Below are 57,247 nucleotides of genomic sequence, written 5' to 3' on the forward strand. Positions count from 1 at the left end.
AGATCGCCGAGCGCTATGCGGCTCGCTGCGACACGACGAAGATCCCCTGCGTGTCCGTCTGGACGCCGTCCTCCTGAGCGATCGGGAGATCATTTTCGGGGGGTGAGAGTGGTGATTGATGGTTCTGCCAGTCGAAACGACCTCCCGGATGGAACTGCAGCGCAGGGCGCAGGCTCTGTCGCTGCGCTTTGAGGGGGCCGATGCGTCGGTCGTTCTGAAGGCGGCGCTGACGGAGCTCTTCGTCGGCCGGATCGGCCTTGTGTCGTCCTTCGGGACGGAGGCCGCGATCCTGCTGCACATGGTCTCGCGGATCGATCCCTATGCTCCGGTGGTGTTTCTCGACACCTGGAAGCACTTTGCCGAGACGCTCGCCTATCGCGACCAGCTGATCGAGCGTTTCGGCCTTTGCAACGTCCAGATCGTCACGCCGCGTCCGGCGCAGCTCGAGGCGGACGATCCCGATGGCGACTTGCACGCCCGCAATGCCGATCTCTGCTGCCATGTCCGCAAGACCCTGCCGATGCTGTCGGCGCTGAGGCCGTTCGACTGCTGGATCACCGGCCGCAAGCGGCATCAGGCGCGAACGCGGGCCGGCATGCAGCTGTTCGAGGGCGAGGAGCGCCGGCTGAAGCTCAACCCGCTGATCGACTGGTCGGCCGACGACATCGCGGCCTATTTCCGTGAAAACGATCTGCCCGAACACCCGCTGAAATCGGCGGGCTACCTCTCCGTCGGCTGCCTGCCCTGTACGCGGGCGGTCAAACCCGGCGAGGACGCGCGCGCCGGACGCTGGGCCGGCACCGACAAGACCGAATGCGGCATCCATATCGTCGACGGGAAAATCGCCCGCGCGGTGGGGTGATCGGAGCGCGGTCCGCTCTGACGATCAGTGACAGACAACGGGTCGCGGGGCTGCGCCTGGAGCATTTCCCGTGCAAGCCGGTTCGGCTTTCACAGGCGGACAATGAGGCTTGGCAAAGCAATAGAGCGTTTTGGCCGACTCTTGTTCGCCGGAAACGCTCTGGCTCAGTTCCCGCCATGCAGGTCCCTGGTGTCCTCGTCTGACAATTCCCCGTTCACCTCGGCCAGCGTCTCGTCCATCAAACGAAGCATCTTTTCGAGGGCGCGGCATTGCTCGCTGAGAACCTCACGTTGCTCGCGCAGGCGCGTTTCCAGTCCCTTCATGTTCTCGCGTCGACCGAGCGGTGCCTCGTAGAGATCGACGATCTGCTTGACCTCGGAGAGGGGAAAGCCGAGCGTCTTGAACCTTGTGATGAGTTCCAGCCGCTTCTTGTCGGCGGTGGAGTAGACCCGCATCTCACCGCGACGGCCGGGCCGAACGAGGCCCCGTTCTTCGTAGAAGCGCAGCGTGCGAAGGGTGAGCCCGAACTCCTGCTCCAGGTCCTTGATGGAGAACGTCTCTTCGTCTGGCATCTACTACTCACCTGCTGCCGGCCAGCCATGGGGTCCGGCGAACGGTCCTTATGACGCGCGTGCCGCGGATTCTATTCAAGTTCGCTCGCCATCGAAACTTTGCCGCTTCGATGTCGTTGCAAATCCACGATTTTTTTCAGTCAACGGGCATGAGGGAAACGGGAATAACGAACGGGAGCTTTCAGACGCGGTCCGTCAATGGATGACGGACGAAACCACCTTCTCCGGCGGCTCGCCTTCGGATCGCCAGGCGAGGCGGAAGAACGGGATCACGAAGCCCTGCCATTCGCGATCGTGGAACGTCACCGCCAACTCGCCCTTGTGATCGTGCATGGCGACGACAATGCGTTGCGGCAGGCGGCGGCCTTCGACCATCAGGAACAGGTTTTGCGCCATGGCATAGACCCGGCGAAGCCGCTCGATCCGGTCGGGTTCGTCTTCCTGTCGATGGGCTTCCATGACGGGAAGATATTCAGCCGCCAGCTGGCGCTCCTGTATGCCGTCGCCTTCACCCAGATGCCACTCTTCCAATTTCATATGCTGCTTTCCAGATGACGTGCCGCCATTGCAGTATAGACCTTCACAGCCGATCTTGAACCGCTCGCGGGCCTCAGCGCGCCTCCATGCACAGCACGATTGCCCGCGCGCATCGAGGAATGTCGCTTCGGCGCTATCTGGCCGCGCCAAAACTTGGCATAGGCGTAGCCGGAGAACGGAACATGCCGTCTCCACTTTGGCACAGCGAGGGAGCCCGACGTCATGGAAAAGCGCGCCGTTATTTTCGATACCGACCCCGGCCAGGACGATGCCGTTGCGATCCTGACGGCGCTTGCCTCGCCGGAACTCGACGTTCTGGGCATCTGTACGGTCGCCGGCAATATCCCGCTGGATCTGACGACGAAAAACGCCCTGAAGCTCATCGAACTCGCCGGCCGCACCGACGTGCCCGTCCATGCCGGCTGCGACCGGCCGCTCGGCCGCGCTCTCGTGACCGCCGAGCATGTCCACGGTGAAACCGGGCTCGACGGCCCGGACCTGCCTGAACCGGCGACCGGGCCGGGCGCTGGCCATGCCACCGACTTCCTGATCGAGACGGTACGGGCGCGCGAGCCGGGCACCGTGACGCTGATGGCGCTCGGCCCGCTGACCAACGTCGCGCTGGCCTTCGCCAAGGCGCCGGACATCGTTTCGCGGCTCGCCGGCCTCGTCCTGATGGGCGGCGGCTGTTTCGAGGGCGGCAACATCACGCCGGCGGCCGAATTCAACATCTATGTCGATCCCGAAGCCGCCGCGATGGTGTTCCGCTCCGGCGTTGCGATCACCGTCCTGCCGCTCGACGTCACCCATCAGATGCGCTCGACGAAGCAAAGGATCGATGCGTTCCGGGCGCTCGGCAACAAGGCCGGCGAAGCGGTTGCGGCGATGCTGTCCTTTTCCGAGCGCTTCGACGTGGAAAAATACCAGTCGGAGGGCGCGCCGCTGCACGATCCCTGCGTGACCGCCTTCGTGCTCGATCCGTCGATCTTTGAGGGTCGGCAGATCAATGTCGAGATCGAGACCGGCAGCGCGCTCGCCCGCGGCATGACGGTGGCCGACTACTGGGGCGTCACCGACCGGCCAAAGAACGCCTTCTGGGTGCGGTCCGGGGATTCGGACCGGTTCTATCAGCTTTTGACGGAACGGATCGGCCGGCTGCCTTAAAGGCCGGGGACAGGCGAAGCAGCCCCTCATCCTGAGGTGCTCGCAAAGCGAGCCTCGAAGGGCGAGGGGCTGGCCTTTCAGATGCTGGTGCTTCCCGGTGCATGCAACTGCGAGACCCGAGCGCGCACCCTCGCCCTTCGAGGCTCACCCGATTGAAAATCGGCCTCGCACCTCAGGATGAGGGTGCGTTAGGCGTCGCATGGGCGCCGGCCTGGCTTTAACCGATCCGCCCGATCACCGGCTCGCCTGCATCCACAGCAGTCTCACCAAGCCGATAGGCGGCCCGCAGCCTCGTGGCGGCGCGCTGAAAGCCGGTTTCGTCCCTCGCATGGATCATCGCCAGAGGCTCGTCCTCGGCAATTGTCTGGCCGATCGCGGCGAGTTTGGTCAGGCCGACCGCATGGTCGATCGCGTCCTGCGGCAGGCGTCGCCCGCCGCCGAGTTCGACGACGGCAAGGCCGAGCGCCTTGGCATCGACGGCCGAGACGACGCCGGACGCCCCTGCGGTGACGGGGCGTATCAGCGGCGCGTGGGGGAGATGGGCATCGAGGCGCTCGATCAGCTCTGCCGGTCCGCCGAGGGCCGCGACCATCTGGCCGAAGCGCTCGGCGGCCGCGCCCGTGTCGAGCGCCCGGCGGGCCATCGCCTTGCCGGCAACGCCATCCTCGGCGAGCCCCGACAGGGCCAGCATTTCGGCCGCAAGCATGAGGGTCACCGTCTCCAGCCGGGCGTCTCGATGGGTGCCCGTCAGAAAATCGACGGCGTTCCTGACCTCGACGGCATTGCCGGCGGACGACGCCAGCGCCTGATCCATGCGGGTGATCAGCGCCGAGGTCTTGAGCCCCGCACCGTTCGCCACCGCGACGAGAGTTTCGGCGAGGTCCCGCGCCGCGCTTTCCTCGGCCATGAAGGCGCCGGAGCCGGTCTTGACGTCGAGGGTGAGAGCCGAGAGCCCTTCGGCGAGCTTCTTCGACAGGATCGAGGCGACGATCAGCGGCACGGACTCCACCGTCGCGGTCACGTCGCGGACACGGTAGAACTTGCCGTCGGCCGGGGCGAGCCTTGCGGTCTGCCCGACGATGGCGCAGCCGACGTCCGCAACCGTGCGGCGGAAGGTGCCGGGATCGGGAATGATCGAATAACCGGGGATCGATTCCAGCTTGTCCAGCGTCCCACCGGTATGGCCGAGGCCGCGGCCGGAGATCATCGGCACCGCCGCGCCGCAGGCGGCCAGGATCGGCGCCAGCATCAGTGAGACGTTATCGCCGATGCCGCCGGTCGAATGCTTGTCGATAACGGGCCGGTCGAGGCCGGGCCAGGCCATCACCTCGCCGGAATCGCGCATCGCCTCGGTCAGCGCGACGGTCTCGGCATTGTCGAGGCCGCGAAAGATCACAGCCATGGCGAAAGCGGCGATCTGGGCATCGCCGACGGTGTCGTCGGCAAAGCCGGCGACGAAGGTCTTGATCTCGTCGGGCGTGAGGGATCGGCCGTCGCGTTTTTTGGCGATGATTTCCTGGGGGAGCATCAGGGGCGCTCGCCTCTTTGCGGGAGGTTTGACAGGCCCGCGCCTGGAACCCCCCTCTGGCTTGCCAGCCATCTCCCCCACAAGGGGGGAGATCGGAAGCTTGTCTGTCGATGACATTTTCTGATGCGTTCATGCCAGCTTCGCCGTCGGCGGAAGAGTGGATAGGCTCGTGCGAGATCGATCTCCCCCCTTGTGGGGGAGATGTCCGGCAGGACAGAGGGGGGTAAGCGGCGCGCGCTGCCGTCGATGTTCAGTGGCACCAGCGTCGAGCCCATTCCCTCAGTACCCCGCCTTGCCGCCCGGCCGCTCCGACCCCTGCGCCACCGCGAGGAGATCGGCCAGCACGCCCGAAGCCCCGAGCCGGAACCGCTCCGGCGTCGGGTAGTCGATGCCGCAGATGGTCTCGGCGAGGCGCATGTAGCCGTCGGCGTCCTCGAAGGTCCTGATGCCGCCGGCGGGCTTGAAGCCGACCGTCGAGCCGGCCTTGGCGATCTCTTCGAGCAGGATGCGGGCGGAAGCGGGTGTCGCATTGACCTCCACCTTGCCGGTCGAGGTTTTCAGGAAATCCGCTCCGCCGGAAAGCGCCGCATTGCAGGCCACGCGGATGGTCGCCTCGTCGTAGAGCTTGCCGGTTTCGAGGATGGTCTTGAGTTTCGCATGGCCGCAATTGGCCCTGATGGTGCGCACGTGCGCCTCGACGAAGCCGGGATCCTCGGCCACCCGGTCATAGGCGATGACGAGGTCGATCTCGTCGGCGCCGTCCTGGACAGCCTTTTGCGTCTCGAGCAGCGTCGCGTCGATATCGGAGCCGCCGAGGGGAAAGTTGACCACCGTCGCCACCTTGATGCGGGCGGAAAGCTCCCGCCGGGCGAAGCCGACGAAAGCCGGCCAGATGCAGATCGCCGCGACGGGACCTGAGGGAGTTTCGGCCTTTTCGATCAGCGCGGCGACATCGGCTTCGCTGCAGTCGTCGTTGAGATTGGTCAGATCGAGACGGGCAATCAGCTCGCCGGCGCGCCGGACCTTGGTTCCGTCATTCATGGATGCCTCCTCCCGCATCTTCAGTCATCGAACGCACCGTCCTTGAGCATGGTTTCGACGATGCGCGAGAGCCGCGCGCCGCCCTTCGGCGCCATCTCCTTGGTCTCGTCATGGGAGAGTTCGGCGCCGGTCATGCCCGCCCCGTAATTGGTGATCACCGAGGCGGCGACGACCTTCAGCCCGAAGAAACGGGCGAGGATGGCCTCCGGCACGGTCGACATGCCGACGGCATCGGCGCCGAGAATGCGGGCCATGCGGATTTCCGCCGGCGTTTCGAAGGAGGGGCCGGAAAACCACATATAGACGCCGCCGAAGACGGTCTCGCCGAGCGTCGTCGCCGCGGCCGCCATGCCGGCGCGCAGGCCCGCGTCATAGGCCGTGGTCATGCCGACGAAACGGGCGTCGGAGGGCTCGCCGATCAAAGGGTTCATGCCGGAAAAGGCGATGTGATCCTCGATCATCATGACGGCGCCCGGGGGGATATCCTCGCGCACGGAGCCGGCGGAATTGGTGAGGAGCAATTTGCCGATGCCGAGTTCGGCGATCGCCTCGATCACCGGGCGCATGGCCGCCGCCTCGCCGGTTTCGTAATAATGCACCCGGCCGGAGACGATCAGAACGAGGCGACCGCCAAGCGTTCCGATCACCACCTCGCCGGCATGGCCCGAGACGGAACTGACCGGAAATCCGGGAATGTCGGCGAAGGGGATGCGGCCTGCGACCTCGACCTTCGCCGTGAGATCGCCGAGGCCGGAGCCGAGCACCATCGCGGCGACCGGTGTCTTGCCGCCCAGCCTCGCTTTCAGAGCGTCCCTCGCCGCGCTCACGCCGAAGCCTCGTTCTCGGCCCCGTCCAGCGAGGCGGTGTCGAAGGAATGGGGGAGCAGCTCGCCCATGGTGACGGTCTCCACGACGCCGGTCGCCGCGTCGCAGAGATGCACTCTAGTGTCCGGGCCGGAGAATTCGGCGAGCCTTTGGCGGCAGCCGCCGCAGGGCGAACAGGCGACGAGCTTTTCGGCGACCACCGCGATCTCGACGATCCTCCGGCTGCCACCGGCCATGACCATATGGGCGATGGCGCTGGTCTCGGCGCACCAGCCTTCGGGAAAGCTCACCACCTCGATGTTGCAGCCGGAATGGACGCTGCCGTCGTCAGCGAGGATCGCGGCGCCGACGGGAAAGCGCGAATAGGGCGCATGGCACTTGGCCATGGCCGATTTCGCGGTCTTGAAGAGATCGTCGATCGTGGTCATCACCGCTCTTTCACATAAGGTACGCCGCCGGCCTTGGGCGGGGTCGCCTTGCCGACGAAGCCGGCGAGGAGAATGACCGTCAGGATATAGGGCAGGGCCGAGACGAACTGCACCGAAATCTGGCCGATGACCGGCAGCTCGACGCCGCCGACGCGGATCGAGATCGCGTCGAGAAAGCCGAAGAGGAGGCAGGCGAACATCACCGGCACCGGCTTCCAGTTGGCGAAGATCAGCGCGGCGAGCGCGATGTAGCCCTTGCCGGCGGTCATGTCGCGGGTGAAGCCGGCGGCCTGGGCGGTGGCAAGATAGGCCCCGGCAAAGCCGCAGAGGACGCCACAGATGATCACCGCCCGGTAGCGCAGCCAGGTGACGGAAATGCCGGCGGTATCGACCGCCGCCGGGTTTTCGCCGACGGCCCGCAGCCTCAGGCCGAAGCGGGTGCGAAAGAGGATCCACCAGGTCAGCGGCACCATCAGAAACGCGACATAGACGAGCGGCGTCTGGCCCGAGAGGATGCCGGAATAGATCGGCCCCAACACCGGCACGTCGCGAACGGCTTCGGCGCCGGGCAGGTCGACGGCGGTGAAGCGCCCTCCGCCGAAGAGGCTCGGCGTTCGCCCGCCCTGGCCGAACCAGCTCTGGCCGAGGATGATGGTGAGGCCCGCGGCGATGAAGTTGATAGCGACGCCCGAGACGATCTGGTTGCCGCGATAGGTGATCGAGGCGACGCCGTGGATCAGCGAGAAGCCGACCGAGGCGAGAATGCCGACGCAAAGGCCGAGCATCACCGAACCCCAGACGGCGGCGGCCGAGGCCGAGGCGAAGGCGGCGATCAGCATCTTGCCCTCGAGCGAGATGTCGAAGATGCCCGAGCGCTCCGAATAAAGCCCCGCGAGCGCCGCGAAGAGCAGCGGCGTCGACAGGCGGATGGTCGAATCGATCAGGTCGAGGAGCGAGGAAAGATCCATCATTTGGCCTCCCCGACACTGGCGCCGGCCGGCTCCTCGGTGCGGAAGCGGACCCATTGATAGGCCGCGCCGATGCCCGGCCGGAACATGTTTTCCAGGGCGCCGGCAAAGAGGATGACGAGCCCCTGGATGATGACGATCATGTCGCGCGAGATCGCCGGCATGTCGAAGGCGAGTTCCGCCCCGCCCTGATAGAGCATGCCGAAGAGGATCGCCGCAGGGACGATGCCGGCCGGGTGGCCGCGCCCCATCAGCGCGACGGCGATGCCGACGAAGCCGGCGCCTTGCGGGAAATCGATGGCGAGGCGGTACTGGTCGCCCATGACGGCGTTCAGCGCCATCATGCCGGCGAGCCCGCCGGAGATCATCATGGTGACGACGATCAGCCGTGTCTCCGACATGCCGGCATAGCGCGCGGCGCGGGGCGAAAAGCCGAGCGTGCGGATTTCGTAGCCGAGCTTGGTGCGCCAGATCAGCAGCCAGATCAAAAAGGCGGCGGCGAGCGCGACGAAGATCGAGACGTTGAGCGGCGCGCCGCCGAGATTGAAGCCGAAGAGCTCGAACAGGCCCCTCAGCTTCGGCAGCTGGCCGCCGACATCGAAGGTGCGGGTCTCGGGGGCCATCGAGCCGACCGGCTTCAGGACGCCGACGAGGAGATAGACCATCAGCGAGGCGGCGATGAAATTGAACATGATCGTCGTGATGACGATGTGGCTGCCGCGTCTGGCCTGGAGATAGGCGGGGATGAAGGCCCACAGCGCCCCGAAGGCAAAGGACAGCGCGATCGCCAGGGGCAGATTCAGCCACCAGGGCAGGATCGCCCCGAGCGACAAGGCCACCGTCGCGACACCCAGCCCGCCGATATAGGCCTGCCCCTCGCCGCCGATGTTGAACAGCCCGCCATGAAAGGCGACGGCGACGGCAAGCCCGGTGAAGATGAAGTTGGTCGCGTAATAGAGGGTGAAGCCGAAGCCCTCCGCATAGCCGAAGGCTCCGCGCAGCATCAGGACGGCCGCCTGAAGCGGGCTTTCGCCGACGGCAAGGACGACCAGGCCGGCGACGAGAAAGGCGACGACGAGATTGACCAGCGGGATCAGGCCGTAGTCGATCCAGCGCGGGAGTTTGGCATAGGGACGGCTCATGGGCGCGCCTGTCTCCGGATGGTGTTGCAGCGGCGCTGCAGGAAGTGGGGGAGCATCATCGCTTCGTCATCCCGGGCTTGACCCGGGACCCATTCCAAGTCGTCGGAACGGCTGTGCCGATACCTCGACGCGTGATCTCATTGTTCGGCGACGAAAGGGCTCGCTCAACTTGGAGGAATGGATCCCGGCTCGGGGGCCGGGATGACGAAGCTTCGATGGCGGCGCGGAGTCGCCTCCTCCAGAGGGAGCGGCGGCTCCGATACCCCCCTCTGTCCTGCCGGACATCTCCCCCACAAGGGGGGAGATCGATCTCGGCCCGGCGTCGCGACTTTCCTGCAACTTCGCTGAGAACTTGCATCTGCGCCCGAGCACGGCCAGAAATCGGGAAGCGGAGCGATCGATGCCGCGTGATCTCCCCCCTCGTGGGGGAGATGCCCGGCAGGGCAGAGGGGGGCGCGACGGCCGCGGCGGGCCTTCATTGCCGGACATGACCCGGCGACACAGCCTTATATCCGGGGCGCCTCGCCAGCGAGCAGATGTCGAAGGGCCACAACGGTGACGGGGAGCCGCGAAAGCCGAAGCTTCGTCATTCTCGGGCCCCGTCCCGAGAATCCAGCGATCGTAGGACGTTATGCGCGTCGGTTGCAGAGAGGCCAAGCGGCCGACGTCGCGGCCGCCGCCCCTGGATTCTCGGGACGGGGCCCGAGAATGACGAAGCGTTCGGGTAGGCGCCTCTGCTACCCGCCCTTGTAGCGGTGTCCGAAAGAGGGGAGGAGACGCGCAGGTCGTCCCAGCAGCCCGGCAGGGCAGAGGGACGCGGGCCTGTCGCGGCGAGCCTTCGCCGAATTTGGTCCGGCAACGCTGCCTGATATCGAAAGGCGCTCGTCTGCGAGCAGACACCAACTGACCTCTTCGTTGACGGGCGGCGGCGAACGGCAAAACTTCGTCATTCTCGGGCCCCGTCCCGAGAATCCAGCGATCGTAGGACGCCATGCGCGTCGGTTGCCGAGAGGCGAAGCGGCTCACGTCGCGGCCGCCGCCCCTGGATTCTCGGGACGGGGCCCGAGAATGACGAGGCGTTGAGGTCGGCGCCTCGGCTTGCCGCCGCCTGGCGCTTCGAACGTCGTTCGAATGCGGCCGTCTCGAAAAGAGTGCGTTTGCCGAGACGCTCATGTCAGATCGACCCGGCCGTCGCCATCCATCCGCCAGAAGGGATTGTGCGCCACCTCCCACAGATGGCCGTCGGGGTCGCGAAAATTGCCGGAATGGCCACCCCAGAAGGCCTTCTGCGGCGGCTTGACGGGATCGGCGCCGGCTTCGATCGCGCGGGCGTAAAAGGCGTCGACGGCGGCAGGGCTTTCGAAATTCACCGCCAGGGCCATCGAGCCGGACCCCGACGGCAGGTCGCCCTCGCCACCGTCGGCGATCATGTCATCGCGGTTCCACAGGGACAGGACGATACCGTCGCCGAGCATGAAGGCCGTGCGCTCGAAGCTGTCCTTCGATCTTGCCCAGCCGAGTGCCTCGTAGAATGCGACCGATCGCGCGACGTCTTCAACGCCGAGCGTCACGAGGGTGATGCGCGCGGGGTTCATTCCGCCGCTTCCTTTTCGTCGACGCCGGCCATCAAGAGGCCGAGCTCGCTCTCCGAGGCGTCCGGCCCGCGTTCGCCGACGATGTTGCCGGCGAACATGACGAGGATGCGGTCGGACAGCGCCCGGATCTCGTCGAGCTCGACGGAGACGAGGAGGATCGCCTTGCCGGCATCGCGCATGGCGACGATGCGCTTGTGGATGAACTCGATCGCGCCGACGTCGACGCCGCGGGTCGGCTGGCCGATGAGAAGCACGTCCGGGTCGCGCTCCATCTCCCGGGCCAGCACGATCTTCTGCTGGTTGCCGCCGGAAAAGTTGGCGGTTTTCAGCCGGCAGTCGGCGGGGCGGATGTCGTAGCCCTCGATCTTGTCGCGGGCGTCGCGGCGCATGGCGGTCAGGTCCAGAAGCAGGCCCTTCTGGTAGCGCGGATCGTCCTGGTAGCCGAGGATGGAATTCTCGTTTTCCTCGAAGGGCAGGACGAGGCCCATATGGTGGCGGTCCTCGGGAACGTGGCCGCAGCCGATGCGGCGGATCTCGGCCGGGTCGCTCTCTTTCGCGGGGTCTATCTCGCGGCCGCAGAGGACGATCTGGCCGCTTTCGGCCTGGCGGATGCCGGACAGCGCTTCCAGAAGCTCGCTCTGGCCGTTGCCGGCGACGCCCGCAATGCCGACGATCTCGCCGGCCCGCACCGTGAAGGAGACGTCCTTCACCATGGGAACGCCGCGGCCGTCCTTCACCGTCAGCCTCTTCACGCTCAGCATCGGATCGCCGGGTTTCGCCACGTCCTTGTCGACGGTCAGAAGCACGCGCCGGCCGACCATCAGCTCGGCAAGTTCGGCAACGGAGGTCTCGGCGGTCTTGCGGGTGGCGACCATCTCGCCTTGGCGCATGACCGAGACGTTATCGGTGATCGCCATGATCTCGCGCAGCTTGTGGGTGATCAGGATGATCGTCTTGCCCTCGGCGCGCAGCTGCTTGAGCACCTCGAAGAGGTGATCGGCCTCGGACGGGGTGAGAACGCCGGTCGGCTCGTCGAGGATGAGGATATCCGCCTGCCGATAGAGCGCTTTCAGGATTTCCACCCGCTGCTGCAGGCCGACGGGCAGATTCTCCACGATCGCGTCGGGATCGACCTCGAGCCCATGGTCGGCCTCGAGCCGCCTCAGCTCGGCCCGGACCGTGGCGATGCCCTTGCGCAGGAGCGGCGAGCGCTCGGCGCCGAGCATGACGTTCTCGACCACGGTCAGATTGTCGACCAGCATGAAATGCTGGTGCACCATGCCGATGCCGGCGGCGATCGCGGCATTCGGATCGGTGATCTCGACGCGCCTGCCGCCGACGCGGATCTCGCCGCGATCGGCCTGGTAGAAACCGTAGATGATCGACATCAGCGTCGATTTGCCGGCGCCGTTCTCGCCGACGATGCCGTGGATGGTGCCGCGCTCGACCGTGAGGTCGATGGACTTGTTGGCGCGCACGGCGCCGAAACTCTTGTCGATGCCGATCAGTTCGATCGCCGGTTCGGCCATATGGGTCAGGACTTCTATCGTTGTTTGAGGAGATTAATCAGCGACACGTGTGAAGGCCAGAGGCAAACTGCTGCAATCCAAGGAGAGATCGGAACCCGTGATGCCCTCCGCCGACAATGCCGTTTCAAATCAGCGCCGGCCAGAGCCCGCCAGACGCGCGACCTTTCCGCTGTTCAGGCCCCTGGCGACGCGATGGGCGGACAACGACATCTACGGCCACATGAACAATGTCGTGCATTATTCGCTCTTCGACACGGCGGTGAACGGATGGCTCATCGAGGCCGGCCTGCTCGATCTTGAAGCTGGCGAAGAAATCGGACTCGTGGTCGAGACCGGTTGCCGTTACCATGGCGAACTTGCCTTTCCGGACGAGGTGACGGCGGGGATCGGTATCAGCCGGCTCGGCCGGTCGTCGGTGCGCTACGAGATCGCTCTGTTTCGCGGCGATGCCGAGGAAGCGGCGGCCGAGGGCTTCTTCGTCCACGTCAATGTCGACCGCAAGACGCGGCGGCCGGTGGCGATCGGCGAGGCCAGAAGGCGGAAATTCGAGGAGATACTTCTATGAGCGAGCCAAACGACTCCGCCGGGCCGCGGATCGAGGATCTCGAGGTCATGGTGGCCCATCAGGCCCGAACCATCGAGGAGCTGTCGGAAGAGCTGACGAGGGCCTTCCGGATGATCGAACGGCTGCAGCATCTGACCCAGGCGCTGGGCGAACGGCTCGGCGCCGTCGAGGACGTCGCGATTCCAAAGCCGCAGCAGCAGAAACCTCCGCATTATTGAGGCGGAGGCCCGGCCGGGCCGGGCAGGCGGGTCGCGTTCGTCTATTCGTAAAGCGTCAGCGCGCCGTTCTCGACAGAATAGCTCTTGAGGCGCTTGAGAAAGCTCATGCCGAGCAGCGTCTGGGGCAGCGCGGCATCCCGGATCACCATGGCGTCCACGTCGCGCACCGAGACCGTCCCGATGGCGATCTCGCCGATCCTGGCACGGGCAGCCATGGCGACGCCGTTCGCCGTGTGTACGGGATAAACGAAGTCGCCGGCCGACAGGGTGATGCCGAGACGGCGGGCGGTGTTCTCGTCGAGCGCGACGGCACTGGCGCCGGTATCGACGAGGACCGGGATGGATCGCCCGTTCATCACGGCATCCGTCCGGAAATGCCCGGCGCGGTCGCCGGCGATGCGGCTCTGCCGGGCGAGCCGGCGGTTTGCCGGTGCGGCGGCCTCCACCGTTCTTGGATGCGCATCGAGGCTTTCCGGCTGGCCGGAGAGGATCCTCGCCTCATAACGCTCGAAGAGCGACGGTGCTGCGAGCGCCGCCACGGATGCGATGAGGAGGAGGATCAGATGGTTGTTCATCGTGCCGCGATGCGCCTCTCGTCGCCACCTTTCTGGCGATAGGGCCCTCAACCTAGCTTGCGATGGGTTGAGGTGGCGTAAAGGCGGCCGTGAGAATGCGCCGGGTCGGTCTGTGACATGGCCGCCAGGGCCGCGAGGACAGGCCAGATCGCGCCGGCAGCCGAAGCCTCGCCCTGTCCGGCCGCTGCCGTTGCTTTGCCTTCTCGCCTCTCCGGCGCTATGCAACGAGGCTGGTCGATGGGGGAGGAAACATTGGCTGACACTGAAAGCTCTCAGACCTTCGACTACGTCATCGCGGGGGCGGGCTCGGCCGGCTGCGTGCTTGCCAATCGCCTGTCCGCCAATCCGAAGAATCGCGTGCTTCTGCTCGAAGGCGGCGGCAAGGACGACTGGATCTGGTTTCACATTCCGGTCGGCTATCTGTTCGCCATCGGCAATCCGCGCGCCGACTGGATGTTTCGCACCGCCGAGGAAAAGGGCCTTAACGGCCGCTCGCTCGCCTATCCGCGCGGCAAGACGCTGGGTGGCTCCTCGGCCATCAATGCGATGATCTACATGCGCGGCCAGGCCGCCGACTACGATCACTGGCGCCAATTGGGGCTAATGGGCTGGGGCTGGGACGACGTCTTGCCGGTGTTCAAGCGGGTCGAGGATCACGCGGAGGGGGCGAGCGAGTTCCATGGCGCCGGCGGCGAATGGCGGGTCGAGCATCCGCGCGTGAAGTGGGAAATCCTCGACCGGATCCGCGAGGCGGCGGAAGAGGCTGGCGTGCCGCAGATCCCGGATTTCAACATGGGCGACAACACCGGCTCGTCCTATTTTCAGGTCAACCAGAAGAGCGGAAGGCGCTGGAGCGCGGCGCGGGGCTTCCTCACCCCGGTGATGGGACGCAGGAATCTCACGGTCGAGACGGGCGTCTCTGTCGACAGGGTGGAGGTGAAGGACGGCCGCGTCGCCGCCGTCGTCTATCTGAAGGACGGCGAGACCCGCCGGGCCTTCATACGCGGCGAGGCGGTTTTGTCGGCCGGCTCGGTCGGCTCGCCTTTGATCCTCGAGCGCTCCGGCATCGGCGACGGCGCGCGCCTCGCCGCCCATGGCATCGACGTCGTCCAGCATCTGCCGGGCGTCGGCGAAAACCTGCAGGACCATCTGCAGATTCGCCCGATCTACAAGGTGAACGGCATCAAGACGCTGAACACCGAATACTGGAACCTCCTCAGCCGCGCGATGATGGGGGTGAACTACGCGCTGTTCCGCAAGGGGCCGCTGACCATGGCGCCGAGCCAGGTCGGCGCCTTCGTGAAATCCTCGCCCGAATACGAGACCGCCAATCTGGAGTTCCACTTCCAGCCACTGTCGCTCGACGACTGGGGCCATGGCCTGCATCGCTTCGCCGCCTTCACCGCCAGCGTTTGCAACCTGCGCCCGACGAGCCGCGGATCGGTTCATCTCTCGGGTCCGCTGCCCGAGGATCAGCCCGACATCCGCCCGAACTATCTGACGACCGAGGCCGACAGGCGCGTCGCCGTCGATTCCTTGAAATGGGCGCGCAAGATCGTCTTCGAAAAGCCGCTGGAGCCTTACCGGCCGGAGGAATACAAGCCCGGCGCCCATGTCGCCTCGGAAGAGGAAATGCTGGTTGCGGCCGGCGATCTCGGCACGACGATCTTTCATCCGGTCGGCACCGCGAAGATGGGGACGGACGACGACATGATGGCCGTCCTCGACGGCAGGCTGCGGGTGCGCGGGATCGCTGGGCTGCGGGTGATCGACGCTTCGGTGATGCCCACGATCACCTCCGGCAACACCAACTCGCCGACCATCATGATCGCCGACAAGGGCGCCGAGATGATGCTCGAGGATGTCAAATCGCGGTAAGGCGAGCTCCGGCGAGCCCCGGAGCCGGCTTCGGACAAGCATCATCTGGTTTCTGGCAGGCAACGACCTGCCGGCGGATGTCTGTGCGTGGCGGGGATGATCGAACGCGGAGAACCGAATGCCCGCAGCCGCTTTGTCGCCGGATCTCGCGATCCGCAAGGTGAAGAGCTTCGTGAAGAAGGGCGAGGTTCAAAAGGCCCTCGTCCTCTGCAATCAGGTTCTCGAGCGCTATCCGGGCAATCGCCGCATCGTCGATGAGGTCGAGGCGATCGGCAAACGCGCGGGAAGCGTCGGCGAGAACGCGGTTTTCCTGCAGGCCGAGATCGTCAAGCTCGCCTCCCACTACCATGCCGGCCGATATGGCGAAGTCATCCGTCATGGCCATGTGCTTCTGGCATCGGCGCCGTCGGCTGCCCTCGTCCACAATCTCGTCGGCTCAGCCCATCAGGCGCTTGGAGACCTGGAAGAGGCGGCGAAGTCCTATCATGCGGCGCTGCAGATCAAGCCGGACTATGCCGAGGTTGTCCGCAGCCTCGGCGAGGTGGTGCTCAAGCTCGGCCGGTATGGCGAAGCGCTGCCACTCCTCGACCGGGCGATAGCGCTCCGCGGCGGCGAGGCCGAGACCCTGACATGGCGCGGTGACGCGCTCGCCGGCCTTGGCCGCGACGACGAGGCATTCGCCGCCTACGAACTGGCGCTCCGCCGCGATCCCGAACACGCCACGGCCTGGAACGGCAGGGCCCTTTGCCTCGAACGCTTCGGCCGGATCGAAGAGGCCGTGGCGAGCCTCAGGCGCGCCCTCGACATCATTCCCGACTACATCGCCGCGCGCCTCAATCTCGGCCGTGTGCAGACCTTTTCCAGCGGCGACTTCGATTTGCAGCAGATGGAGGTCTGGTGGAACGGTGCGGATCTGTCACGCGACAACCGGATCATCCTCGGCTTTGCCCTCGGCAAGGCCTATGACGACATCGGCGAGACGGCCAAGGCATTTCCGGTGTTTGCCGAAGCCAACCGATTGCGGCGGGAGGCGATCGGTTACGACATCTCCATCCATGAACGCCTCGTCGCCTCGATTGTCGCGCTGCAGCGCCAGCGGCTCTGCGACAGTGCAAAATGGTTCGTCCCGCACGATACGCTCGCCCGCAGGCCGATCTTCATCATCGGCATGCCCCGCTCGGGCACCAGCCTTGCCGAGCAGATCCTCGCCAGTCACTCGGGGGTCTTCGGCGCCGGTGAAACCTCGGCGGTGGAAAGGGCGGTGAAGCCTGTCTTCGCGCAGCTCGCCTCGGGCGACGTCGAGACCCGCAGACGGGGGCTGCGCGCCATTCGCGATCGCTACAACGGCTTCCTTGCCGGCCTCAACACCGATGCCCCGTTCGTCACCGACAAGATGCCGATCAATTTCCTATGGGCCGGGGCGATCCGGGCGGCGTTTCCCGAGGCCATTCTCATTCACACGGCGCGCGATGCGGCAGCCGTCTGCTTTTCCAATTTCAAGCACAATTTTTCCGACGACGGGCTGGGGTTCTGTCTCGATCTGAGGGATGTCGCGCGGTTTCATCGCCTGCACGACGCGCTCATGAGCTTCTGGCACGAGACGATGCCCGGCGCGATCTATCCGCTCGACTACGAGGCTCTGACCGAGAACCAGGAAGACGAGACGCGGGCGCTGCTCGCCCATTGCGGGCTGGAATTCGAAGACGCGTGTCTGGAATTTCACGCAACGAGCCGCGTCGTGCGCACGGCGAGCGCAAGGCAGGTGCGCCAGAAGATGTATCAGGGAAGCTCCAAGGCCTGGCGCGCCTACGAGGCTGATCTCGCGCCGATGCTGGAGATCCTCGCCGCACCGATGCCGCGGCTCTGATCGCCGTTCACCCGGCCGCCACCGCGCGATCGGCCCTGGCCATCATGCCGGACAGGGCGAAGACGACGGAAAGCAGCGCCGCCATGCCGAGATAGACGGTCGCCAGACCGATACGCTCGGCGAGAAAGCCGACGATCGACGGCGCCATCAGCCCGCCCGAATAGCCGATCGCCGTCGCAATCGAGATGCCGATGCCATCAGGCAGGCCCTTGACGTTTCCGGCGGCGGAAAAGGCGATCGGAACGATGTTGGCAAGGCCGACGCCGGCCAGCGCGAAGCCCGCAATGGCGATGACGACGTGTCCGGCAAGGCCGGCGACCAGCAGCCCGCAGGCCGCGACGAAGGCGAAGATCCGCACCGTCCTGACCGCGCCGAGACGGTTGCGGATATCGTCGCCGAGGAAGCGGAAGATCGCCATCATCGCGGAAAAGGCAGCGAGCGCGAAGCCGGAGGTCGCCGTGTCCGCGCCGAGCTCGCTCTTCAGATAGAGCGCGCTCCAGTCGATCGCGCCGCCCTCGGGCAGCATGGCGAGAAGCGCGAAGAGGCCGATGGCAAGGGCGCTGAAGAGACCGGCCGGACTGTAGGCGGGAGCCTTGGCGCCGGGGCCTGGCGGCGCGTCCTTGTCTCCCTCCGTTTCCTGAGCGCTATCTCGGTCGTCTCGAAGCGTCTTCATCACGAAGACGAAGCACAAGACTATGATGGCCGAGACGGTACTTGCGTGCACCGCTGGCCCGAACGCCGCGATGATCGGGCCGCCGAAGCCTGCACCGACGAAGCCGCCGACGGACCAGAAGCCATGGCTCGAAGACATGATGGCCCGATCCATGTGGCGTTCGAGGGTGATCGCGTTGGCGTTCATCGCCGCATCCATGCCGCCGAACATCGCCCCGAAGAAGAAGATCGCCGCAAATGCCGCGGAAAGGCTCGGCGCGAGGATCAGGGCGGGAAAGGCGAGGGCTGCGAGAAGATGCGTCACAAGCAAAGGCGGCCTCGAGCCCACACGGCCGATGGCCCTCGCAATGAGCGGCATCGTCACGATGCCGCCGAGACCGAAGAAGACGATCAACAGTCCGATCGTCTGCTCGCTGATCTGAAGGCGCTCGGCAATCACCGGCACCTCCGGTGCCCAGCTGCCGATCCCGAAGCCGTTGACGAAGAAGGCGAGGGCCACGGCCAGTCGGGCCTTGGGAAAGCGCTGGAGCCTTGTCTGGAAGGCGAGGGACATTCTGGCTCTTTCAGGCGAGTGATCTGTGAGGATGGGTGGCGCCGCAGGCCGCCGCAATTCGGGGTGGTCGCCGAGACGTTGGCGTCAGCGAGCAGAGGCTTCGGCGGGGATGACCCTGATCGCGAAGGCCCGCAGTGCGCCAGCTCCGCGCCCTCAATCGCGATTTCGGTCACGATCCGGCCGACACTTGCCGCGTCGGTGGATCAGGCGACCCGCCGGTCGGCCTTTGGGGGCTCGGCGGGCATGGCATCGCCGTTCTTCTCGCCCTCGTCGGCCGCAAGCCTGTAAAGGCGGGCGATCCGCCGGGAGAAACTGTCGCCCGTTTCGACGAGAAGCCGGCGCGCGCCGGCGATCCCCGCCTCGCGCAATTCACTCTGGCGCCTGTCGATCAGGGCGATCAGAAGCGACAGGGTTTCCTCGTCGCCGAAGGCATCGGGGTCGGCGCGCACCTCGCCGCGCAGCACGGCAAAGTCGTGGTCGCGGCCGAGATCGTCGGCGATCGACTTGGCGAGGTCGATCGGTGCACCGAAGGCTTCCGGCCAGGCGGGAGCGAGAAGTCGCAGGTGCATCCAGTGATATTTCACGCGTTTCCTCAGATCGTGCAGATCCTCCGCGTCACGGCTCTTTGCGGCGATCGCGAGTGCGTCGCGAGCCCGCTCGAAGGTCTTGGCGGCGCCGCGCGCGACGATCCGGCCTGCCTTTTTCGCGTCGTGTCGGCCGCCGCCGATCTGGAACGCCTCGATCCTCGGACGCGCCTGCTCCATGGCGAGCACCGCGTTTCTGATCGAGGCCGCATCGCTGTCAAGCTCGACCGCCGCGTCGCGATCGGCGACAAGTTTCGCCCGCACCGATCGTAGCGAGCCGGCCTTCAGCTGGCCGGCAAAATGCGTCTCGAGATCGTCGAGAGCCTCGATCAGGGCGGCCTTGTCGCGCACGCCGGAAAGGCCTCTCGCACCGTCTCGAAACGCCGCGTTGAGGTCAGCGTAAAGATCGTCATCCGCCGGGCGGATGAGTCGGACGAGACCGCGCAGCTTCTTCAAGCGTTTGCGCGCCTCGTGGATCGCCTCGTGCAGGTCGCCGTCCTCGCCGCGCAGGTCGGCCAGAGCGCGGTCGATCTGGGCCAGCGCGACCTTGCGGAATTCCGCGTCGAGGGGGCGGGCGGGGCGGATCTTGTAGGCCATGCGTCTTCCTTAACTCGAAGCTTTGTCGTCAGCCGGGCGGCCGCGAAGGGCGAGCGTCTGGTTCAGATAGCGCGGATCGCCGGTCACCTCGATGCTAAGGAAGTCGGGCCGCTCGAAAGTCTCGTCCTCGCTCGCAAGTTCGATCTCGGCGACGACGAGCCCATCGAGGGCGCCGTGATAGACGTCCATCTCGATGGTGTTCGCCCCATTCGGCACGAGATGGCGGGTCTTCTCGATCGGCGTGCCGATCGCCGCGAGGCGCAGCGCCTCTGCGTCTTCCAACGGAATCTCGTATTCGAACTCGCCCCGGCTGATGCCGCGCCCGGTCTTCAGCGTCAGCCTCGCCGACGAACCATCGGTGATCCTGACGCGGCAGGAGCGGTCCTCGCCGGCAAAGAGATAGAACTGTTCGAACCTTCTGGCCGACACGGCGCGATCACGCCAGCCGTCCGACCCGACCAGAAATTTCCGTTCGATCTCCTGTCCCATTGCGCAGATCCTTGCCTTTCCCAGATCGGAAATGGCGCCGGCATTGCGAGATCAAGGTCGGCGCCGGAATAATGCCGGGCATTGCGATCGGCGAAGGTTTGTCCGCAGGGGCAAGGCGGCGGAGAGGTCAGGGCCTCCAGCCGAGAAAGTTGGCGAGAAGCCGCAGGCCGAGGGTCTGGCTCTTTTCGGGGTGGAACTGGGTGCCGGCGAAATTGTCGCGCGCCACCATCGCCGTGACCTCGCCGCCGTAATCGGCACTGGCCAGCACCATCGCCGGGTCCCGCGCGAGAAGATGGTAGGAGTGGACGAAATAGGCATGCAGGCCGTCCGGCCCCGTCTCGATTCCGTCGAGAAGCGGATGATCGTTATGTCGCTCGATCGTGTTCCAGCCGATCTGGGGCACTTTCAGCGTCGGATCTTCCGGATCGATCCTGACGACATCGCCGGGAATCCAGCCGAAGCCCTCGGTCACGACCTTTTCCAGCCCGCGCGAGGCCATCAGCTGCATCCCGACGCAAATGCCGAGGAACGGCCGGGCGCGGGTTTCCACCGCCTCTTTCAGCGCCTCTGTCATGCCCGGCACGGCGCAAAGCCCCGCCTTGCAATCGGCATAGGCGCCGACGCCCGGCAGGATCACCCGGTCGGCGGAGCGGACCATCTCGGGCTCGTCGGTCAGGGCGACGGTGACATCGTGGCCGCCTTCGCGAGCGGCGCGCTCGACCGCCTTGACCGCCGAGCGCAGATTGCCCGAGCCGTAATCGATGATCGCAACTTTGTGCATCGTCAAAGCCTTCCGACCGGAACGCGCCGCCCGCCGGCGAGCTTTGCCGTTTCAACGCCCGGCTTGTCCCAGCGCTCCGCCCGGCCTTCGACCTTGAGCGCCCGTTCGAGCTCCGCCGTCAGCTCGGACTCCCCTTTGCCCTTGCCCCGAGCTTCGGAGGAGGGGGCAGCGGCGTCATCCGCGCCTGCGGGGCCGCCCATCGCGCCAGCCTGCGGTTTGTCGAGAAGCCTGCGGTCGTCTTCTTCGGCAGATTGCGCGCGGGCGCTCCCTTCAAGGTTGGTGTCGCTCGCATCGTTCGAAGGCGCTCTGTCTTCGGCAGGGTTCGGCGCGCGCAGCATCAGGGCTTCTTCGGGAAAGGCGTGGTAGTAGATCAGCTCGGCTTCGTCCGAGCTCTGCGCCTCGAAGGCCGCGACGTCGTTCCAGCCCTTGCGACGCAGCTTGGCCGCGCGCAGGCTCGGCCCTTCGAGCCCGATCAGGACGCCGAGAAGCATCGAGATCAGCACCGCGCTCAACTCGAAGCCCTCGACCGTGCCGAGGGCATTGATCGCCACCAGGAGGGCGACGGTCACCAGACCCGACACCCAGAGCCCGTAGCGAAACATCCAGAGAAAGGTAAAGAAGAAGGCCAGAAACGAAAAGCGGTCGCGCAGAAACACCGCCGTGTCGCTCGGACCCATGGCTTCCGGCGGCTCGTAGACGAGATAGCGGGTCATCGCCGCGTCCTTGCCCGCGCGATCATGCCAGCATTCCCTTGGTCGAGGGCACGAGATCGGCCTGCCGCGGATCGATCGCCACGGCGTCCCCGAGGACGCGCGCCACGGCCTTGAAGCAGGTCTCGGCGACGTGATGGGCGTTGGCGCCGTAAAGGTTCTCGATATGCAGGGTGATCCCGGCATTCTGGGCGAGAGCCTGGAAGAATTCGCGCACCAGCTCGGTGTCGAACGAGCCGATCTTGGCCCTCGAAAACTCCGCCTTGAAGACGAGTAACGGCCGGCCCGAAACGTCGACGGCCGCGCGTGTCAGGCACTCGTCCATGGCAAGATCGAGCGAGGCATAGCGGCGAATGCCGCGCCGTTCGCCCAGCGCCTGACGAATTGCCTGGCCGATGGCGATGCCGGTGTCCTCGACGGTGTGGTGATCGTCGATGTGAAGGTCGCCGTCGGTCGCGATCTCCATGTCGATCAGCGAATGCCGGGAGAGCTGCTCCAGCATGTGATCGAAGAAGCCGACGCCGGTCGCGATCGTCGAACGGCCGGTGCCGTCGAGATCGACCTTCACTCGAACCTTGGTTTCCTTGGTCGCACGCTCGACGACGGCGTCGCGCCGCCCTGCCGTTTGAGCCATGTCCTCGCCCCCGAACACGTCCATCGTTTCGTTCGGCTTCTACGCCGGAATGCGCCGGCTTGAAAGCGTTCCGTTACAAAACCGTCGTGAAAGCTGAAGCCGGGCTTGCCGCGCGTCGCTTGGCAAGCGGCTGCGTTACGCCCACATGGGGGGCGAAACGGACGGACGGACGGCGCCGCGCTGGCCGCGATCGACGGTGAGCGCCGCGCCCTCGCAACAAGGACCCACCATGAATTTCGAAAAGCACGATCCGGACAAGATCTACGGAACCACCATCGTCACCGTCCGCAAGGGCGGACAGGTGGTCATTGCCGGCGACGGCCAGGTCTCGCTCGGCAACACGATGATCAAGGGCAATGCCAGGAAGGTGCGCCGGATCGGCAAGAACGGCGAGGTCATCGCCGGTTTTGCAGGAGCGACCGCCGATGCCTTCACGCTTCTGGAGCGCCTCGAAAGCAAGCTCGAGCAATATCCCGACCAGCTGATGCGGGCCTGTGTCGAACTTGCCAAGGACTGGCGCACCGACCGCTATCTCAGGCGGCTCGAGGCGATGATGATCGTCGCCGACCGGACCGTGACCTTGACGCTGACGGGGACAGGCGACGTTCTGGAGCCTGAGCACGGGCTGATGGCGATCGGGTCGGGCGGCAACTACGCGCTTGCGGCCGCCCGGGCGCTCGCCGACACCGAGCTGTCGGCCGAGGAGATCGCCCGCAAGGCGATGAAGATCGCCGCCGAGATCTGCATCTACACCAATGACAACGTGGTGGTCGAAAAGATCGACGAGGCCGAGTGAGGCCTCATCTGCCTTTTCGGGCCGGATCTTCTCCGGCAAGGCGGCTCGTTCGGGGATATTAAGAAAAGCCGCGGCGATCGAAGCGATCGCCGCGGCCTTTAGTCGTGCTTCAGCACGCTTTCCGCGGGAGAATGCGTTCTTTCCTGCCGCTGGCGCTTGCTACCAGCTGAACTTCAGGCCGGCGCTGAAGTTATGGGCGCTCTCGTGCTTCGAGAACGCGCCCTGATAGGCGGCATAGACGGTCGCGGAGGTGCCGGTGTCGAGCTGGGCGGAGACGCCGACGAGAGCCGCATCCCGGCCGAGTGACGGGCCACTCGCGCTGAAGGACGCCGCCGAAGCACCGGCGAAGGCCGCATCGACCTTGCCGTTGGTGTCGGCGAATTCGTGGCTCCAGCCGAGGCTTGCCGAGGGCGTGAGGCTCATATTGCCGGCAAGGTCGAAGCGGTGGCTGAGGCTGGCGCCGACGACCGTCTGGAAGCTGCCGTAGGTCTCATCGTCGATCGAGACGCCGGCCGCGCCCGATTCGTCGGTGCCGTCGAGCCGGACGGAGACGCCGCGCAGCGCGACGCTCGGCTCGATGCGGGTGACGTCGTTGCCGAAGTCGACGCCGGCCCGGATCTCGCCGCCATAAGAGGCGGCGTCGGCATCTCCCTCCATCCTGCCGAAGCCGGCGACGCTGCGCTTCACCTCGCCGTCGGTGTAGCCGATGCCGATCTGGCCGTCGATGAAGCCGATGCCGTCATGATAGGTGCCGTAGAGCCGCGCCTGCAACGCATTGCCGGAAACCTTCGCGCCGTTGTCGATGTCGGCGTCCTGATTGACATAGCCGAGCGACGCACCGAGGACGAGGCCTTCGCCGATCTCGCCGTCGAGGCCGACGACGATGCCGCCGAGCGTCTGATCGTAGCCGGGGGCGCCGTCGCCGTCGATCGTCGCCTTCTGACCGAGGGCGGTGAACCAGGCGTTCATGCCGTGCTGCTCGGCGCTCTGCATGGTCGGGTCGACGCTGGCCCCGCGCCGCGCCTCGATCGCCCGGTCGACGGCCTCGCTGCCGGCGTACCAGCTGTCGCGATTGACGACGAGCGCGTCGGCATAGGCGGTCGGCGACAGATCCGTCAGGGACGAGGCGATGTCGCTCGCGCCGAGACCGTAGAGGGCGTCGTAGAACGCTTCGGCCGAGCCTTCGAGCCGGACGCCTGCGGCCGGACGGTCGGCATCGATCGCCGCCGCGACATTGGCGGCATTGCCGTTCGAGGCATAGCTTTCGTACTCCGTCGGCGTCACCACAAGGCGCAGGTCGCTCGAACCGTAGATCGTATCGAAGCGGGTGCCGGTGGCGAGACCGTCTGGCTGGGTCAGTCCGTCATAGCTGCCTTCGACGCCACCTTCGGCCGTGACGATCTGAAACTGCGTTCCGATGTCCGGCGTGTAGCTGTTGGTGGCGTCGCCGGTGATGCCGCGCAGCAGGGGCACGAGCGTGCCATTGGCGGTGTAGACGCTGTCCGTGCCGACGAGTTCGAGGCGGCTGTAATTGCCGGCGCCGATCTCGGTGCCGGTGCCGTCGATGTCGAATTCGCTGACCGAACCGTCCGACAGCGTCACGGAATTGGCGACGGTGAGCGTTCCGGGCGAGTTGCCCGGCGCGAGCGTGCCGCCATCGGCCACGGTGACGCTGCCGCCGATGGCGCCGACGCCGCGCAGCGCGCCGCCGTCATTGACGGTGACGTCCGAGACGATCGAGCCATCGATGGCGAGGATGCCGCCATTGACCACGGTGTCGCCGGTGTAGGTGTCGTTGCCGGACAGCGTCAGCTTGCCGGTGCCGTTCTTGGTCAGGCCGCCGGCGCCGGCGATGTCGTTGGCCCAACTGTCGGCGGCATTGTAGCCGCCGAGGCTGGCATCCATGGTGACCGCGACGTCGTTCTCGAAGTAGCCGTAGCCGTCGGCGGCGTCGTAGAGGTTGAGCTTGCCCCAGCCGTCATAGGTGTTGCCGGAGATCAGCGGATAGTCGGCGTCGAGGGCGGTCGAGGCGAGGATTTCCAGCCGCTGCTCGTCGGAGAGATAGGGAAACCGGGTGAGGAGCAGCACCTGCGCCTGCACCGGCACGTCCGAGACGGCCATGCGATAGGTGTCGCTGGTCGGCGCGAAGCCGTAGGTCATCCGGTAGAGGAAGTCGGCCTTGTTCTGCTCGCTGGTGCCGTAAGCGACCGCGGTGCCGTCGCCACCCTTGGCGATGCATTCGTCGACGGTGGTCGTCCCGCAGGCTTCGGCCAGATAGGCCTGGGTCTCGGTATAGGCGGTATAGACCGCATAGGCTTCGGTGTTGGCCGGGTCGGTCCAGTCGAGACGGTTGCCGTTTTCGTCGTAGAGCGCCGAGTAGATATTGGTCGCGGCGATCGCCTCGGCGATCATCCGGCCGGCAATGACGTCGAGCGGGGAGTGCTCACCGGCCAGAATGCGGTCATAGCCGAGCTCGGAGGCGCGGGTCAGCTGGCTCTGCATCTCCTGCGGCACCAGGAAGGCGAGGCCGAGCGAGGCGGTCCAGGCCGAATTGGTATGGCCGCTCGGCATCGACCCGTCGGAATAGGGGTTCCAACTGTTGGCGACCTGATGCAGCAGCTCCGGCACGTCGACGTCGGAATTGACCCGGTAGGGCCGCGGCGAGGTGCCGATGCCGGGAACGTAATCGCCGACGGTGAAGGTCGCCGGCGTGAAGACGCCGTCGGTCCAGGTGCCGACGTCGGGCACGGTGATGGGCTCACCGCCATTGGCGTCGACCATCGCCTGGGTGACGGTGAAGCCACGCACCCAGTTTTCGACGGTGCCGTAGGCCGCCGGCACTTCGTAGTTGGACAGATAGGTCGGAATGACGAAATCGGCCGTGTCGTCGGCGGTTAGCGCGTCGCGATTGGTGTCGGCACGGTAGTCCTGATACTTGCTCTCATACTGGGGATATGAGGTGAAGGCGTCCTCGGTGTAGCGATCGTAGGTCCGCTTCGAAGGTTCCGTCGAGGAATTGGCGCGCACGATGTTGTTGAGGAAGTTCATCGCGCTGGCGAGCGGTGTCGCCGTGCCGTCGGCGAAGGTCTCCGATCCCCAGCTCGCCGAGTTCAACGTGTTGATGTCGGCCTCGTAGTCCGCCATCGTCGTGGTCGCATAGGTCGTGTGGGTCAGGCTGTCCGGCGTCACGCCGTCGGACGAGGCGCCGGTGCCGGTGAGAAACAGCGACGTCAGAACCCCGAGGCCGTTGGTGACGCTGTATTTCTGGTCGGTGCGATCGTCGTGGATCGCCTGCAGCGTCTGCGCTTCGGTCCGGCTCTCTGTGATCTCGGCGGACAGATCATAGTTGCGGATCATCACCGACGGGTCACCCTCGATCAGATCCACGAACGAATCCATCAGATAGGGCAGGTCCGACGGATCGTCGGTCGTGCGGCCGTTGGAAAAACCGACGGCCGGAGAGGTCGGGATCTCCTGCGCCATGACGGGCGTGCCGGAGAGTGCGGTGCCGACCAGAAGCAGGCCGGCGAAACGATCGAGTTTCATATGTTCCCCTCAGGCGTCCGAAAGAGGACGCGGGTTCAGGCGGCCACGGCAAGGATCTGGCCGGACACGCGATGTGCCGGGCCTCGCTGACCGATGCCGAACCGTTCGTTACGATGAGTGCGCGCGCCAGGAGCGAGGAGCCCCCCTCCTCGATCCGCCCCCGAAACGCCGCATTTCAGTAATGTTTCTTTACAATATATTTGTGACAGGTGAGACGGTCGACGCACGAAACGAAGGGCGTGGCAGTCGGGCCACGCAAGCGGCGGGAGCCGTTCTGTGGCGTCTTCACGGAAGCGGCAGGCCGATGCAGCAGCCGGGCCGCGAGGCCGATGAACGGGCGTTTCAGGGGCTGTGTCCAGCGACGAGACCGGCGGAGCGAAGGTTCCTGGCGCTGCGGGCCTGAAGCGATCCGTGACGCCGGCCACAGCTTTCAGGCTGCGACGGCGTCGGCCTCCAGGCGCGCCAAAGCCGCCTTCAGGGCGGCGACGCAATCGCCGTCGACGGCTGTTCCGGTGTCGGCGTCGAGAATGGCGAGCGCTTTGCCGACGGGCATCGCAGCGCGATAGGGCCGGTCGGCGGTAAGTGCGTCGAAGATGTCGGCGACGGTGACGATGCGGGTGTCGAGGCTGATGTCCTCGGCCTTCAATCCGTAGGGATAGCCCTTGCCGTCGAGGCGCTCGTGGTGGCGCCCACCAATGACGGCGAGTTCGGCGAAAGCCTTGATGTTGGACAGGACCGCCTGCGAATAGACCGGATGGCGGCGGATCTCTGCGAATTCGGCTTCGTCCAGACGTCCAGGCTTGTCGAGGATCGCGTTGGAGACGCCGAGCTTGCCGATATCGTGGAGGAGGGCGGCGCGTTTCAGCCGGCGGCGGTGCTCCGGCGAATGGCCCATCGCCTCTGCGATCATGTCCGTGAACAGCGCCACCCGCTCGGAATGGCCGCGGGTGTAAGGGCTCTTGGAATCGACGACGATGGCGAAGGCCTCGGCAATGTCATCCAGATAGTCCTCGTCCACGGCCCGGCGCGCTTGCGCAGGTTCGAGCGACAGGACCGTCTCGGTCAGGTCGTCTTCGCCCAGGGCCGCGACGAAGGCCTGATCGTCGGCAAGCGTTTCGAACGCTGCTACGATTTCGGGATCGAACCATGTGCCGGACCGGGACTTCACCTCCGTGAGCGCGGCGGTCATTCCCCCGAGCTGGAAGAAGACGTCGGCGACCTGGGCGATCAACGCCACCCTCGAAAACAGCGGAATGTCGTGGCCCTTGAGGCCGCTGGGGTGACCGCCGCCGTCGAAATGCTCGTCGAGGCCGATGATGCCGGCGGCCACCTCTTCGCCGAATCGCATCTTCCGGGCGATCGCCGCGCCGCGCTGGCAGCGCGTTTCGATCAGTTCATGGGCGATCGTGCCACCATTGCGGAAGACGTTGACGAGGGCGCGAAAGCGCTCGGCGAGCCCCGCCTTCATTCCGGTCTGCTGCAGGACGAAGCGCAGGATATGGGCGAGGCTGTCGTCCACCTCCTTGAAGCTCCGCTTGAAGCCGATATCGTCGGTCAGATAGAGTTCGCAGATCCTGGCCGCGTTGGACGAGCAGCCGAGGTCCTTCAGCAGAAGCGTGTAATAGAGTTGACCGGTCGCTACCGCGTCGAGGCCGATCTCGCGGGCGATGTGGACGCCGATGTAGCAGCAGCGCATGCAATGCCCGGCGGGCTGGCCTTCGGTCAGATCCAGAGCTTTGGAAAGGGCAGCGAGAATTTCCGCGAGCCGGAGCGAGGAGCCTGTTTCACTTGCCTGCATGTCGGCTCTTCCGCCTGCTCTCATTTCCAACTCGGCTATTGTCTTCGTTTGGGGTCGCGCTCCGAAAACCGGTTCCTGTTTGGCACGCTGATCTTAAGGATCAGTTCAATGGATGCATCAATACAGGCCTATCCCAGCAACGATAAGAATTGACGATATTCGACGGTCTCTCGGCCCGGCGGCGTCACGGGCGGCGACGCCGCCAGCCGACGACTTGCCAGGAAGCGACTGGCGATGACGGCCGGGCGGTGTCACTGTCGGCTCCAGGCGAGGGCGAATGTGCCGAGCGCAAACCGGGAGGGCCGTGATGATCAAGAACCGTCTGAAGGACCTGTGGAGCAAGGGCCAGCCGGCCCTCAACGGGTGGCTGGCCATCGACAGCCCGTTCGTCGCCGAGATCATGGCGGGGCAGGGCTACGACACGCTGACCATCGACCTGCAGCACGGCGCGCTCGACTATTCGGCCATGCTGGCGATGCTGCAGGCGATGCGCGCCTTGCCCGTGACGCCGATCGTGCGGGTGCCCTGGCGCGAGCCGGGCATCGTCATGAAGGCGCTCGACGCCGGTGCGATGGGCATCATCTGCCCGATGATCAACACGGCCGATGAGGCGGCGGAGTTTGCAAGCTTCATGCGCTACCCGCCGCTCGGCACGCGCAGCTACGGCCCGACGCGCGCCGCCTTCGCCCATCCGGGCTACGGCGTGGAGGCGAACGGCGCCGTCCTCGCCCTTGCGATGATCGAAACCCGCGAAGGCCTGGAAAATGTCGAGGCGATCGCGGCGACGCCCGGCATCGACGGGCTCTATGTCGGCCCCTCCGATCTCGCCCTCGGCACCAGCGCGGGCCGGCTCCCGCCCGGCTTCGACCCGACCGACGGCGAACTCGTCGCCTCGATCAAGCGCATCGCCGCCGTCGCCAAGGCGCAGGGCATCAGGGCGGGACTGCATTGCGGCTCTCCCGAATATGCCGCAAGGGCCGTCTCGTGGGGCTTCGACCTGACGACGGTCTCCGGCGATTCCCGGCTTCTGGCCATGGCCGCCGCCGCTTCGGTGACGCATTGGCGCGAGCTGACGCAAACCCGGAAGGATGCAGGCGCAAGCAGCGCCGATTGACGGCGGGCGGCGCCGCGTCGGGCGGGGCTTCGGCCATGCCGGATGCGTCTGGAAACGGCCGGGCGGGTTGCATCCACCCGGCTACGGCGGCACAAGGGCAGGACCAGCCGGACGCTGGAAAACGAAGCGGCCGCGCTCGAATACGGCGTTGCCCGAAACGAAAAATGCGGGCCGACGAACGGCCGGCACTGCAGTCAGCAAAGGGGGCGGAACCTGGAAACGATCGACGCCCATCATCATTTCTGGAACCCGGCGAGAGGCGACTACGGCTGGATGCCGCCGGACGATCCCGTCCTGGCGCGGCCCTATCTGCCGGTCGATCTCGCGCCCGCGCTTCAGGCTGCGGGCGTGGGACGAAGCATTCTCGTCCAGGCGGCGCCGACGACGGCGGAGACCGAATATCTGCTCGGCCTTGCCGATGCGAGCGATCACGTCGCCGGCGTGGTCGGCTGGATCGATTTCGAGCGCCCGGAAGAGATCGACACCTTGCGGCGGCTGTCGGCCCATCCGAAATTTCTCGGCGTCAGGCCGATGATCCAGGACATCGCCGACGAGGGCTGGATGCTGCGGGACGACCTCGACTGGGCGTTCCGGGCGATCTGCGACCTTGATCTGACCTTCGACGCTCTCGGCTTTCCCCGCCATATCGAGCCCTTCCTGGCGCTGTTCGATCGCTATCCCGCAATGCGCGTCGTCCTCGACCATTGCCTGAAGCCGACGATTACCGACGAAAGCCCGGAATCCTTCGACGAATGGGCGAGGGGAATTGCCCGCATCGCCAATGGCACGACGGCCTTCTGCAAGCTCTCCGGCCTCGTCACCGAAGCCAAGGACGACTGGCGGCGCGAGGATCTCGCCTATTATTCATCGCATGTGCTCGAGGTCTTCGGCCCCGAGCGCGTCATGTGGGGCTCTGACTGGCCGGTGTGCCGCCTCAGATGCGAGTACGAGGAGTGGCACAAAACGGCGGTCGAGCTCGTGTCGCATCTGTCCGACGCGGCCCGGGCGCGCGTCTTTTCCGGCAGCGCCAAAGCGTTTTACCGCCTGACCTGAGGAGGCAGGAAAGCCCATGAAAACGACATCGATCGGCGATACCGGACTGCATGTGACCGAGCTTTGTTTCGGCACCTCGGTCCTCGGGGACATGCCCGATACCTATGGCTACGGGGTCAGCGAAGAGCGGGCCTTTGCGACGATCAACGCGATCTTCGACGGCCCGGCCAATTTCCTCGACACCTCGCGCATCTACGGCTTCGGCCGCAGCGAGGAGCGGATCGGAAAGGTGATCCGCGAGCGGGGCGGGCTGCCGGAGGGCTTCGTCATATCGACCAAGCTCGACCGGGATTTTCAGACCGGCCGCTTCGACGGCGACCGGGTCCGCCAGTCCTTCGAGGAGAGCCTGAGCGCGCTCGGCCTCGACAAGATCGGCATTCTGCATCTGCACGATCCCGAATATGCCGCGGATCTTTCCGAGGTCACCCGCGAGGGCGGCGCCTTCGACGCCCTGTTCAGGCTCAAGGAAGAGGGGCTCGTCGGCGCGGTCGGTCTCGCCATGGGACGGCTCGACCTGATGTTCCCGCTCCTGCGCGAGCGGCCGTTCGACGCGCTGATCTCGCACAATCGCTTCACGCTGCTCAATCGCTCGGCCTCGCAGATGTTCGACTATGCCCATGACAAGGGCATCGCGATCCTCAACGCCGCGCCCTATGCCGGCGGCGTCCTGGCCAAGGGCAGCGACGTGATGAAGAAGGTCACCTATCAGGACGCCAGCGAAGCGGAACTCGAGCCGGTGCGCCGGGTGGAGGAGATCTGCTCGCGGCTCGGCGTCGCGCCGGGCGCAGCCGCGTTGCAGTTCTCCATGAAGGATCCACGGGTGACCTCCACCATCGTCGGTGTGTCCAAGCCCGAGCGCGTCGCCGAAACACTGGAATGGGCCTCGGCCGAGCTTCCCGAGGCCCTGTGGCAGGGGCTCGCCGACATGCCCTTCGCCACCGACGATCCCGAGGCGAACCGGCGATACGAGGCTGGCTAGGCCGGGAGCGCGGGCATCGCACGCCTCTCTCCATAGGCCTGCCCCTAGATGGCGCTCGCCGGCCGCTCGACCCGGGCTCCGTCGATGATGCCCTTGATTTCGCTCCGGCACGAGCCGCAATTCGTGCCGGCCTTCAGGAGCTTGCCCACCTCGTCGAGGCTGACGGCCCGGCCCGAGACGATCGCCGCCGAGATCTCGTTCACGCCGACCGAAAAGCACGAACAGACGATGGCGCCCGGATCCGGTCGATCGGCTCCGCCACGGCCGGCAAGGAGACGGAAGCGCTCGCGCGGGGCGTGGCGCGACGCAAGCGATGCGGCGGCCCATACGCGCGAGACGGCGACGGGCTCGCGCGAAAGGTACAGCGCGGCGACAAGGCGCTCGCCGGCAAAGGCGGCGAAGCGATGAGCCCCGGTCGCCTCGTCGTGATAGGCGAGAATTGCCGCTTTCGGCACGCCCGAGAGCTTCTCGGCGAGGATTGACGGCTCTTCGAGGGGAGACAGGCCGGCCATTTCCAGCCGATAGCCACCGTCCGCCCGTGCGACCGCGAAATAATCGAGCCCGGCCGTGTCGGGCCGCTCTGCGGTCACCGCAAACCCGTACCAGACTGCCTCGAACCTTCGCAGATGGACGCTGGTCGACTTCAGTCCGGGCTGGCCGGAAACGGGGTCCGTGGCCGGCGAGACGAGAGCATCGACCCGGCCCTTGGATGACGTCTCGCCAGTCCAGTGCATCGGCACGAACACCGAACCGGGGCGTTGCCGCTCGCTGACCAGGGCACGGACGACGATTTGCCCGCGTGGCGACGACACCACCACGAGATCGGCCTCGGCAAGACCGAGACGGGAAGCGTCCGCCGGATTGATCTCGGCATAGGGCTCGGCGATGTGGGCCGAAAGCCTCGCCGACAGCCCGGTGCGGGTCATGGTGTGCCAGTGATCGCGTACCCGGCCGGTGTTGAGAATAAGGCCGTCGTCGCTTCGTCGCGGGCTATCGGCCCGTTCATCGCCGGCCCGTTCATCGCCGGTTCCGTCCATGCGCTCCGCCGCAGCGCTGCGGGCATCGTCTGGCCGCCGCTTCAGCGGCGTTGGAACGAAGCGGGCGCGCTGGTCGGCGTGATAGAACCTGCCATCGGCGAAGAAGCGGCTGCCGGCTTCCATCGCCGGGCCCGCAGGAGCGGCGTTTGTGCGGGGCTGCCCCGGCTGCGGCCATTGCACCGGGGCGAGCGTGTCGTATTGCGCCTCATCGAGCCCGGCGAGGCCACCGATGTCGAAATCTCGCGAGCCTTCATTCGCATGGGCCGACAGCCGGGCATGCTCGGCGAAGATCACGGCGGGGCTGTCATAGGCGAAGGCCGGGCCGAAGCCCATGCGCCGTGCAACTGCGCAAATGGCCCACCAGTCGGGCCGGGCCTCGCCCGGCAACGGCAGGAAGGCCCGCTGGCGGGAGATGCGCCGCTCGGAATTCGTGACCGTCCCGTCCTTCTCGCCCCAGGCCGCGGCCGGGAAGGCGACGGCGGCGTATTTCAAAGTATCGGTCTTCTCGACGACATCGGAAACGACGACGAAGGGACAGGCGGCGAGCGCCCGGGCGACGGCATCGGCATCGGGCATCGAGACGACCGGATTGGTGCCCATGATCCAGATCGCCCTGATCTGGCCGGAGGCGACCGCCTCGAACATCTCGACCGCTTTGAGGCCCGGCCGCTCGGCCAGTCGCGGCGCGTCCCAGAAGTCGCGGACGATGTTGCGGTGGGGCTCGTCCTCGATCGCCATGTGGGCGGCAAGCATGTTGGCCATGCCGCCGACCTCGCGCCCGCCCATGGCGTTGGGCTGGCCGGTGATCGAGAACGGCCCCATGCCCGGCCGGCCGATCCGGCCGGTGGCGAGGTGGCAGTTGAGGATGGCGTTGACCTTGTCGGTGCCGCAGACCGACTGGTTGACGCCCTGGCTGTAGACGGTGACGACCTTTTCGTGCCGGGCAAAGAGCGCATAAAAGCGCTCGATCAGATCCCTCTTCAGACCGGTCGCTTCGGCAACCTCGGCAAGCCTCAGATTGCGGGCGGCCTTCAATGCCGCAACAAACCCTTCGGTATGACCGGCCACATAGTCGCAATGGATGGCTCCGGCCTCGGCGAGATAGGGCAAAAGCCCCGCAAACAGCGCCACGTCGCCGTCGGCCGCGATCGGCAGGTGAAGGTCGGCGATATCCGCCGTCATCGTCCGGCGCGGGTCGATCAGCACCACCTTCATCGCCGGCCGCGCGGCCTTGGCGGCGGCAAGGCGCTGATAGATCACCGGATGGCACCAGGCGAGATTGGAGCCGACGAGGACGACGAGATCGGCGAGCTCCAGATCCTCATAGGTGCCTGGCACCGTGTCCGACCCGAAAGCGCGGCGATGGCCGGCAACGGAGGAGGCCATGCAGAGGCGGGAGTTGGTGTCGATATTGGCCGAGCCGATGAAGCCCTTCATCAGCTTGTTGGCGACGTAATAGTCCTCGGTCAGAAGCTGGCCGGAGACATAGAAGGCGACCGAATCCGGCCCGTATTCGGCGATGGTGGCCGAAAACCGTTCGGCGACGAGGTCGAGCGCCGTGTCCCAGTCGGTCCTCACGCCATGATGGGTGGGGTGGAGCAGCCGGCCTTCCATCTGCAACGTCTCGCCGAGCGCCGAGCCCTTGGAGCACAGCCGGCCGAAATTTGCCGGATGCTCAGGGTCCCCGGCGATGGTGACGCCGCCATCCGCCCGCGGCGTCGCCAGCACGCCGCACCCGACCCCGCAATAGGCGCAGGTGGTGCGGACGGTGGTGGCGGTGGGCGCGGCGTCCATGGGGGCGTGTCCTTCGTCTGGTTCTTCGACGCTGGTTGGATGTGTTCGGAGAGGTCCGCGGCCGCTTCGTACCCCCCTCTGTCCTGCCGGACATCTCCCCCACAAGGGGGGAGATCAGACCTTGCTCGATCCCGGCAGGAACAACTGAACGGCAGCGCAATCTCAATCGGCAGAGACGTCTCGCAGACTTGAGCGCGAGATCGATCTCCCCCCTTGTGGGGGAGATGGCTGGCAAGCCAGAGGGGGGTGCAGCGCGGCGTTCCAAGGAACGCCCCCCGCCCATCCCCGCCGCGAAAACCCTTGCCTCCTCACCAGGCCTTGTAGGCCAGGAACTTCCCCGTCATCTCGACCTTCACCCGGTCGCCCTTGGGGTCCTCGACGCGGCTGACGCTCATGTCGAAGTCGATGGCCGACATGATGCCGTCGCCGAACTTTTCGTGGACCATCGCCTTGAAGGACGGGCCGAAGACGCCGGCGATCTCGTAGAGGCGGTAGATGCAGGGATCGGTGGGGATGTCCCGGTTCCAGTCCTTGCTGGGGCATTCCTGCAGCTCCGCGACGGCGGCCTCCGGCAGATCGAGGAGGCGTCCGAGGATCTCGGCCTTCTCCTTCGGCGCAGCGCCCATGCCGGTGGCGACCATGTGGGTCCAGATCGGCGACATGCCGACCTCTTCGGCGATGCCCTCCCAGGAGAGCTTCTTGCGCTTCTTGGCGGCGATGACGAGGGCGGTGACGTCGTCGCGGGTCATGATGTCGGTGGCCATGGTGTCTCCTTGTTGAGTCGTTGGTCGGCCTTGGAAGGGGCCGTTTGGTGGTGGATCGAGGGTGGCGTCATCGCGCCAGAAGCGCGGCGAGAATGACGACGAGTATGGCGAGGATTGCCGAGACCGCCTGCCAGAAGCGGACCGGATTTCTCAGCGCCAGGGGCGGGGCTTCGGGCGAAACGAAGGCCGGGTTCGGGTGGGCGAGGTCATGGACGAACTCGGCAACTTCGGCATAGCGGCGCGCGGGCTCGATCGCGACGGCCCGTCGCAGCGCGCCTTCGACGAAGTCGGGCACGTCCACCGTCTCGCTGCCGGCCGGCTGATAGGCGAGGCGGCGCTGGTCGCGGGCGGACCGGCTGCGGGCGAGCGCCGCGCCATAGGGCAGGCGGCCGGTGAGCATGTGATAGGCGAGGACACCGAGGGAAAAGACGTCCGAGCGCACCCGGCCGACATCGCCGCGGAGTTGCTCGGGCGCCGCGAACTGCAGGGCGCCTGGGTGCCGGCTGTCGGCATCGAACGCCCGCGCCTCGGCGACGCCGGCGACCCGCGCTGCGCCGAAATCGATCAGCGTCACATGGCCATCGGGCCCCAGCATGACGTTTTCCGGCCTGAGATCCTGATGCACCATCTCCTTGCGGTGCATGGCCTGCAGCCCGTTGGCGATGCCGGTGACGATGCGGCAAACGTCAGCGAGCGGCAGCTGCGGCGTCTCGTCGAGCACGGTGCGGAGCGTGTGCCCATCGAGAAGCTCCATTGCCGCATAGCGCGCCGTCGGCGGCCGGCTGCGCGAGGCCGGCTTCAGGCAATGGGGGCTGGAAAGCCGCGCGGCGACCCATTCTTCCATCAGAAAGGCGCGGCGGGCCGCCGGGTCGCCGGCAAGGTCCGAGGCGAGGAACTTCAGCACCGCGGCCTTGCCGGTCTCGACGTCGCGGGCGGAAAGGACATGGCTGCGTGGCCCGACATGCAGGACGCCCTCGATCCGCCAGCCGTCGAATATCGTGCCGACCTCTGGCATTGCGGCCGGCGGTTCGAGATCGCCGCCTTCCAGCCATTCGGCGGCGTCGGCGGCCGGCAGGCGGTCGATCCGCACGATCTGGACCGTCAGGTTGTCGGTGCTGCCATTTTCCAGCGCCATGGCCGCGATCGCCTTCGCCGCACCGTCGAGGTCGTCGCCGCGTTCACGCACCAGCCGGCAAAGCGCCGCCGGCGAGACGTAGTCGTGGACACCGTCGGTTGTCAGCAGAAAGACGTCACCCTGGCGGATCGGGAGGGCCTGATGGTCGATCTCGACATGCGGCCCCATGCCGAGGGCGCGGGCGAGATGGGTCTCGCTGGCCGACAGGGTCAGCCGGTGATCCTCGGTCAGCGGCTCGGCTGTGTGGCCGGAAAGCCGTGCGATGCGGCCGTCGCCAATATGGAAGAGATGGGCCGTGCGGCCTTTGAGGACGAGGGCGTCGAAGGTGGTGACATGGCCGCGATCGTCACTGCCGCCGTCATGGGAGGATCGGGCGGTCCGGCGCGTTTCGCCATGAAGCCAGGCATTGGTCGCGGCGATCACCTGGGCGGCCGACTGGCGGACGCTCCAGGCCTCGGAGGTGCAGTAATAGTCGGAAAGGAAGCTTTTGACCGCCGTTTCGGCGGCGATGCGGCCGAAGCTCGACGAGGAGATGCCGTCGGCAAGGGCAATGGCGATGCCCTTGGTGGTGATTGCCGGCCGGCCCGGGACGATGGCGCCGTGAAAATCCTGGTTCTGCGCTTTGCGGCCGGCCTCCGACCACTGGCCGAGGGAGACGGCAAGCCCTGTCGCCGTCTCGTCCTGGATGGTCGCCCGATCCCGGTGGTCCCTGCCTGCGACCATGCCGGTCGAAATCGTCCCGTCGGGCGGGAAGATTTCCTCTGGCGAACGCAGGAGGGGCCGGGTCATCGGGCGAGCCGTTTTTTGCGGTCTTATTCGGCAGGCTCGGCCAGCGGGCTGACCGGTCCGGCCGCCGCACGAGAAGCCCGCGTCGCGTAGTGGGTCGAGTAGAGCGTCGCGCCGACGAAGGTCAGGCCGCCGACGACATTGCCGATGATCGTCGGGATCTCGTTGTAGAGGAGATAGTCCATCACGGTGAACTGGCCGCCCAGGATGATGCCGGACGGGAACAGGAACATGTTCACGATGGAATGCTCGAAGCCGAGATAGAAGAAGACGAGGATCGGCATCCACATGGCGATGACCTTGCCGCCCACCGAGGTCGACATCATCGCCGCAACGACGCCGGTCGAGACCATCCAGTTGCACATGACGGCGCGGATGAAGAGCGTCAGCATGCCGCCGAAGCCCGCCGCCGCATAGCCGATCGTGCGGCCCTCGCCGATATGGCCGATCTTCTGGCCGACGGCGTTGGGTGCCTCGGTGAAGCCCATGGTGAAGGTGATCGCCATGAACAGCGCCACCGTCAGCGCGCCGGCGAAGTTGCCGCAGAAGACGAGGCCCCAGTTGCGGGCGAGGCCCTTCATGTCGCAGCCCGGCCGCTTGTCGAGGAGCGCCAGCGGAACGAGGGTGAAGACACCGGTGAGAAGATCGAAGCCGAGGAGATACAGCATGCAGAAACCGACCGGGAAGAGCAGCGCTCCGACCAGCGGATTGCCGGTGTTGACGGTGATCGTCACGGCGAAGGCGGCGGCGAGCGCCAAGATCGCGCCCGCCATGTAGGAGCGGATCAGCGTATCCTTGGTCGACATGAAGATCTTCGCCTCGCCGGCATCGACCATCTTGGTCACGAATTCCTTGGGTGCGAGATAGGACATGGTGGTGGGTTCCCCTGCTTGTCGGTGAGTTCGCCGGCGGTCGCGTTTCCCTTGGCCGGTCGAGGATCGTCGTTGCGTCGTCTTTGGGCGGGTTTCGCTCCCCGCTTCTTCAAATCCCGGCGTGGTCGTTTAGCCGCCCGCCGGTTTTCCCCATTCCCGTCACGGCGCATCCGCTATCCGGTGTGCCGAGTTGCCCGCGATCAGCGGGCTCTGCCTGCTATTCGGCGGCTTGCGTCATGTCGGCTGCCGCCTCGGCCAGAGACAGGTCGATCGCTCCCGTCAGCGGATCGAGGCGGATGGCGTAGGTCCGCACCCGGCCTTCGTCCGGGCCCTGCATCTCGCCGGTTTCCAGCGAGATCACCGCATTGTGGAGCGGACAGGTGACCGAGGCGTCGTGGACGATTCCTTGGCTGAGCGGCCCGCCCTTGTGGGGGCAGCGATCCTCGGTGGCGAAGACGTGGTCTTCGGCGGTGCGGAACACCGCGATCCGCCCGAAGGGCGTCGCGACGCAGCGCGAGCCACGCTTCGGGATGTCGGTGAGTTGGCCGATCGGATGCCACGCCTTGCTCATTCCGCCGCCTCCTTGAAGCCGATCTCGGCCATCGGCTTGAACTCGTGGGAGGCCACGCCGCCCGTTGCGCGATCCGCCCAGGGATCGCGCTGGGCGGTCTCCTGGCTTTTGACGAAGCGATCGAAATAGTGGCGGCGCTTTGCGGCATCCTCGACGACGGCGGCCTTGATCGACTCCATGCCGACCCGTCTCAGCCATTTGTAGATGCGCTCGAGATAGTGGCCCTGCTCGCGATAGAGCTGGACGAGGGCAACGATCATCTCGATCGCCTCCTCCTCCGTTCGCACCTGCGTCAGCACCTCTGTTCCCTTGATGTCGAGGCCCGCTGCGCCGGCAAAGTGGATCTCGTAGCCGGCGTCGGTGCAGATGACGCCGACATCCTTGCAGGTCGCTTCGGCGCAGTTGCGCGGGCAACCCGAGACCGCCATCTTGACCTTGGCGGGGGTCCAAGAGCCCCACATGAACTTCTCGATGCGCATGCCGAGGCCGGTGGAGTCCTGCGTGCCGAACCGGCACCAGTCGGTTCCGACGCAGGTCTTCACCGTTCGGAGCGCCTTGCCGTAGGCGGCGCCCGAGACCATGCCGGCGGCGTTGAGATCGGCCCAGACGGCGGGCAGATCCTCCTTCTTGACGCCCAGCATGTCGATGCGCTGGCCGCCGGTGCATTTGACGGAGGGGATGTTGAACTTGTCGACGACGTCGGCGATCGCCCGCAGCTCGCTCGCCGAGGTCATGCCGCCCCACATGCGCGGCACGACGGAATAGGTGCCGTCCTTCTGGATGTTGGCGTGGACGCGCTCGTTGATGAAGCGCGACTGCTCGTCGTCGCGATATTCGCCGGGCCAGTCGGCGATGAGATAGTAGTTCAGCGCCGGGCGGCACTTGGCGCAGCCGCAGGAGGTCTTCCATTCGAGCTCCTGCATGACCTCGGGGATCGACTTCAGCTCCTTGGCGACGATCAGACGGCGCACGTCCGCATGGCCGAGATCGGTGCAGCCGCACATCGGCTTGACCGCCTGGGGGTTGAACGAGGCCCCCAGCGTCAAGGCCATCAGCTGTTCGACGAGCCCGGTGCAGGTGCCGCAGGAGGACGAGGCCTTGGTGTGGGCGCGCACCTCGTCGAGCGAGGTCAGGCCCTTCGCCGTGATCGTGCCGGTGATCTTCGATTTGCACACGCCGTTGCAGCCGCAGATCTCCGCGTCATCCGGCAAGGCTGCAACGGCCGCCATAGGGTCCAGCGGCGATCCCCCCTGATAGGACTGGCCGAAGATCAAGGTATCGCGCATGGCTGCGACCGAGGACCCGTCGCGGATCAGGTCGAAAAACCAGTTTGCGTCGCCGGTGTCGCCATACATCACCGCGCCGACCAGCCGGTCGTTCTCGATGACGAGGCGGCGGTAGACGCCGTGGGACGGATCGCGCAGGACGATCTCCTCGCGGCCCTCGCCGGCGGCGAAGTCGCCTGCCGAAAAGAGGTCACAGCCGGTGACTTTCAGCTTGGTCGAAAGCTCCTTGACGGCGAAACTGTCCGCTTCTCCCATGAGAACCTTCGCCAGCACCTTGGCCTGATCGTAAAGCGGGGCGACGAGGCCGAAGAGCATGCCGTTGAACTCGGTGCATTCGCCGACGGCGTAGATGTCGGGATCGGACGTGCGCAGCTGGGCGTCGACGACGATGGCGCGGTTGACCGCGAGCCCCGCCGCTTTGGCGATTTCCGCGGACGGACGAATACCCACCGCCATGACCACGAGATCGGCCGGAAGCACCGTGCCGTCGGCGAGCTCCACGCCCTCGACGCGCTCGGTGCCGAGGATCTTCTGCGTCGAGGCCTTTGTCATCACGGCGATGCCGCGCTTTTCCAGATCCCGCTTCAGAAGATAGCCCGCCGCCTCGTCGAGCTGGCGATCCATCAGATGGCCCGACAGATGAAGGACGGTGACCTCCATACCCCGGAGTCGAAGACCGGCTGCGGCTTCGAGGCCGAGCAGCCCGCCGCCGATGACGACCGCCTTGGCGCCTTGCGTCGCCGAGGCCTCGATCATCACATTGGTGTCGTCGAGATCGCGGTAGGTGATGACGCCTTCAAGATCGCGGCCCTCGACGGGCACGATGAAGGGCACCGATCCCGTCGCGATGATCAGCTTGTCATAGGGCGCCTCGCCGTTCTCGCCGACGACGACCTTGCGGGCACGATCGATCGAGACGACCTTTTCGCCGAAGCGGCAGGCGACCTTGTAGCCGGCGTACCAGCCTTCATTGTGGGTGACGATCTCGTCGAAGCTTTTCTCGCCGGAAAGGACGGGCGAGAGCATGATGCGATTGTAGTTGCCGCGCGGTTCGGCGTTGAACAGCGTGACCTCATAGGCTTGCGGATCGGTCTCGAAGAGGTTTTCGAGCACCCGGCCCGATGCCATGCCGGCGCCGATGACGACCAGTTTCTGCATGGGGCTTCCTTTCAGTAATACCAAGCGACGATGTGGGCGACGGCCCCGTCGCGATAGATCGGAACGGCGACCATCGAGGCGTAGCCGGCGGTCTGGGCTGCGCTGTCGAACTTCACGAGGGGGATGCCGGAGCCGAGCACCTGGCCGATCGGCCCCTGCCAGGCGGCGACGGTGGTTTCGGTCTCGTCGTCCCAGAGCGGTCCCTGCCGCTGGCAGATGCCGTCGGTGAGCACGGCCTCCTTCGCGCCGTCGGGGCCGGCGCTGCGGGTCTTCCACAGTTCGAACCGGTGGGCGATCGGTGTGCCGCGCGCCGAGAGCAGCGTCAGCACGAAGGTCTTGCCGCCCGGCACGGCGATCGGCAGGCCGAGGCCGGTGGTCAGCCCCGCCTTGCCGGCGCTGTCTGCGCGGATGAAGCGATAGCCGGAGCCGAGATCGCGCATCAGCATCGGCGCGTTGGCCGCCCAGACACCGCCAGGCAGTCCCTGTCCGCGGGGAAAATGCGTGTGCTGCGACACCCATTCGAAGTGCCTGGCGGCGCCATAATAGCCGTCGTCCAGCATCAGGACGCCGGCCTCCTCGTGCCAGACCTCGATCGCGCCGGTGCGCACCGCATCGTCGGCGCAAAGGACGACGACAACCGCCTTGAGATCACTGCCGGCGAAGATCGGCATGGCGACGGCGCTGGTCAGCCCGGCCTTTCGGGCGGCCTCGGCTCGCAGGAAATAGGAGCCGTCGAAACCCTTCAGTACGACCGGCCGCGCTTCTTCCCAGGCTTTGCCGGGCAAGCCCTCGCCCTTCGCAAAGCTCTGCTTCTCGGAGGCGGCGGCAAAATCGTCGAGCGCGCCGTAATTGCCGCTCGACCAGACCAGCCGGCCGTCCTTCGGCACCCAGACTTCGGTGACCTCGACGAAGGTTGCGGTGGGGATATCAGCGGCCAGCGCGCTCATGCAGCGTTCCTCGCGTTCTGGGATACTCGCTCGCCGGCGGTGCCGATCGCGCGTGGTTTGCGGCTGGCAGCGCTTCGCCGTAAGGTGGAATTACGAAAGCGCCGTGCGGGTGCGGGATGGTTGAATTCGACTGGGACGAGACGAAGCGCGCCGCCAATGTCGCCAAGCACGGCGTGGATTTCACGCTGGCGCGGCAGATCGATCTTGATGCGGCAGACATCGAGGTCGACGATCGCCGTGACTACGGCGAGGTCCGGCTGATGGCGCGGGCCGAGATTGAGGACCGCCTCTACGTCATGATCTTCACCTATCGAGGCGACGTCGTGCGGGTTATAAGTTTGCGAAAGGCAAATGATCGCGAGGTCTTGCGCTATGAAAAGAAGACGTCCCCTGATCCGACCGACCCCTGAGGAAGACGCCGCCATCACCGCCGCGGCGCTCTCCGATCCCGACAATCCACCGCTCACCGACGAGCAGATGGACCGCATGCGCCCGGCGCGTGACGCGATGCCGCGCGAGTTGTTCGAAAAGCTGACCGGGACGAAGGCGGTTTTCGTACCCGACGCAGTCGTTTCGCATTTCAAGGAAAAGTTCGGTCCCGACTGGGAAGAGGCGATGCGTGACGTCCTGCGGGAGGCGATGGAACGTAAAGACGAGGCTGCGGAGTAAATCTCAGAAAAGCGAATGATCGAGAGGTGCTGCGCTATGAAAGCGAGACCAAAGCTGATCCGTCCGACACCTGAAGAAGACGCCGCCATTACCACGGCCGCGCTGTCCGATCCCGACAATCCGCCGCTGACCGACGAGGACTGGGCCCGCATGCGCCCGGCCCGCGAGGTCATGCCGCCGTCCTTCTTCGAGCCGGTCGGTTCGTCGCCGCCGCGGCGGTTCTTCATGGCGGAGATCGAATTCGACGTCGCCGACCACTTCACGCGCGAATTCGGCGAGGATTGGCAGCGCCGCCTCAACGAAGCGTTGCGGGAGGTCATCACCCGGAAACAGGCCGCTGAATAGGCGTCTCTGCGCAGCGAGACCGTGGCTTCGGGCGTCGCCATCAGGCTGCCTCCGCCTTGGGCCGCGCGTCGGCACCTGTCTCTGACTCCGCCGGGGTCGCGGGTTCCGCCGGATGGGCGCCGCCCTCGTATTCTTCGAGGAAGCCGAGCAGCTGCTCGCGATAGAGGTAGTAGTCCGGGTGCTCCATCAGCGCCTTGCGGCTGCGCGGGCGGGGCAGATCGACCTTCATGATCTTGCCGATCTTCGCCATTGGACCGTTGGTCATCATCACCACCCGGTCGGCGAGCAGGATCGCCTCGTCGACGTCGTGAGTGACGCAGATCGCGGTGACCTGGGTGCGCTTCCACACGTCCATCAGAACGTCCTGAAGCTCCCAACGGGTGAGCGAATCCAGCATGCCGAAGGGCTCGTCGAGGAGGAGGAGCTTCGGCGACAGGGCAAAGGCGCGGGCGATGCCGACGCGCTGCTTCATGCCGTTGGAAAGGTCCGCCGCCTTGCGGTGCATCGCGTCTGCGAGGCCGACCCGGTGGAGATAGTGCTCGACGACATCGCGGCGCTCGGCGGGCGCGGCGTTCGGATAGACCCGGTCGACGCCCAGCGCGACGTTCTCGCGGGCCGTCAGCCAGGGCATCAGCGACGGCGCCTGGAACACCACGGCCCGGTCGGGGCCGGCGCCGGAGACTTCGCGGCCATCGAGGACGATGCCGCCCGAGGAAATGTCGGTGAGGCCGGCCGCCATGGAAAGGACGGTCGACTTGCCGCAGCCCGAATGGCCGATCAGGGTGATGAACTCGCCCTTTTCCATCTTCATGTCGAAGCCGTCGACGACGGTGAGCGGGCCCTTCGGCGTCGGATAGACCTTCTTGACCTCGAAGAACTCGACGAAGCCGCGCGAGATCGGCGATTGGGACGCGTCGAGATAGGCCTTGGGAAGGTCCGGCGCCGGGCCCTTCTTCATGCCCGGAACGATCGGCACGACATTGGGCAGGGCGACGGCGTCGCCGGCCTCGGCGCTCGCATGCCTGCCCTGTTCCATCAGATAGTGGGTGACGTCCCGGCGCAGGCGCTTGAAGGTGTCGTTCGTGTTCATCGCCGTGCGGTCGCGCGGCCGCGGCAGATCGACGGTGAAGGAAGGTCCGAGCGAAGCGCGCGGGCCGGGGTTCAGCGGGATGATCCGGTCGGCGAGCAGGATCGCCTCGTCAACATCGTTGGTGATGAGGACGATCGTCTTCTTCTCGATCTGGCTGATCGCCGCGAATTCGTCCTGGAGCTTGGCTCGCGTCAAAGCGTCGAGGGCCGAGAGCGGCTCGTCGAGGAGGAGGATCTCCGGGCTCATGGCCAAGGCCCGCGCCACCGAGACGCGCTGGCGCATGCCGCCGGAAAGCTCCGCCGGTTTGCGGCCCTCGGCATGGGAGAGGCCGACCATCTCGATATATCTGTCGATCCGGGCGTTGCGGGCAGCCTTCGGCTCCCTGGCGAACACCGTATCGACGGCGAGGGCGACATTGCCGCGCACGGTCAGCCAGGGCATCAGCGAATAGGACTGGAAGACGAGGCCTCGCTCGGGCCCCGGGCCGGTGATCGGCTTGCCCTTCATCAGGACCTCGCCGCTATCGGCCGCGATCAGACCGGCGAGCAGCGACATCAGCGTCGTCTTGCCGGAGCCCGAAAAGCCGACAATGGCGACGAACTCGCCTTCCTCGACGGTGAGATCGAGGTCTTTCAGAATTTCGGCCCGGGCCTTGCCCTCGCCATAGCTCCTGGAGACGGATTTCAGTTCGATGATCGGATGCGTCATGGCCTGGCTCTCCATCACCGCGTGCCGGAGAAGGTGAAGGCGGACTGGAGCGCGGCCATGATCCGGTCGAGGATAAAGCCGACGATGCCGATGGTGATGACCGCGACGATGATGCGGGCAAGCGAATCCGACGAGCCGTTCTGGAACTCGTCCCAGACGAACTTGCCGAGACCGGGATTCTGGGCGAGCATCTCGGCGGCGATCAGCACCATCCAGCCGACACCGAGAGAGAGGCGGAGGCCGGTGAAGATCAGCGGCATCGCAGAGGGCAGCACCAGCTTGGTGATGGTCTTCGTCGTCGACAGCTGCAGCACCTTGCCGACATTGACGAGGTCCTTGTCGATCGAGGCGACGCCCAGCGAGGTGTTGATCAGTGTCGGCCAGAGCGAGCAGAGGGTCACGGTGATCGCCGAGACGACCATGGATTTCGGCAGGGCGTCGGAGGCGTTCACGTAGAGCGCCGAGACGATCATCGTGACGATCGGCAGCCAGGCCAACGGCGAGACCGGCTTGAAGATCTGGATCAGCGGGTTGAGCGCGCCGTTGACGGTCTTCGACAGGCCGCAGGCGATCCCCAGCGGCACGGCGATGACCGTCGCCAGCACGAAGCCGAGGAACACCGTCTTCAGGCTGGTCAGGATCTGTTCGGGATAGGTCGGCGCGCCGGTATAGTCGCGGACCTTGACCCGGTCGGCATGGCCTGCCTCGATCAGCTTCTGATTGCGCGCGTCCTGCCGCTCGTAGAACGCCGCCTTGTCGGCGGAGCTGCGCTGGTAGTCGGCGTAAAGCGATTCCACCTGGCCCCAGACCGCGACGGGCCCGGGAACGGTGCCGAGCGAGGTCTGCACCTGGGGGGCGAGCGCCGCCCAAAGGCCGAGAAAGGCGATGATGCCGATCAGCGGCACGCAAAGGCCCATCCAGAGGCCGCGCAGATTGGAGCGCGGATCGTCGCCGGCGGCGATCTTCATGATCGGCACCGACCAGCCGAGGCCGAAGGCGGTCAGTGGCCCGGTGGCGCGGGTGATCCGCATCATGCGCTTTTCACGCTTCAGGGCCCGGCGCTCGGCGTCGGACAAGTCGTGGCCCATGAAATCGGAAGCAGTGCTCATTTCAGGTCAGCCCTCAAGGAGGATCGCAATCGGCGAAGCCGTCATCAGATTGGCGACCCGCCCGGCGAAAGGTGCTGTCGGGCGGGTGGCCGAGGGTCGGTTCAGTTGGAAAGGCTTGCGACGTCTTCCTTGCCCTTCAGGCCGATCTGGAATTTTTCGAGATAGGCGTTGGGCTTCCTGCCGTCATATTCGACGCCATCGATGAATTCGGCGGTCGCCGGCTTGTAGCCGTCGGTCTCGGGGACATCGGAGGCCTCGATCAGGCCGTCGTCGATCAGCGAGGCGGCGGCCTGTCTGTAGATGTCCGGCCGGTAGACGCTCTTGGCGGTCTCTTCATACCACGCGTCCGGCTTTTCCTCGGAGATCTGGCCCCAGCGGCGCATCTGCGTGAGGTACCAGGTGGCGTCGGAATAGTAGGGATAGGTCGCGAACTTCTTGAAAAAGACGTTGAAGTCCGGCGCCGGGCGCGTGTCGCCCTTTTCATATTCGAAGGTGCCGGTCATCGAGTTGGCGATGACCTTCTCGTCGGCGCCGACATATTCCGGCCGCGACAGGATCTTCACCGCTTCGACCCGGTTTTCGGGGCTTTCGTCGAGCCATTTGCCGGCGCGGATCAGCGCCTTGGTGAGGGCGATGGTGGTCTGCGGGTTTTCCTCGACGAACTTTGCGGTCAGGCCGAAGACCTTTTCCGGATTGTCCTTCCAGATCTCGTAGTCGGTGATGACCGGCACGCCGATGCCCTTGAAGACGGCCGCCTGGTTCCACGGCTCGCCGACGCAGTAGCCCTGGATCGTGCCGGCTTCCAGCGTCGCCGGCATCTGCGGCGGCGGCGTCACCGACAGGAGAACGTCGGCCTTGATCTGACCGGAGGTGTCGCTCGGCGAGTAGAAGCCTGGGTTCAGCCCGCCGGCGGCGAGCCAGTAGCGCAGCTCGTAATTGTGGGTCGAGACCGGGAAGACCATGCCCATGTTGAACGGCTTGCCAGCCGCCTTGTACTGGTCGACGACGGGCTTCAGCGCGCTCGCCGAGATCGGGTGCTCCGGCTTGCCTTCGGCGTTTTCGGGAATGTGCTTCTTCATCTCCGCCCAGACGGCGTTCGACACGGTGATCCCGTTGCCGTTGAGGTCCATGGAGAAGGGGGTGACGATGTGGGCCTTGGTGCCGAAGCCGATGGTCGCGGCGAGCGGCTGGCCGGCCAGCATGTGGGCGCCGTCGAGCTCGCCGGTGATCACCCGGTCGAGCAGCACCTTCCAGTTCGCCTGGGGCTCCAGCGTGACGTAGAGCCCCTCGTCCTCGAAGAAGTGCATCTCCTTGGCGATGGCGAGCGGCGCCATGTCGGTCAGCTTGATGAAGCCGAATTTCAGCTCGTCCTTTTCCGGGATGAGCATCTCGGCGCTGGCCGGAAGGGCGGTGACGGCGGCGCCGGCGAGCGTCGCGCCGAGAAAGAAACGGCGGGTGATGGCAGTCAGCAGGGTCATGGTCACAGCTTTCCCGTTGCCTGGCGTAAATGAAACGCCGGCTGGTCGATGTCTGGAAAAGAAAAAGGCTGCCCGACACCCTGCGCCACGAAACGAAGTCGTTGGCGATACGAAGAAGTGTCGGCAGCCTTGCCAATGACGCCCGCCGTTGGACGTCCGATATTCAGACGATCTCCGATCGCCTCAGGATCAATGTGTAGAACAGCTCAAGGAATGGTGCAACGCGGAACGCGCGGTTTTCGCAAGATTTTTGCGCGGCGAGCAGTTATGCTTAGAAAATAGACAGTCTGGATAGGCGGTGGGCAGGAAGTGTGATTGTGCAATGAGCAAATGGTCGGCCGGGCGTGATCGAGACGGCCGGCTCCAGCGGATAGCGACGGTCAAGGCGCAAGGGTTCACCGAATGGCAGCATGCTGACTGAGAGGGAACCGGTTTGGAAAAAATGCCCGCAGAGATCCCGGTCACCGCTCCCGGTCGCCCAAAATCGGGGACCGAACGGAGCTTCTTTGCCTCACCCGGCCGTTCACCCTTTCGCGTCGAACAAGCCAGCCGGACGCTCGCCCGCAACGGCGGCGCCTTCCGCCCCCGTGCTTCCCATGGCCGCGTCGAATAGCGCGGGATCGAAGGTCTCGCCGGCGATGCGCGTGCCCGCCTCGGAGAGCGGGGCGTCGCGCCAGCGGGCCATCTGGCGGTAGAGCCAGCGGCCGTGCTCCGGGTCGGGCCGTGTCGCGCCTTGGCCGGAAAACACCATGAAATCGGGAATCTCGCGGGTTCGGCCAGACGCCGTTTCGAGCCGGCCCGTCAGGCCGGGCAGAAGCGTGGCGGGATCGACGCCAAGCCGGTCGGGCGAGGCCAGAAGCTTTGCGAGGCTGTCGAAATTTTCCAGGTTCGCGCACCAGTCCGCGGCGTCGGCGAGAGCCTGGATCAGTCTGGTCAGCGCCTCGGGATTATCACTGGCAAAGCTTTGGGTGACGCCGAGAACCTTCTCCGGCCCGCGCCGCCAGATCTCGGCCCGGCTGGTGACGATGCGCCCGGCGCTCTGCCTCACGGCGATCGTGCCCCAGGGCTCGCCCGCGCAAAATCCGTCGATACCGCCGCTCGCCAGGGCGTCGGGCATCAGCGACGGCGGTACGACGGTGATCTCGACGTCGCGCTCGGGGACGACGCCAGATACGGCGAGCCAGTATCTCAGATCGTAGTTGTGGCTCGAATGGGGATGCACGACAGCCAGCCTGAGCGGCGGCTCGCCGGCCTCCGCCCGCTTGCGCAAGACGTCGGCGAAGGCGCGGCCGGCGCTGGCCGGCGCGGCCTCGTAGTCGGCCGGCCCGGCAGCATCCATGCGTTCGGCGACGGCTTTCGACACGACGACGCCATTGCCGCCGAGTGCCAGCACCATCGGCGCCAGCATCCGAACGGGGAGGGGGCCGAGACCGAGATTGGCGGCGATCGGCATTGGTGCCAGCATATGGGCGCAGTCGAACTGGCCGACGCCGATCCGGTCGCGGATCGTCGCCCAGGACATCTCACGCTGCAGGGAGAGGGTGATGCCGCGCTCTTCGGCAAAGCCCATATGGGCGGCAACGATCAGGACGGCGCTGTCGAGAAGCGGAACGTAGCCGGCGCGGATGAAGCTCGGTGCGGCCATCACTCGTCTCCGAGAAGCGTGTAGGCGGAAACGAGGCCCGCGGCGACCTCGCCGATCCGGCGGTTCTCGTTCATCGCGGTGCGGCGCAAAAGCTTATAGGCGGCCGCCTCGTCGATGTTCTTCGCCTTCATCAGGATGCCCTTGGCGCGGTCGATGACCTTGCGGTCGGCAAGTTCCGATTTCGCCTCGGCCAGCTCCCGCGTCAGCCGGTTGACGGCGTTGAAGCGCGAAATCGCCATTTCGAGGATCGGCTTGATCCGCTCCTTTTTCAGCCCGTCGACCACATAGGCCGAGACCCCAGCCTCGATCGCCGCCTCGATCTCGGCGGTATCGGAGCGATCGACGAACATCGCCATCGGCCGCTTCACCGCGCGCGAGACCTGGAAGAAATGTTCGAGCTGGTCGCGATTGGGATTTTCGAGATCGACGACGATGACGTCGGGTTTCAGCATCTCGATACGCTTGACGAGGCCGGCAACTGTCGTGACGATCGAGACGTTGCTGTGGCCGGCATCCTGCAGCCCGTCCTGAATGATCGAAGCTCGCAGGCCGTTATCGTCGACAAGCAGGATGTTGAGCGGTTGCGCCATGACAGGAATATTGCACCTGCGAATGCCTTGTTCGCAACGGCAAAATCCAGACCGCCGACCGTTTGTTCAGAAGAGGTTTGGCAGGCGGCTTCTGTCGCCCGTCGTCTTTCGGATCGAAGCCCCCATCTCCGTTGGCGGAAGCGGCATCGATCGGGTGTCGCGCTCCGGCGTCGCCTCAGCGATGACGTTCGAAGAGTTTCGCGTCGAGACCGAGCCTGCGAAGAGCTGCCTCGGGAGGCGTGCTGCCCGATTCCAGCGCGACGGCGCAGCGACGGGCGGCCCGGAAGTCCTCGAAGAAATCGGCAACGCCTGCTGCAAGGCTTTTCTTGTGGCGCATGGTTGTCACTCCAATTTCAATTGCCCTTGACTTGCAAGATAAGTGTCGGGGCGAGTGAACTGAAGTGACGATTATACGGCTCTGGTATGCGATTGGTGCATATCACTGCGTTAAGATTTGCGTAAGGAACATTTCCAGCGCCGCCAGTGTTCGTCCCCGGACGATTTTCCGGGAGATCAGGCGACTGAGCGCACGGCTGACGATCGCAAACCCTGGACGAGGCCGGCGATCGGCTGCGGCCTGCCGAAATAGTATCCCTGGGCGAGCGCAATGCCGGTCGCAGCGATTGCCTCGACTTGTCTTTCCTCTTCCAGGCCTTCGGCGACGACGATGAATCCGATGCGGTCGGCAAGGTGCTGGATGAGTTCGACGACCGAGCGCGACGCGTCGCTCTTGTGGGCGGCGCTTGCAAAACTGCGGTCGATCTTGACCTTGTCGAAGGAGTAGGTGGCCAGATAGCCGATCGAGGCATATCCGGTGCCGAAATCGTCGAGGGCGAAACGCAGTCCCAATGACCGCAGCTCGGCCATGGTCCGCAGCGTCTGTTCCGGGTCGTCGACGAGAACGGATTCGGTGAGTTCGAGCTCGATCCGTTCGGCGGGAAACCGATTGGCCTCGACCATCTTGCGGATCGCAGCGAGCAGCCGCTCGGGCTTGCTGAACTGCACCGGTGAGACATTGACCGAGACCGACACGTCTTCGGGAAGCTGCGCGATGTCGTCGCAAACCCGCGAGAGAACCCATTCGCCAAGCTCGCAGATCAGGTCGCTGCGTTCGGCGATCGGAATGAACTCCGCCGGCGAGATCTGTCCTTTTACCGGGTGTTTCCAGCGAGCCAGGGCTTCGACCGAGACCACCTTTTGCGACTTGATCTCGACGATCGGCTGGTAATGGACTTCGAACTGCCCCGCCGCGATCCCTTCGCGCATTTCGCCATCGAGTTCGGTTCGACGACGGAACGAAGCTGCCATTTCCGGGCAAAAGAGGCTGGCCCGGCCTTTGCCCGCAATCTTCGATTCGTGAAGGGCCAGATCTGCGGCCGTCATCAAACCGTCGCCCTCGCAGCCGTGGCTCGGGCCGATGGCGATGCCGATGCTCGCGCTGATCGAGAACTTGCGTTCGCCGATGACGATCGGAGGCGCCAGCGCCTCGATGATCCGGTTGGCCGCCGCAAGGCTTTCCTCGGCGTCCGCAGAGGGAATGATCGCGACGAACTCGTCGCCGCCGAAGCGCGCCAGGAAATCGGAGAGGCGAACCGAGGAGCGAATGCGCTCGGCAATGGCGACTAGCACGCTGTCGCCGGCGGCATGACCGAGAGAATCGTTGATAGTCTGGAAGTCGTCGAGGTCGATATAGAGGATCGCAACAGAAGCAATGCCCTCATGAAAGCCGGGGCCGATCGAGGTCAGTATGCGATCGAGCTCGTGGCGGTTCGCCATGCCGGTGAGAGGGTCGGTCCGTGCCAGGGTCTCGATCTTCTGCTGGTTCAGCTTGCTCTCGGTAATGTCCTGCGTGACCATCAGGACGCCGCCCCCATCGGTCGGCTCGACATGCACGAGAAACGTCTTGCCGCCGGGGATGTTCAGCTCGCGGGCGGTGGTCGCCTGATGGTTCAGCGTCCGGTTGGCGTCCTGGCGGATCAGCATCGCGTCGCTTGGCGACAGACGGCCGGATTTGACCGCGCAGGCCAGCATCGTCTCGAGATCGGGGACGATTGCATCGTTCCCGACGCCGTAAAGCTCGCCATGGCGATCGTTCTGGAGTTCGCGCGACAGAGCCTTGTCGAAGGAGACGAGGCCATGGGACATGGAGCGCAGCGCAAGATCTGCCTGTTCGGCATGCTTGCGTGAGGATGCCTCGCTGCAACGGGCTCTCGAGGTCGCGTCGGCAAGAGCTCTGAGGTTGCGGTACAGCGACAGAACGATGACGAAGTTCGTCACCATGCAAAGAATGATGAAGAGCGCGAGGCCCCGATAGTAGGGCTGGTCGGAACGCTCCAGAGCCATCATCAGCGGTATGTAGAGAAACAGCACCTGAACGATGACGTATTTGGGCCGGGCCGCGTTGCGCGCCACCGAGCCGGACGCGAACGCCACGGCGGCGATCACGTTGAGGATCTGCACGGCCACATTGTTCGTTGCTGCGATCGCGTGGAAACAGCTGAGACCCTGCAATCCGGCAAACAGGGTCGCGCCGATCTGGAACTCGATGTCCCATCGGCGAAGCCTCTGCCGGAGCTCGTCCTTGTGGCTGTCGCGGCGATAGCGCGCGAGGGTCGCCAAACGCCCCAGAAGCACGACCAGGGTCGCGACGGCCAGAGCGCAGAAGGCGCTTTCGCCGCTCCACAGCCATGAGATCAGCATCACCATGATGCCGACCGCGTCCGAGATGATGAGCGAAGCCGGCGAGGAAAACAGCGAGCCGACCAGAATTTTCTGGCGCTCAAGCGGGACGGTCGATGGCAAGGCTTCGTCCCGACCGCCCGTGCCGGTGTCTTGCATGGCCGTCGAGGCAACGTGACTATCGGATGATATCGACACCGCTCTTCCGCGTCATTGCAGGCCAAGTCTGGCTGACAATAAGTGAGAAAGTATTAACGCATGACTTATGAGATGAAACAACACGGCGGATATTCATGAAAATCGCAGCGCAATGTGCCACCTTCCGCTTGGGCGCTTCGCTCGCCAGCCGGGCAGCGCCAAAGCATGCGCTCCTGCGCCTGCGCGATGCGACGCAGCTTGGTGATCTCGGTTTCGGTGAGCCCTAGCAAATGATCCACCGTGGCAGCGCGCGCCTCGGCGCGTTCCGCAGCGAGATCCGGCTCCGTGCGGGTGAAGGCGGCAGAACATCGGCTGGAGTTGCGGCGGCGGGCCTGGCCGACCGACGACCCGCTCCACGAGCTGCGTTGGCATGGAACACGGTGTCGCTGTCCCTGCCGAAGCGGCGGCACCGGCAAACTGCACTGGCGGCATTGGCGCGAACTCCCTTCGACCGACAGGAAAGCCTGACTGCCAGACCGAATTCTGTAAATTAAATCATAAGGAAAAGTTAATTTTATCGAATTGCGCAATGTTCGGTCAGGTGTGCGCCGAACCCGGCCGAACCCCGCCGTTCCGGCGCCCAAAATGGAGGGAGCTGAATCTTCGTCACTGCCGCCGATCAGGCAATGCGCAGCGTCCGGGCCTCGTCTCTGGCGCGGTTGCCGAAGCGGTCGGCACCGCGATAGCCGACGAGAAACGTCTCGGCGGTCTCCGTCGCCGGCAGCGGTTTGCCAAAGAAGAAGCCCTGCAGCTGGTCGCAGCCGAGCGATGCGAGGAACCGGGCCTGTTCCTCCGTCTCGACGCCCTCAGTCGTCACCTTCATCTTCATTTGATGGGCCAGCGAGACGATGGTCGCGACGATCTCCTTCACGTTCGGCTCGCCGTTTTCGAGCGCTTTCATGAAGGACTGATCGACCTTGAGCTTGTCGAAGGGGAAGCGCCAGAGATAGCCGAGGGACGAATAGCCCGTTCCGAAATCATCCATGTCGATCGAGATGCCGAGCTGCTTGAGCGCGTAGAGCTGGTCGAGGATCGCCTTCGAGCGTTCGAGGACGAGGGATTCGACGACCTCGACCTCGAGCCGCTCTCCGCTGATGCCGGCCGCCCGCATGGCGTCGCTGATGATGCCGACGAGATCGCCGTCGACGAACTGCACGGCCGACAGATTGACGGAGACGAACAGCGGCTCTGGCCATTGCGCGATCTGGCGGGTGGCTTCGCGGATGACCCAGGTGCCGATCGCCTTGATGTATCCCCGGGCTTCCGCGACGGGGATGAATTCGGTGGGCGATATCAGCCCGCCCGTTTCGTCGCGCAGGCGAATGAGCGCCTCAAAGCCGACGAGCGAGCCGTCGCGACCTTTGACGAGCGGCTGATAGAACAGCTCGAAGCCATCGCCTTCGATCGCGCGCTTGATCTGCGCCTCGATCAGCCGGCGGCGATGCATCGCCTCGTCCATCTTGGGTTCGAAGAAGACGAGGGGGGTCTGCTTGTCGGTCTTGTGATGGAAATGGGCGATCTCGGCATGTTTGACGAGTTCGGCATGGGTGCGGCCATGTTCGGGGGCCAATGCGCAGCCGATCGAGATCTGCGGGGTGATAACCTGTCCGTCGATCTCGATCGGCTCTCCGATCACCTCGGTCATTTGCCTGGCCAGTGCAAGGACCGCCGCGTGGTCGGCCACGCGTCGACGGACGACGGCGAAGTCGTCCGGTCCGATGCGCCCGACGAGGTCGTCGGGGCCGAGGCATGAGGCAAGACGCCGAGCGATCAGACGCAGGATTTCGTCGCCTTGCGCCTGTCCACAGCGGTCGTTGATCTCCGCCAGATCGTCGAGATCGAGATAGAGAAAGGCGACGCTTTCCCTCGTGGCGCGGATCTTGAACAGGAGCTGGTCGCAGGCTTCCTGCATTCTGCGCCGGTTGAGGAGCTGCGTGAGCGTATCGTGATCGGCAAGGAAGCGAATGCGGGCATCGGCCTCGGCGATCTTTCTGCGGCGCAGCTGATAGAGCATGAAGGGAACGCAGGTCGCCGCCAGGATGATCAGGATCAGCAACGTGCATGTGCGCGCCAGGGTCGTCTGGTAATGGTGCCGCTCGGAAATCATGTCTGCGACGACCGACAGGAATCCGATCGCGCGGCCGTCGCGCAGCAGCGGCATGATCACCGAGGGATTGGTCTCGCCGTCGTCGTGGACGATCTGCCAGAACCCTTTCTGCGAGACGACCGAGGGCGAAAGCTTGTCGCCGGTCGAGACGCCGCCCGGCCGATCACGCAGAAGCCATTCGTAACGCTCTGAACGCGAACGGAACACCTCCCGGCCGCTTCGATCGAAAATCGCGTAGACGTCGATGCTCGAGAGATCGGCCACCTTGCGCAGCACTTCCTCGGAGCCCGGTGTCCGGTCGATGCCGGTGAGAAGCGCGTCGATATAGTCGCCCGGGCCCATCAGGACATTTGCGAAATTCTGCCCGCGGCTGCGCATTTCGGCTTCGACGAGCCTTCCCACGGCCTCGTTTCCGATCGCAAGGATGCTCACGGCGACGAAGCATATAAGGGCGCTCGCACCGAGGATACTCGTCCAGAAAAACCGCTTTGCGAGGATGGAAACCATGTCCCTCTGAGCTCACCACTTTTCGCAACCTGACAAATAGAGGTAAATTTTTCGGTGACTTCGCGGCTGAAAGTTCGGCGGTCTCACGAATTCGCTCAATCGGAGAAGACTGAAATTGCAGCCATATCGGGGGCTCGCATAACGGGACGGCCTTGTTTGAAATCGGGTCGCAGCTAACTGCCGCCAAGCGGCGTCAGCTTCCGGTCGAAGGTGCCTCTGGTTGCAGCCGGATGGCCGAATGGCCCGCACATGCGGGCGATGGCTTTCACCGGGCGTTGGCTTTCACGCAGCTTGCGCGCGGACCATGCCGCTGTCCCTCGACAGGCGTGCAGCTCCGGCCGAGCCGGTTCATTGTCCGGGCGAGAGGGCCGAAACCTTCGGCGCCTCTTGGCTTCGGGCAGACACCCTGATTTGCGCTGCCCTGATGCATCCCGTGGCTCGTCTGTTCGGGATCATCTTCGTCTTCGTTTTCGCCCGCGAACTCGAACGAAATCTCGCCGCCAAGCGGCTCGGCGGAAAGAAGAGACGCGTGCTAACCTTTGACCTTATCATAGGCGTCGAGGGCCCGCTGACGTGCTTCGCCATGATCTACGATGGGCTTGGGATAGGTTTTCCCTAGCGTCACGCCGGCTTCGGCAAGGGTGCTCTCGTCCGCTTCCCAGGGCGCGTGAATGGCCGTTGACGGAAGGTCTTTCAGCTCGGGCACGAAGGTGCGGATGTAGTCGCCCTTCGGATCGAACTTCTCGCTTTGGGTGATTGGGTTGAAGATCCGGAAGAACGGTTGGGCGTCGGCGCCGGCGCCGCCGATCCACTGCCACTGCGCCGTGTTCGAGGCGATGTCGCCATCGACCAGCGTGTCCCAGAACCAGCGTTCCCCGTCCCGCCAGTCGATCAGGAGATCCTTGGTCAGAAACGATCCGACGATCATCCGCACCCGGTTGTGCATCCAGCCCGTCTGCCAGAGCTGGCGCATGCCGGCATCGACGATCGGATAGCCGGTCAGGCCGCGCTGCCAGGCCTGAAGGTCCTTTTTGGAATTGCGCCATTCGAAGCCGTCGAAGCGATCGTTGAAATTGTCGGTCTCCAGCCGGCCGAAGTGGTAGAGAAGGTGATAGTTGAAGTCGCGCCAGACGAGTTCCTGGCGGAAGGTCCGGATCGCATCGCCGGGAATCGACTTTCGGCGCGAGGCATAGGTGTTTGCCGTATCCCAGGCCCGGAAGGGCGAGATCTCCCCCCACCGCAGATGCGGCGAAAGCCGCGAGGTCTCGTCGGCAAATGGCCGCTCGCGGCCATTGTGATAGCCGGCGAGAAGATCGTCGCAGAAATATTCGAGCCGCTCCTGTCCGGCCTTTTCGCCCGGGGTGAAGAACTCGGCCAGCCCGCCGGACCAGTCCGGCTTCGTCGGCAGGAGGTCCCAGTCGCCGAGATCGTCCGACCGGGGAAACGCGTCCGGCTGTTTCAGGCCGCGCGGGGCGTCGATCGGGTCGCGAAAGCCGGTCTCGGAAACATTCTTCCAGAACGGCGTATAGACCTTGTAATAGCCGCCGGTTTTCGTCTCGACGCTTTCCGGATCGTGCAGGATGTTCGCGGAGAAGCGTTCGACGCTGACATCGTCGGAGAGCGCTTCCTCGATGGCATCGTCCACTGACCGCGACGCCGGATCGTAGCGCCGATTGAAGAACAGCGCGGTCGCACCGACCGCTTCGATCACATCGAGGACGTGTTCCTTCGCCTTGCCGCGCCTCATCGTCAGCTGCGAGCCCTTGCCGCGCAGCGAGCGGGCAAATCCTTCAAGCGAATGATGCAGCCACCATTTGTGAGCGCCGCCGAGACTGCGGACGCCTTTCGATTCCTCGTCGAGCACGAAGAGCGGCACGACCGGCCGGCCGGTCTCCGCGGCATGGGCGAGGGCGGGGTTGTCGTCCAGCCGCAGATCATCGCGGATCCATACGACAATCGGTCCGGCTGCGGTCTCGTCCGTCTTCGCCATGGGCAATGTCACTCCTGATCGGTTGCTTCAGACTAACTGCCGCCGGCTCGAGCGGTTGCGGATATATCTGCGGCGAAACGGCAGACGCCTGAATCGATAACGGCCGTTCACTAATCGACGACAATTCGTCACGAATCAGCCCCTGCCACAGCGGGGCGCCGGTGACTTATCTTGGGGCCAGCA

Annotated in this window: 48 protein-coding genes; 13 read left to right on the forward strand and 35 right to left on the reverse strand. The window is 65.4% G+C overall.

The window, feature by feature from the left end; all coding sequences use genetic code 11:
* Positions 1-118 precede the first annotated feature (118 nt).
* The gene (locus tag J6595_RS20845) at positions 119-862 is read left to right on the forward strand and encodes a phosphoadenylyl-sulfate reductase (protein ID WP_280891598.1); all 744 of its coding nucleotides are present in this window, start codon (positions 119-121) and stop codon (positions 860-862) included.
* Positions 863-1,026: 164 nt separating this feature from the next.
* Here the strand turns inward: J6595_RS20845 and J6595_RS20850 are convergent, their stop codons facing one another.
* Together J6595_RS20850 and J6595_RS20855 are read right to left on the reverse strand one after the other, a co-directional pair.
* On the reverse strand, positions 1,027-1,434 hold the full coding sequence (locus tag J6595_RS20850) for a MerR family transcriptional regulator (RefSeq protein ID WP_209597394.1): 408 nt from the start codon (positions 1,432-1,434) through the stop codon (positions 1,027-1,029).
* 195 nt (positions 1,435-1,629) lie between these two features.
* Positions 1,630-1,971 carry a hypothetical protein gene (locus tag J6595_RS20855; RefSeq protein ID WP_209597395.1) on the reverse strand — a complete coding sequence of 114 codons (342 nt, stop codon included), beginning with the start codon at positions 1,969-1,971 and terminating at the stop codon, positions 1,630-1,632.
* A gap of 222 nt (positions 1,972-2,193) precedes the next feature.
* Here J6595_RS20855 and J6595_RS20860 point away from each other — a divergent pair, with 222 nt between their 5' ends.
* Positions 2,194-3,135, forward strand: coding sequence for a nucleoside hydrolase (locus J6595_RS20860; RefSeq protein WP_209597398.1), 942 nt, complete (start codon positions 2,194-2,196; stop codon positions 3,133-3,135).
* 217 nt (positions 3,136-3,352) lie between these two features.
* On the opposite strand, the gene deoA is transcribed toward J6595_RS20860, so the two are convergent.
* The 8 genes from deoA to J6595_RS20900 all read right to left on the reverse strand — a co-directional run bounded on the left by deoA (position 3,353) and on the right by J6595_RS20900 (position 12,190).
* Positions 3,353-4,663, reverse strand: a complete 1,311-nt coding sequence (gene deoA, locus J6595_RS20865; RefSeq protein ID WP_209597400.1) for a thymidine phosphorylase — start codon at positions 4,661-4,663, stop codon at positions 3,353-3,355.
* A gap of 279 nt (positions 4,664-4,942) precedes the next feature.
* Complete coding sequence (gene deoC / locus J6595_RS20870) at positions 4,943-5,704, reverse strand: deoxyribose-phosphate aldolase (RefSeq protein WP_209597402.1); 762 nt, start codon at positions 5,702-5,704, stop codon at positions 4,943-4,945.
* Positions 5,705-5,724: 20 nt separating this feature from the next.
* On the reverse strand, positions 5,725-6,531 hold the full coding sequence (locus tag J6595_RS20875) for a purine-nucleoside phosphorylase (protein WP_209597404.1): 807 nt from the start codon (positions 6,529-6,531) through the stop codon (positions 5,725-5,727).
* Positions 6,528-6,956: a cytidine deaminase gene (locus J6595_RS20880; RefSeq protein ID WP_209597406.1), complete on the reverse strand. Its 429-nt coding sequence runs from the start codon at positions 6,954-6,956 to the stop codon at positions 6,528-6,530. Before J6595_RS20880 ends, J6595_RS20875 begins: the two co-directional genes overlap by 4 nt.
* Complete coding sequence (locus J6595_RS20885) at positions 6,956-7,924, reverse strand: ABC transporter permease (RefSeq protein WP_209597479.1); 969 nt, start codon at positions 7,922-7,924, stop codon at positions 6,956-6,958. The genes J6595_RS20880 and J6595_RS20885 overlap by 1 nt, the downstream gene beginning before the upstream one ends.
* Entirely contained in the window at positions 7,924-9,066 is a 1,143-nt protein-coding gene (locus J6595_RS20890; protein WP_209597408.1) for an ABC transporter permease, read from the reverse strand. The genes J6595_RS20885 and J6595_RS20890 overlap by 1 nt, the downstream gene beginning before the upstream one ends.
* 1,169 nt (positions 9,067-10,235) lie before the next feature.
* Positions 10,236-10,661, reverse strand: coding sequence for a VOC family protein (locus J6595_RS20895; protein ID WP_209597410.1), 426 nt, complete (start codon positions 10,659-10,661; stop codon positions 10,236-10,238).
* The gene (locus tag J6595_RS20900) at positions 10,658-12,190 is read right to left on the reverse strand and encodes an ABC transporter ATP-binding protein (RefSeq protein WP_209597412.1); all 1,533 of its coding nucleotides are present in this window, start codon (positions 12,188-12,190) and stop codon (positions 10,658-10,660) included. The genes J6595_RS20895 and J6595_RS20900 overlap by 4 nt, the downstream gene beginning before the upstream one ends.
* A 100-nt stretch (positions 12,191-12,290) precedes the next feature.
* Here J6595_RS20900 and J6595_RS20905 point away from each other — a divergent pair, with 100 nt between their 5' ends.
* Positions 12,291-12,755 (forward strand): acyl-CoA thioesterase, encoded by a 465-nt coding sequence (locus J6595_RS20905; protein WP_209597414.1) that lies wholly within the window; start codon positions 12,291-12,293, stop codon positions 12,753-12,755.
* Positions 12,752-12,973: a SlyX family protein gene (locus J6595_RS20910; protein ID WP_209597415.1), complete on the forward strand. Its 222-nt coding sequence runs from the start codon at positions 12,752-12,754 to the stop codon at positions 12,971-12,973. Before J6595_RS20905 ends, J6595_RS20910 begins: the two co-directional genes overlap by 4 nt.
* Before the next feature lie 41 nt (positions 12,974-13,014).
* Here the strand turns inward: J6595_RS20910 and J6595_RS20915 are convergent, their stop codons facing one another.
* Entirely contained in the window at positions 13,015-13,548 is a 534-nt protein-coding gene (locus J6595_RS20915) for a TIGR02281 family clan AA aspartic protease (RefSeq protein ID WP_209597416.1), read from the reverse strand.
* A gap of 237 nt (positions 13,549-13,785) precedes the next feature.
* Here J6595_RS20915 and J6595_RS20920 point away from each other — a divergent pair, with 237 nt between their 5' ends.
* Together J6595_RS20920 and J6595_RS20925 are read left to right on the forward strand one after the other, a co-directional pair.
* Entirely contained in the window at positions 13,786-15,426 is a 1,641-nt protein-coding gene (locus J6595_RS20920; protein ID WP_209597417.1) for a GMC family oxidoreductase, read from the forward strand.
* A gap of 118 nt (positions 15,427-15,544) precedes the next feature.
* Positions 15,545-17,293: a tetratricopeptide repeat-containing sulfotransferase family protein gene (locus J6595_RS20925; protein WP_209597418.1), complete on the forward strand. Its 1,749-nt coding sequence runs from the start codon at positions 15,545-15,547 to the stop codon at positions 17,291-17,293.
* A 7-nt stretch (positions 17,294-17,300) separates the two neighbouring features.
* On the opposite strand, the gene J6595_RS20930 is transcribed toward J6595_RS20925, so the two are convergent.
* The 6 genes from J6595_RS20930 to hisB form a co-directional block, all read right to left on the reverse strand.
* Positions 17,301-18,518, reverse strand: a complete 1,218-nt coding sequence (locus tag J6595_RS20930) for an MFS transporter (RefSeq protein ID WP_209597420.1) — start codon at positions 18,516-18,518, stop codon at positions 17,301-17,303.
* Positions 18,519-18,721: 203 nt separating this feature from the next.
* Positions 18,722-19,699: a CHAD domain-containing protein gene (locus J6595_RS20935; RefSeq protein WP_209597421.1), complete on the reverse strand. Its 978-nt coding sequence runs from the start codon at positions 19,697-19,699 to the stop codon at positions 18,722-18,724.
* A gap of 9 nt (positions 19,700-19,708) precedes the next feature.
* Positions 19,709-20,188, reverse strand: coding sequence for a CYTH domain-containing protein (locus J6595_RS20940; protein ID WP_209597422.1), 480 nt, complete (start codon positions 20,186-20,188; stop codon positions 19,709-19,711).
* A gap of 127 nt (positions 20,189-20,315) precedes the next feature.
* Positions 20,316-20,969, reverse strand: coding sequence for an imidazole glycerol phosphate synthase subunit HisH (gene hisH, locus J6595_RS20945; protein WP_209597423.1), 654 nt, complete (start codon positions 20,967-20,969; stop codon positions 20,316-20,318).
* 2 nt (positions 20,970-20,971) lie between these two features.
* On the reverse strand, positions 20,972-21,682 hold the full coding sequence (locus J6595_RS20950; RefSeq protein WP_209597424.1) for a DUF2628 domain-containing protein: 711 nt from the start codon (positions 21,680-21,682) through the stop codon (positions 20,972-20,974).
* A gap of 22 nt (positions 21,683-21,704) precedes the next feature.
* Positions 21,705-22,313, reverse strand: a complete 609-nt coding sequence (gene hisB / locus J6595_RS20955) for an imidazoleglycerol-phosphate dehydratase HisB (RefSeq protein WP_209597481.1) — start codon at positions 22,311-22,313, stop codon at positions 21,705-21,707.
* Between the two features lie 229 nt (positions 22,314-22,542).
* Between hisB and hslV the strand changes: the two genes are divergently transcribed.
* On the forward strand, positions 22,543-23,109 hold the full coding sequence (gene hslV, locus J6595_RS20960) for an ATP-dependent protease subunit HslV (RefSeq protein ID WP_209597426.1): 567 nt from the start codon (positions 22,543-22,545) through the stop codon (positions 23,107-23,109).
* Between the two features lie 159 nt (positions 23,110-23,268).
* On the opposite strand, the gene J6595_RS20965 is transcribed toward hslV, so the two are convergent.
* Entirely contained in the window at positions 23,269-26,655 is a 3,387-nt protein-coding gene (locus J6595_RS20965) for an autotransporter domain-containing protein (RefSeq protein ID WP_209597427.1), read from the reverse strand.
* 430 nt (positions 26,656-27,085) lie between these two features.
* Positions 27,086-28,453: an HD-GYP domain-containing protein gene (locus tag J6595_RS20970; protein ID WP_209597428.1), complete on the reverse strand. Its 1,368-nt coding sequence runs from the start codon at positions 28,451-28,453 to the stop codon at positions 27,086-27,088.
* Between the two features lie 307 nt (positions 28,454-28,760).
* Between J6595_RS20970 and J6595_RS20975 the strand changes: the two genes are divergently transcribed.
* From J6595_RS20975 to J6595_RS20985, 3 genes are read left to right on the forward strand one after another with little or no spacing between them, the layout of a single operon-like run.
* Entirely contained in the window at positions 28,761-29,567 is an 807-nt protein-coding gene (locus J6595_RS20975) for an HpcH/HpaI aldolase family protein (protein WP_209597429.1), read from the forward strand.
* A gap of 42 nt (positions 29,568-29,609) precedes the next feature.
* A complete protein-coding gene (locus tag J6595_RS20980) occupies positions 29,610-30,620 on the forward strand; it encodes an amidohydrolase family protein (protein WP_209597431.1) in 1,011 nt (336 codons plus the stop codon).
* A 16-nt stretch (positions 30,621-30,636) separates the two neighbouring features.
* Complete coding sequence (locus J6595_RS20985) at positions 30,637-31,599, forward strand: aldo/keto reductase (RefSeq protein ID WP_209597432.1); 963 nt, start codon at positions 30,637-30,639, stop codon at positions 31,597-31,599.
* Between the two features lie 44 nt (positions 31,600-31,643).
* Here J6595_RS20985 and J6595_RS20990 read toward each other — a convergent pair whose 3' ends face one another.
* From J6595_RS20990 to J6595_RS21020, 7 genes are all read right to left on the reverse strand, one after another.
* Positions 31,644-34,430 carry a nitrate reductase gene (locus J6595_RS20990; protein ID WP_209597433.1) on the reverse strand — a complete coding sequence of 929 codons (2,787 nt, stop codon included), beginning with the start codon at positions 34,428-34,430 and terminating at the stop codon, positions 31,644-31,646.
* A gap of 308 nt (positions 34,431-34,738) precedes the next feature.
* Positions 34,739-35,194 carry a cyanase gene (gene cynS / locus J6595_RS20995; RefSeq protein WP_209597435.1) on the reverse strand — a complete coding sequence of 152 codons (456 nt, stop codon included), beginning with the start codon at positions 35,192-35,194 and terminating at the stop codon, positions 34,739-34,741.
* A 67-nt stretch (positions 35,195-35,261) separates the two neighbouring features.
* Positions 35,262-37,118 (reverse strand): bifunctional protein-serine/threonine kinase/phosphatase, encoded by a 1,857-nt coding sequence (locus J6595_RS21000; protein ID WP_245198997.1) that lies wholly within the window; start codon positions 37,116-37,118, stop codon positions 35,262-35,264.
* 23 nt (positions 37,119-37,141) lie between these two features.
* Entirely contained in the window at positions 37,142-37,987 is an 846-nt protein-coding gene (locus J6595_RS21005) for a formate/nitrite transporter family protein (RefSeq protein ID WP_209597437.1), read from the reverse strand.
* 217 nt (positions 37,988-38,204) lie between these two features.
* Positions 38,205-38,558 (reverse strand): nitrite reductase small subunit NirD, encoded by a 354-nt coding sequence (gene nirD / locus J6595_RS21010; RefSeq protein ID WP_209597439.1) that lies wholly within the window; start codon positions 38,556-38,558, stop codon positions 38,205-38,207.
* Positions 38,555-41,002, reverse strand: a complete 2,448-nt coding sequence (nirB, locus tag J6595_RS21015) for a nitrite reductase large subunit NirB (RefSeq protein WP_209597440.1) — start codon at positions 41,000-41,002, stop codon at positions 38,555-38,557. Before nirB ends, nirD begins: the two co-directional genes overlap by 4 nt.
* 11 nt (positions 41,003-41,013) lie before the next feature.
* Positions 41,014-41,949, reverse strand: a complete 936-nt coding sequence (locus J6595_RS21020; RefSeq protein ID WP_209597442.1) for a GAF domain-containing protein — start codon at positions 41,947-41,949, stop codon at positions 41,014-41,016.
* Between the two features lie 116 nt (positions 41,950-42,065).
* Here J6595_RS21020 and J6595_RS21025 point away from each other — a divergent pair, with 116 nt between their 5' ends.
* Genes J6595_RS21025 through J6595_RS21035 form a run of 3 tightly spaced genes read left to right on the forward strand, consistent with a single transcriptional unit; the run spans position 42,066 to position 42,963 of the window.
* A complete protein-coding gene (locus J6595_RS21025; RefSeq protein ID WP_209597444.1) occupies positions 42,066-42,359 on the forward strand; it encodes a BrnT family toxin in 294 nt (97 codons plus the stop codon).
* Positions 42,322-42,618 (forward strand): hypothetical protein, encoded by a 297-nt coding sequence (locus tag J6595_RS21030; protein ID WP_209597446.1) that lies wholly within the window; start codon positions 42,322-42,324, stop codon positions 42,616-42,618. Before J6595_RS21025 ends, J6595_RS21030 begins: the two co-directional genes overlap by 38 nt.
* Positions 42,619-42,654: 36 nt before the next feature.
* Positions 42,655-42,963: a BrnA antitoxin family protein gene (locus J6595_RS21035; protein ID WP_209597448.1), complete on the forward strand. Its 309-nt coding sequence runs from the start codon at positions 42,655-42,657 to the stop codon at positions 42,961-42,963.
* Positions 42,964-43,003: 40 nt separating this feature from the next.
* Here J6595_RS21035 and J6595_RS21040 read toward each other — a convergent pair whose 3' ends face one another.
* The 9 genes from J6595_RS21040 to J6595_RS21080 form a co-directional block, all read right to left on the reverse strand.
* A complete protein-coding gene (locus J6595_RS21040; RefSeq protein WP_209597450.1) occupies positions 43,004-44,761 on the reverse strand; it encodes an ABC transporter ATP-binding protein in 1,758 nt (585 codons plus the stop codon).
* 14 nt (positions 44,762-44,775) lie between these two features.
* Positions 44,776-45,870, reverse strand: coding sequence for an ABC transporter permease (locus J6595_RS21045; RefSeq protein WP_209597452.1), 1,095 nt, complete (start codon positions 45,868-45,870; stop codon positions 44,776-44,778).
* 101 nt (positions 45,871-45,971) lie between these two features.
* A complete protein-coding gene (locus J6595_RS21050; RefSeq protein ID WP_209597454.1) occupies positions 45,972-47,348 on the reverse strand; it encodes a CmpA/NrtA family ABC transporter substrate-binding protein in 1,377 nt (458 codons plus the stop codon).
* Between the two features lie 523 nt (positions 47,349-47,871).
* Positions 47,872-48,993 (reverse strand): CmpA/NrtA family ABC transporter substrate-binding protein, encoded by a 1,122-nt coding sequence (locus J6595_RS21055; protein WP_209597456.1) that lies wholly within the window; start codon positions 48,991-48,993, stop codon positions 47,872-47,874.
* A complete protein-coding gene (locus tag J6595_RS21060) occupies positions 48,993-49,583 on the reverse strand; it encodes an ANTAR domain-containing response regulator (RefSeq protein WP_209597458.1) in 591 nt (196 codons plus the stop codon). The genes J6595_RS21055 and J6595_RS21060 overlap by 1 nt, the downstream gene beginning before the upstream one ends.
* Before the next feature lie 175 nt (positions 49,584-49,758).
* On the reverse strand, positions 49,759-49,920 hold the full coding sequence (locus J6595_RS21065; RefSeq protein ID WP_209597460.1) for a hypothetical protein: 162 nt from the start codon (positions 49,918-49,920) through the stop codon (positions 49,759-49,761).
* 176 nt (positions 49,921-50,096) lie between these two features.
* Positions 50,097-52,385 (reverse strand): putative bifunctional diguanylate cyclase/phosphodiesterase, encoded by a 2,289-nt coding sequence (locus J6595_RS21070; protein WP_209597462.1) that lies wholly within the window; start codon positions 52,383-52,385, stop codon positions 50,097-50,099.
* Positions 52,386-53,079: 694 nt separating this feature from the next.
* Entirely contained in the window at positions 53,080-55,074 is a 1,995-nt protein-coding gene (locus J6595_RS21075) for a putative bifunctional diguanylate cyclase/phosphodiesterase (protein ID WP_245198998.1), read from the reverse strand.
* A gap of 532 nt (positions 55,075-55,606) precedes the next feature.
* Complete coding sequence (locus J6595_RS21080) at positions 55,607-57,064, reverse strand: cryptochrome/photolyase family protein (protein WP_209597463.1); 1,458 nt, start codon at positions 57,062-57,064, stop codon at positions 55,607-55,609.
* Positions 57,065-57,247 lie beyond the last annotated feature (183 nt).

It is taken from the genome of Jiella mangrovi, assembly GCF_017815135.1.
GTDB lineage: Bacteria > Pseudomonadota > Alphaproteobacteria > Rhizobiales > Rhizobiaceae > Jiella > Jiella mangrovi.

Excerpts from the sequence above, each read along its gene's own strand:
- J6595_RS20845 (WP_280891598.1), top strand. The coding sequence starts at position 119 with ATGGTTCTGCCAGTCGAAACGACCTCCCGGATGGAACTGCAGCGCAGG.
- J6595_RS20850 (WP_209597394.1), bottom strand. The coding sequence starts at position 1,434 with ATGCCAGACGAAGAGACGTTCTCCATCAAGGACCTGGAGCAGGAGTTC.
- J6595_RS20855 (WP_209597395.1), bottom strand. The coding sequence starts at position 1,971 with ATGAAATTGGAAGAGTGGCATCTGGGTGAAGGCGACGGCATACAGGAG.
- J6595_RS20860 (WP_209597398.1), top strand. The coding sequence starts at position 2,194 with ATGGAAAAGCGCGCCGTTATTTTCGATACCGACCCCGGCCAGGACGAT.
- deoA (WP_209597400.1), bottom strand. The coding sequence starts at position 4,663 with ATGCTCCCCCAGGAAATCATCGCCAAAAAACGCGACGGCCGATCCCTC.
- deoC (WP_209597402.1), bottom strand. The coding sequence starts at position 5,704 with ATGAATGACGGAACCAAGGTCCGGCGCGCCGGCGAGCTGATTGCCCGT.
- J6595_RS20880 (WP_209597406.1), bottom strand. The coding sequence starts at position 6,956 with ATGACCACGATCGACGATCTCTTCAAGACCGCGAAATCGGCCATGGCC.
- J6595_RS20885 (WP_209597479.1), bottom strand. The coding sequence starts at position 7,924 with ATGGATCTTTCCTCGCTCCTCGACCTGATCGATTCGACCATCCGCCTG.
- J6595_RS20890 (WP_209597408.1), bottom strand. The coding sequence starts at position 9,066 with ATGAGCCGTCCCTATGCCAAACTCCCGCGCTGGATCGACTACGGCCTG.
- J6595_RS20895 (WP_209597410.1), bottom strand. The coding sequence starts at position 10,661 with ATGAACCCCGCGCGCATCACCCTCGTGACGCTCGGCGTTGAAGACGTC.
- J6595_RS20900 (WP_209597412.1), bottom strand. The coding sequence starts at position 12,190 with ATGGCCGAACCGGCGATCGAACTGATCGGCATCGACAAGAGTTTCGGC.
- J6595_RS20905 (WP_209597414.1), top strand. The coding sequence starts at position 12,291 with ATGCCCTCCGCCGACAATGCCGTTTCAAATCAGCGCCGGCCAGAGCCC.
- J6595_RS20910 (WP_209597415.1), top strand. The coding sequence starts at position 12,752 with ATGAGCGAGCCAAACGACTCCGCCGGGCCGCGGATCGAGGATCTCGAG.
- J6595_RS20915 (WP_209597416.1), bottom strand. The coding sequence starts at position 13,548 with ATGAACAACCATCTGATCCTCCTCCTCATCGCATCCGTGGCGGCGCTC.
- J6595_RS20920 (WP_209597417.1), top strand. The coding sequence starts at position 13,786 with ATGGGGGAGGAAACATTGGCTGACACTGAAAGCTCTCAGACCTTCGAC.
- J6595_RS20925 (WP_209597418.1), top strand. The coding sequence starts at position 15,545 with ATGCCCGCAGCCGCTTTGTCGCCGGATCTCGCGATCCGCAAGGTGAAG.
- J6595_RS20930 (WP_209597420.1), bottom strand. The coding sequence starts at position 18,518 with ATGTCCCTCGCCTTCCAGACAAGGCTCCAGCGCTTTCCCAAGGCCCGA.
- J6595_RS20935 (WP_209597421.1), bottom strand. The coding sequence starts at position 19,699 with ATGGCCTACAAGATCCGCCCCGCCCGCCCCCTCGACGCGGAATTCCGC.
- J6595_RS20940 (WP_209597422.1), bottom strand. The coding sequence starts at position 20,188 with ATGGGACAGGAGATCGAACGGAAATTTCTGGTCGGGTCGGACGGCTGG.
- hisH (WP_209597423.1), bottom strand. The coding sequence starts at position 20,969 with ATGCACAAAGTTGCGATCATCGATTACGGCTCGGGCAATCTGCGCTCG.
- J6595_RS20950 (WP_209597424.1), bottom strand. The coding sequence starts at position 21,682 with ATGACCCGCTATCTCGTCTACGAGCCGCCGGAAGCCATGGGTCCGAGC.
- hisB (WP_209597481.1), bottom strand. The coding sequence starts at position 22,313 with ATGGCTCAAACGGCAGGGCGGCGCGACGCCGTCGTCGAGCGTGCGACC.
- hslV (WP_209597426.1), top strand. The coding sequence starts at position 22,543 with ATGAATTTCGAAAAGCACGATCCGGACAAGATCTACGGAACCACCATC.
- J6595_RS20965 (WP_209597427.1), bottom strand. The coding sequence starts at position 26,655 with ATGAAACTCGATCGTTTCGCCGGCCTGCTTCTGGTCGGCACCGCACTC.
- J6595_RS20970 (WP_209597428.1), bottom strand. The coding sequence starts at position 28,453 with ATGCAGGCAAGTGAAACAGGCTCCTCGCTCCGGCTCGCGGAAATTCTC.
- J6595_RS20975 (WP_209597429.1), top strand. The coding sequence starts at position 28,761 with ATGATCAAGAACCGTCTGAAGGACCTGTGGAGCAAGGGCCAGCCGGCC.
- J6595_RS20980 (WP_209597431.1), top strand. The coding sequence starts at position 29,610 with ATGCGTCTGGAAACGGCCGGGCGGGTTGCATCCACCCGGCTACGGCGG.
- J6595_RS20985 (WP_209597432.1), top strand. The coding sequence starts at position 30,637 with ATGAAAACGACATCGATCGGCGATACCGGACTGCATGTGACCGAGCTT.
- J6595_RS20990 (WP_209597433.1), bottom strand. The coding sequence starts at position 34,430 with ATGGACGCCGCGCCCACCGCCACCACCGTCCGCACCACCTGCGCCTAT.
- cynS (WP_209597435.1), bottom strand. The coding sequence starts at position 35,194 with ATGGCCACCGACATCATGACCCGCGACGACGTCACCGCCCTCGTCATC.
- J6595_RS21000 (WP_245198997.1), bottom strand. The coding sequence starts at position 37,118 with ATGACCCGGCCCCTCCTGCGTTCGCCAGAGGAAATCTTCCCGCCCGAC.
- J6595_RS21005 (WP_209597437.1), bottom strand. The coding sequence starts at position 37,987 with ATGTCCTATCTCGCACCCAAGGAATTCGTGACCAAGATGGTCGATGCC.
- nirD (WP_209597439.1), bottom strand. The coding sequence starts at position 38,558 with ATGAGCAAGGCGTGGCATCCGATCGGCCAACTCACCGACATCCCGAAG.
- nirB (WP_209597440.1), bottom strand. The coding sequence starts at position 41,002 with ATGCAGAAACTGGTCGTCATCGGCGCCGGCATGGCATCGGGCCGGGTG.
- J6595_RS21020 (WP_209597442.1), bottom strand. The coding sequence starts at position 41,949 with ATGAGCGCGCTGGCCGCTGATATCCCCACCGCAACCTTCGTCGAGGTC.
- J6595_RS21025 (WP_209597444.1), top strand. The coding sequence starts at position 42,066 with ATGGTTGAATTCGACTGGGACGAGACGAAGCGCGCCGCCAATGTCGCC.
- J6595_RS21030 (WP_209597446.1), top strand. The coding sequence starts at position 42,322 with ATGAAAAGAAGACGTCCCCTGATCCGACCGACCCCTGAGGAAGACGCC.
- J6595_RS21035 (WP_209597448.1), top strand. The coding sequence starts at position 42,655 with ATGAAAGCGAGACCAAAGCTGATCCGTCCGACACCTGAAGAAGACGCC.
- J6595_RS21040 (WP_209597450.1), bottom strand. The coding sequence starts at position 44,761 with ATGACGCATCCGATCATCGAACTGAAATCCGTCTCCAGGAGCTATGGC.
- J6595_RS21045 (WP_209597452.1), bottom strand. The coding sequence starts at position 45,870 with ATGAGCACTGCTTCCGATTTCATGGGCCACGACTTGTCCGACGCCGAG.
- J6595_RS21050 (WP_209597454.1), bottom strand. The coding sequence starts at position 47,348 with ATGACCCTGCTGACTGCCATCACCCGCCGTTTCTTTCTCGGCGCGACG.
- J6595_RS21055 (WP_209597456.1), bottom strand. The coding sequence starts at position 48,993 with ATGGCCGCACCGAGCTTCATCCGCGCCGGCTACGTTCCGCTTCTCGAC.
- J6595_RS21060 (WP_209597458.1), bottom strand. The coding sequence starts at position 49,583 with ATGGCGCAACCGCTCAACATCCTGCTTGTCGACGATAACGGCCTGCGA.
- J6595_RS21065 (WP_209597460.1), bottom strand. The coding sequence starts at position 49,920 with ATGCGCCACAAGAAAAGCCTTGCAGCAGGCGTTGCCGATTTCTTCGAG.
- J6595_RS21075 (WP_245198998.1), bottom strand. The coding sequence starts at position 55,074 with ATGGTTTCCATCCTCGCAAAGCGGTTTTTCTGGACGAGTATCCTCGGT.
- J6595_RS21080 (WP_209597463.1), bottom strand. The coding sequence starts at position 57,064 with ATGGCGAAGACGGACGAGACCGCAGCCGGACCGATTGTCGTATGGATC.